Below are 57,671 nucleotides of genomic sequence, written 5' to 3' on the forward strand. Positions count from 1 at the left end.
CGCAAGCGATGGGACGCGTAGGCGAAGTGGTGACGCGCACCTGGCAAACCGCCGATAAAATGAAAGCGCAACGCGGCGAATTAGGCACGGAAGGCAACGATAACTTCCGTATTAAACGTTACATTGCAAAATATACGATCAATCCTGCGATTGCACACGGTATTGCCGATCATGTCGGTTCGCTCGAAACGGGCAAATTAGCGGATATCGTGCTTTGGAAACCAATGTTTTTCGGTGTGAAACCGGAACTGGTGATAAAAAAAGGCTTTATCAGCTATGCCAAAATGGGCGATCCGAACGCATCGATTCCAACTCCGCAACCCGTGTTCTATCGTCCGATGTTCGGCGCGCATGCCAAAGCGAACAAAGAATGCGCGGTATTTTTCGTGTCGCAGGCGGGCGTGGATGCGAACATTAAAGACGCTTTCGGCCTCGAGAAAGAAACCGTCGCCGTGAAAGGCTGCCGCAACATCGGTAAAAAAGATCTGGTTCACAATAACGCAACCCCTGAAATCACCGTTGATCCGGAGCGTTACGAAGTGCGTGTGGACGGCGAACTCATCACTTGCGAACCGGCAAAAAAATTACCGTTAGCGCAGCGTTATTTCATGTTCTAAGCTGTCGTATACGAACGACCTTATAAACCGAGTGCAGCGCAACAACGCCGCGGAGCGATTCGGACAAACCAACCCGGCGACGAGCCGGGTTTCAGAACAATAATAAATAACGTCAAAATTATGCAAATATTAAATCCTATCCTTCCTATTATGGAAAAAACTCTCGGAAATTTGACCGCACTTTGTGCGGCAGGGAAAATTACAACGCAAACGATTGATTACGTGCCGTTGCAATGGTACGAAAGTGAACGCAACATTTTGCGTAAAACCTCGAAAGCGGGGCGTGAAGTGGCGTTTCGTTTGCTTAAAGAAGGCCAGCGTTTGGAGCATAACGATGTGGTGTTTATCGGCGAAAATCTGGTTATTGCGATTGAAATCCTACCGAGCGAAGTGATTGTGCTGTCGCCGAAGACCTTGCCGGAAATGGCGCGCGCCTGTTATGAAATCGGTAATAAACATTCGCCGTTATTCCTTGACGGCGATGAAGTCACGCTTCCGTACGATAAACCGATGTTTGAATGGCTGCAAGCGGCGGGATTTCATCCGCAAAAAGCAAAACGCCGGTTAAGCCGCGCATTGCGCGCAAATTCGGCGCAGGGCCATTCTCACGGGCATTCGCACGATCATCACCAAGGTTATCATCAGCACGGAGACGGAAATTGGCACAAGCATTAACCCAATTGGGCGCGTTGCTCCACTTGGTCGATCCTACTTTGCCGATAGGCGGGTTTAATCATTCCAACGGCTTGGAAACCTTCGTACAGCAAGGCAAAGTTAACAGTAAAAACAGCCTTGAAGAATATGTGCGAACCCAATTACTGCAAAACTGGACGTACAACGACGGCGCTTATTTGTCGTTGGCGTTTGATGCAATGGAAAGATACGATTTGGCGCGCCTAATTGAACTTGACCAAGAGCTCGCCGCAACCAAAATTGCCCGGGAAGTTCGCGAAGGGAGCTACAAACTGGGTGTGCGCCTGCTGAAAATTTTTATCCGTTATGAAAATCATCCGTTATTGGCGGAATTTCAGCAAGCCGTTACGGAAAAGCGCGCCAACGGCTTTTTTCCCGTGGTGTTTGCCATGGTGGCCAATGCGATGCAGCTCGGCAAAGCAGAAACGCTTTATGCCTTCTACTACAACGCGGCAGTGGGTTCCGTTACCAATGGCGTAAAGCTGATTCCGCTCAGCCAAATGGACGGTCAGGATATTTTATTTGAGTTACGTTCGCCGATTGCAAGTGCGGTGGAAAATAGCCTCGATCCTGATTTAGACTGGCTTGGCGCCGCAACGCTCGCGAATGATGTGCGTTCCATGCAGCATGAGCAGTTATATACCCGTTTATATATGTCTTGATATTCGCTCTAACACATATTTTTATCGGGCGAATGTCCTTCGTCTTTATATTTATTCCCAAAGGAAAAACAATGCGTAAATACATCAAAATCGGCGTGGCCGGTCCCGTTGGGGCGGGCAAAACCGCGTTAATCGAAAAACTCACCCGCGAAATGGCAGATAAATACAGCGTGGCGGTCATTACCAACGATATCTACACCCAGGAAGATGCGGAATTTTTAACAAAAAACAGCTTATTGCCGCCGGAACGGATTATGGGCGTGGAAACCGGCGGCTGCCCGCATACCGCCATTCGTGAAGACGCGTCGATGAATCTGGAAGCGGTGGACGAAATGGTGGCTCGTTTCCCGGATGTGGAAATCCTGTTTATCGAATCGGGCGGCGACAACCTCTCGGCCACGTTCAGCCCGGACTTAGCCGACGTGACGATTTTCGTCATCGACGTGGCGCAGGGCGAAAAAATTCCTCGCAAAGGCGGGCCCGGCATCACGCGTTCGGATTTACTCGTCATTAATAAAACCGACCTCGCACCGTTCGTGGGCGCGGATTTAAGCGTAATGGAGCGCGATGCACGCCGTATGCGTAACGGTCAGCCGTTTATTTTTACCAACCTGATGAAAAAGGAAAATCTCGACGGCGTCATTGGTTGGATTGAAAAATATGCGTTGCTGAAAAACGCGGAAGAGCCGGCGTCATTGGTAAGATAATTCGTAAGGGCGAACGCCGGTCGCCCGTTATTTCTGATCTTTAAGGCGAATGTATTCGCCTGTGCAAAAATGAATAGTCAATTATTTCTTTCAACAAAATTAACAGCCGACGGAACCACACGACTTGACGAATATTTCGTTTCGCCGCCGTTCAAGCTGATGACCTTGCCCGTTTATGAAGATGCGTGGCGGCACGGATTGAATGCGATGCAAATGTCTTCTTCGCCCGGCTTGCTTGGCGACGACCGTTTGGAAATCCGAATTTCTTTGAAAAAATCGACCGCACTTTCGCTCAAAACTCAGGCATTTACTCGTGTTCAGGCAATGAATGGCGACAGTCATGCGGAACAAATTACCGTCGTTAAACTGGCGCCGGACAGCCGTTTCTTCTATTTGCCGCATCCGCTCGTATTGCACAAGGATTCGGCGCTGAAGCAGAAAACGACCATTGAAATGGGTGAAAATGCCGGACTGATTTACGGCGAAATCGTGGCAATCGGACGTGTGATGAACGATGAGCGTTTTCAGTTCCGCCGGTTTTCCTCGCATTTGAAAATCTACAAATTGCAGGAAAACGGCGTAAAACGACCGCTCTTATCGGATTGCATTCAGTGGAAACCGTCCGTGATGAACCTGACAGCGCTGAGTCAAATGGAAAACTACAGCCATCAAGGTTCGTTATGTTTTATTCATGTGGGCAAAAGTGCGGTGGAAATCAAAGAAATTTTGACCGCACTTCAACAACAATTTACTCCGCAGACGGACGTTTTAGCGGGATTGTCGCAGTTAAATGAAAGCGGAATCATAATCCGGATATTGGCGCATAAAGCCGAAGATATTCAGAATTATTTCGAACGGATCGGCGCTTATTTAAAAGAACGGTTCTGACAACCGTGCGGGGCGCGTTGATTCAATCCGTCCGCACGGCAGACATCCGTTATGCATCAACGCAATGGTGCGTATTCACTCCCGGATTCTCAATTTGAATGGTGACGTGTTCGATCTGATATTCGTTCTTCAGCATATTGCTGATGTTTTTAACCAGTTCGTAATCATTTACGCCCTGATATTGCTCCAGAATCACGTGAAACGACAGACTGTATAATCCGTCGGCGATAGACCACAAATGAAATTCGTGAATACCTTTTACGTTCGGAATCGCCAAAACGGATTGGTGAATTGCCGTCGTCTTCAGTTCCGACGGTACCGCTTCCATCAAAACGCCGCCGGCGCGACGGCAGATTTTATAACCGCCCCAGAAAATCACCACGCTGATCACCAAGCTGGCAAGGGCATCAATGGTTATTATGCCTGTCCAATGAATCAGCAACGCCGCGATGAGAATGCCGACGGAATTCAGCAAATCGCCGAAAAAATGCCAGAATGCGCTTTGAATATTCAGATTTTTCTCATGTTTCAGGCTGTTCATCAGCATCAGCGTTAACAGGATATTGATCAGCAAACCGACGCCCGCCACCGCCAGCATCGAGCGAAAATCCACCGCCACGGGATGAAACAAGCGCTGAATGCCTTCCGCCGCCACGCCCAACGCAATCAGAATTAAGGCGATTCCGTTTAAAAAAGCGGCGATAATTTCAAACCGCACATAACCGTAAGTGAACTTATCCGTCGGCTGTTTCGCCGAATAATAAATGGCAATCATGCTCAACGCCAATGCCAGCACGTCGGAAAACATATGAAAGGAATCCGAAATCAGCGCCAGCGAACCGCTTATTATCCCGCCCAGCAGTTCGACCAAGGCAAACACGAAAGTCAACACAAGAGAAAGCCATAAGGTTTTGCGGCTGTAATGCTGAATTTTGTAATGGTTCGTATGGTGATAGTGGAAGTCGATATTATTCATGAAAGTGCGATATCCTTAACAACGGCGGCATTTTAAACCGATTGAAAAGTGCGGGCAAAAAACGTGACATTTTTTGACCGCACTTTTGCCGTTATTTCGCCAAGTATTGATAAATCGCCGCCATATCCGCTTCGCTTAACCCCGATTGATTCGCTTGATTATAGCTGACGGCGGCTTGCTGAATCAGCGGAAAGGCTTTGTCCATTTTGGCGATTTCCGCTTTCGCCAGATTAAAATCTTTGGTCATGTGTTTCATCATAAACGCCGGCGTGAAATCGTTCTGTCGGTACATCGGCACTTTGGCCTGGAAAATCTGGCTGTTCATAAACGAACCGGAAATCATGTCAATCACCTGCTCTTTCGAAATGCCGAATTGTTCCGCAAACAGCAAAGCCTCGCCGTAGGCTTGAATGAAAATGCCGAGCAGAGAATTAATCATCAGTTTCACACCACCCGCTTTGCCCACTTCGCCGTAATAAAACGTTTGCGTGCTGAAGGCGGCGAACAGCGGTTTAAGCTGTTCCACAATTTCCGGTTTGCCGGCCGCCAATACCAGCAATTTGCCCGCTTCCGCCACTTTACTGGAACCGGAAACCGGCGCTTCGATAAATTCCGCGCCGTGTTTTGCCAATAAGAACTCCAGTTGTTGGTTTTGCGTCGGCGAAACCGTACTCATATTCACCACCAACTTGCCTTCCAGGGCGGTCAGCACTTCTTCGGTTAACAGCGATTCAATCACCGGGGAATCCGCTACCATGAGAAAAATCACGTCATAGGCTTTCACCAGCTCCGATACGGAAGCATAAACCGCGGCGCCTTTTGCCGCCAGGTTTTGGCATTTTGCCGCCGTTCGGTTATAAACGCCGACTTTCACCCCGTGTTCCAACAAATGAGACACCATCGGCTCGCCCATTTGTCCTAAACCAATCCAACCGACTTCCCGAGTATTAATCTGCTGCATTTTTTTCTCCTTTTTGTTGGGGCGTGACATGGTTCGTCACCTGCCGACATTAAACCGTTTATTTCTCCGCACCGCGCAATCTCATTGATTCGACGGCAAAAAACTGCGTCAATTTTGACCGCACTTGGACTAAGATCTTTATCATAAAGCCGATAAAAAAGTAAAGCGCGTCCGGTAAATAATTTTCACTGAACGGTGAATAAAAAAGAGCGGTACGCATAATTTGCACCGCTCTTTAGGATTCATCAAGCCATTAAATATCAACCGTATGCCAGTTTTTATCGCCTTTTAACGGCGGCAACATCGGACTGCCTTTTACGCAAAGCTCCCACAATAAACCTTTAATGCCGTATTGATCCGGTTTATTCGGATCCAATTCCGTAACGATTTCGGCTTCTCTGCCCGTTTTAATCAGGGTGGCAATGGTCGGATTAATCATCACGGTTTTACCCAGCGCGATAAATTCCGCCCAGCCGGTGTTGTATGCCGCTAAAATCTGCTCCGCGGTAAACAGCGCGCCCACGCCGATAAGCGGCAACTTACCGCCGATTCGATCGTGCACCAACTGCATGCGGAATGCATTGGTATCCGCGCCTCGACGGGCTTTTTTATAGAAATCGTGCAGAGAAATGTGCAGATATTGTAGGGGTTTGACCTTTAAGGCATCGATAAGCGCAAAGGTGTCTTCCATGGTTAAACCCGATTCTTCCGGTTCTTCCGGCGAAAAACGGTAACCCACGATAAAGTCGTCTTTGCCGTGTTTGGCTTTTACCGCCAATACGCTGTCTACGATCGCCAACGGAAAACGCATGCGATTTTCACGGGAGCCGCCCCATTCGTCGGTGCGACGATTGGAATGACCGGAATAGAACTGTTGAATCAGGTAATTATTGGCGCCATGAATTTCCACTCCGTCAAACCCCGCTTGAATGGCTAAATCTGCGGCATTAGCGAAGGCGTCGATTAAAGCATGGATTTCTTCCTTGCTGGCGGCGCGCGTGCCGGTGGCTTCATCCGCACTGGCGGAAATTTTATCTTTGCCGTTTAACAATTCCGTCAGCGCCAGTTTGCCGCCGTGATGCAGTTGCAAAATAGCTTTTGCCCCTTGCGCTTTAATGATGTCCGCGGTCGCTTTTAAGGAAGGCAGTTGCGCCGCACGAATGGCTTCGGGTTGACCGGGAAAGGCTTTACCGCCGTCCTGCACCAATGTTGCCGCCAGAATAAACATTCCCATGTCCTGCGCGCGGTTGGAAATAAATTCGCGTTCGGCTTCACCTAAGGTGCCGTCCGGGTTGGAACCGAAATGCGTCATAGGCGCCACCACTAAACGGTTTTTGATTTCCACTTGGTTGTTTAAGATATAAGATTGAAATAACGGATTAAATTTTGGATTCATATTTTTTCCTTGTGAGGTTCTGAGGTTTACTTTGAAGCCTCATTAAAATCCGTTTTATTATATCGCTTTTTTAGCAAGTAAAAATAACTAAAACGGTTTGCCGTGTTATCTAAATGGATGTTTCCGGCGTTGGGCAAAAAACTTTCAACGGCAAAAAAACGTGCCAAAAATCGCCCGCACTTTTAGTTTCCGTTTCCGCCGAAGTCTGTTTAGCATAACAAAAAAGCCTTGAAACATGTGTTTCAAGGCTTTTGAATTTGGTGGAGATAATCGGGATCGAACCGACGACCTCTTGAATGCCATTCAAGCGCTCTCCCAACTGAGCTATATCCCCGTTTTGATGTGGCGTTATGATAATGACTAACCCTATTCGCTGTCAACCATTAATCCAAAATGATTGCAACGATAGCCTAAAATTTAAGCAGCTTGCGCTTTAATGAAGGCAAGGGCTTTGTCGATGCGCGCCAATACGCGTTCGCGACCGATTCCCGCAAGGGTGACGTCCATGGACGGCGATTGACCGGCTCCGGTGACGGCAACGCGTAACGGCATGCCGACTTTACCCATGCCTACGCCCAATTCGGCGGCGGTTTGCTCGATTGCCCCGTGCGTATTGTGCGCGTCCCAAACGGAAAGTGCGGTCAATTTTTCTTTTACTTTTTCCAACGGTTCAATTGCTGCGGCTTTAAGGTGTTTTTTCGCCGCCGCTTCGTCAAAGTTTTCAAATTCTTCAAAGAAATAACAGCTGGACAATGCCATTTCCCGCAGCGTTTTGCTGCGTTCCGCGAACATAGACACGATGTCGGTTAACGCCGGACCGTTTGTGATATCAACGCCCAAATCCCGATATTGCCAGGCTAAATGTTTTGCCACGTAATCCGGCGGCAATTCGCGCATATAATGCTGATTGAGCCATTGCAGCTTTTCCGTATTGAACGCGCTGGCAGATTTGCTCACGTGTTCCAGTTCAAACAAACGAATCATTTCTTCGCGACTGAAAATTTCTTGATCGCCGTGACCCCAGCCTAAACGCACCAGATAATTCACCAAGGCTTCCGGCAGATAACCGTCGTCGCGGTATTGCATGACACTGACGGCGCCATGGCGTTTGGATAATTTTTGTCCGTCGTCGCCGTTGATCATGGAAACGTGGGCGTAAGTGGGAATCGGTGCGCCCAAGGCTTCTAAAATATTGATTTGACGCGGTGTGTTGTTGATGTGATCTTCGCCGCGCACAACATGGGTAATGCCCATATCCCAGTCATCCACCACCACGCAGAAATTGTAAGTCGGCGAACCGTCGGTACGGCGAATGATTAAATCGTCCAGTTCGTGGTTGCTGATTTCAATACGACCGCGCACCGCGTCTTCAAATACCACGGAACCTTCCTGCGGGTTTTTAAACCGAACTACGTGCGGCTCGTCGGGCGAATGACTGTGATCGTGCAGACAATGACGATCGTAACGCGGTTTTTGTTTATTGGCTTCTTGCGTATGACGTAATTGTTCCAGACGTTCTTTTGTGCAGTAACAACGATAGGCTAAGCCTTGTTCAATCATTTGATCGATAACCTGATTGTAGCGATCAAAACGTTTGGTTTGAAAATAAGGACCGTGTTCCCAGGAAAGATTTAACCATTCCATGCCTTCGATAATGGCGGCAGTGGCCTCCGGCGTAGAGCGTTCTAAGTCCGTGTCTTCAATACGTAACACGAATTCGCCGTGATTATGCTTTGCATATAACCAGGAATACAGCGCCGTACGGGCGCCGCCTACATGCAGATAGCCGGTCGGGCTGGGGGCGAAGCGAGTGCGGACTTTTACATTGGGATCTAAATCAAATAACGGTGCTAATTTCATCTTATTGCCTTCATTCATGATATAAACTTCGCTATTGTACTCGTTTTTTATCTAAAAAATGACTAGAAATTTTAAACTTATGCCTATTTTTAAGCCAATTAATGCAAATTTCACAAAAAGAGGTTGACTGTAATCCTGGATTCCCTATAATACGCCCCACAAACAGCGGGCGATTAGCTCAGTTGGGAGAGCACCTCCCTTACAAGGAGGGGGTCACTGGTTCGAGACCGGTATCGCCCACCACTTTCCATAAGGTGTTCGCTGTTTATCCCTTTGATTTTAAGGCTCTTTAAGCGGGCGATTAGCTCAGTTGGGAGAGCACCTCCCTTACAAGGAGGGGGTCACTGGTTCGAGACCGGTATCGCCCACCACTTAAAGCCTGCAAATCTAAACCGACAAATTTGAAGCGAGTGCAAAAGCGCAGATCGTACATTAAATACGACAAAGCTATTTAACACGCGGTAGCGAAAAATTTTAGGGCGATTAGCTCAGTTGGGAGAGCACCTCCCTTACAAGGAGGGGGTCACTGGTTCGAGACCGGTATCGCCCACCAATTCTTTTTTGAACTTCATTTTTAATTTCGTTATACTGCGACTCTTAATTATTATTCTCGCAGGAACTGTATTTTGTCTCTCGTAAGCATCATTTTCGTTATCTGGATTTTATTTGCTTATTTTCAACTGATTCTACATTTTCATCGCCTGAAAATGATGAATGCTTTCATCCCCCGCGATGTGCGTCGCGGCACACAATATCAACCCGCGCTCAGCCGAATGCTGAAACGCGGCGCCCAATTCGACGCCAAAGTCATCGCCATTATTCTGGCGCCGTTTTTTTTGTTCGGCTCCGCCTCTTTTGCATTTTTAAGCGTAAATTCGACCGCACTTATTTGGTCTATGTACATTTTTGTTCTGGCTTTTGCGCTTATCGGCATTGTGGTCGGTAATTTTTATTACTTTAAAACCTACAATAATTATTACGACATGTTTATGTTCGGTTTAGCGGAAGACGACACCAAGGCGGTACTGAAAAATATTTACGACGATTATCCCGTCATTTCCGGATTTTTTGCGATTTTTGCTTTGGCCTTCATTCCCGGCTGGTTGACCCATTATGCTTTGATAAATTGGCATATCGACTTTAACCCTTGGTGGTCCTTGCTGTTATTTATCGGCACGTTATGCGCGCTTGCCTTCTTTGCTCGAGGCACCATTCATTCCACGCCGCTGGGCAAAAATCATGCGCAAGTAGCTTCTCTTGCGGTCATCAACAAACTGGTTCCCAACGGCGTTATCGCTATGGAATGGGCATTCGGCGATCGCAAACGCAATATTCGTTTTGAACCGGTGGATTTAGACCAAGGCAAAGCCTTGATGCGACAGGTTTTCGGCACCGAATCTTTAATCGAACGCACGCCGAAAAACGATAAGCTTGCCGCCTTGAAACCGCACGTATTTCTTGCCGTAATGGAAAGTTTCGGCACCAATTATTTGGTGTTGGATAATGCGCAAACGAATGATTTATTAGGTAATTTTCGCCCGCACTTTGAGCGCGACATAGTGTTCAAACGTTTTATTTCCGATTACGACGGCACCGCGCCGACTCTGGCTTCGCTGTATTTTTACAGCCCGATTCAGAATATCAGTCAATCTTCGGCGCAGCAAACCAAGCTACCGTACAATCCGTTTTTAACTTATAAACAACAAGGTTACCGCACGATTTTTATCACCTCTGGCGGCATGATGTGGCGTAATCTCGGCAATTATCTGCCGCTGCAAGGCGTGGACGAACTGTACGATCAAAACGACATCATCGAAGCGTTTCCTGAAGCGAAATCTTCGCTGTCTTACTGGGGAATCGCCGACGAATACGCGCTGGCGTTAGCGGAGAAATTGCTGGCGGAAGCGCAGGAGCCACTGTTCATCAATTTCTTAAGCATCACCAATCATCCGCCTTACGACGTGCCGACGCACTATCGGGCGGAACGCATTAATCCTGCCGCGCTGGACGGCAAATTCGGTTCCGAACAGGAAAACCGTAAATCCCTAACGACCTATCAATACGCCAATAATGCCTTGGGAAATTTCGTTTCCAATCTGGATCAGATGGAAAACGGGCGAAAGACCGTTATTGCCGTCACCGGCGATCATCACGTACGCTGTGTGCGTTTTGACGCGCCGAAAGAAAATTTTATGGCGAAAGGCGTGCCCTTTTACCTGCACGTGCCGGAGGCGGTGAAAAACGCGGTGGCGATTCGTTTTGACGCGAATCGCCTCGGTTCGCACAAAGACATTATGCCTACTTTGTACGCATTAAGCTTATCCGACGCGGAATACTGGAATTTGGGCGGTCGCAATTTATTGGCGCCGCAGGACGAGGAGAAATACGCCTTCGCGTTTAACGAAAATCTGTGGGCGGACGCAGAAGGCGTGGTAGAAGGCGCGGCGGACAGCGGATTTCAATTTCCATGGCAAAATCCGACCGCACCTTATCCCGACAATTTATGGGTCAATCCGCCCGTTCCGTTGCCGCAAGCCAAGCAGGAACGCATTCAGGCTTACCGCAAATTACTGCACTGGCAGATCAATTATTTGGTCGCCGGCAAAAAATAACGTAAAAATCGACCGCACTTTAACATTATGACAACGAAATATTTTACGCTCGATATTCCCACTCAACCGAACGATCACAAAATTCTCGGCAACGTGCAGGCGGGCGCCGATTGTCTGGCTATCGCCGAAATCGCCGCACAGCACAAAGGGCTCACCGTTATCGTCACGCCGGACACCAAAAGTGCGGTACGTTTTGAGAAAGTTTTGCGCGAAATTACCACTACCGATATTTGCTTTTTTCCCGATTGGGAAACCTTGCCTTACGATGCGTTTTCGCCTCATCAAGAGATTATTTCCGCGCGCCTGAGTGCGTTATTTTATTTGCAACAGGCAAGCCAAGGCATTCTGTTGCTGCCGGTTTCCACATTAATGCAGCGCGTTTGCCCGCCGTCATTTTTGCGGCAGAATGTGTTACTGATAAAAAACGGCGATCGTTTAAATATTGAACGTTTGCGTCTGCAACTGGAAAACGCCGGCTATCGGGCGGTGGAACAGGTTCTGGAACCCGGCGAATTTGCGGTGCGCGGTTCGTTGCTGGACCTGTTCCCCATGGGCAGTCCGCTGCCGTTCCGATTGGATTTTTTCGACGATGAAATTGATTCCATTCGCACCTTTGATGTGGAAACGCAACGCACGTTGGAAGCCATTCCTCAAATCAATCTGTTGCCCGCTCATGAATTTCCGACGGACGGCAAAGGTATCGAATTTTTCCGTGCTCGTTTTCGCGAAACCTTTGGCGAAATCCGGCGGGATCCCGAACATATTTATCAGCAGGTTTCGAAAGGTGCGTTGGTGTCGGGAATCGAATACTGGCAACCGCTGTTTTTTGGGCAAATGGGAACCTTGTTCGATTATTTGCCGCCGGACAGTTTGCTGGTGGACACGGAACAAAATGCCGAGCAGGCGGCGCGCTTTTATGCGGATGCCGCTCAGCGTTTTGAAAGCCGCAAGGTCGATCCCATGCGCCCGCTTCTGCCGCCGGAATGCCTGTGGCTACGGGTGGACGAGCTCAATCGCCGGCTGAAGCAATATCCTCGCATGACCTTTAAAACGGAAAAAGTGCGGTCGTCCGTACGTCAGAAAAATCTGCCGGTTTCGCCGTTACCGCCGCTGCAAATTCAAGCGCAGAGCAAAGAACCGTTGCAGGAATTACGCCGGTTTATCGAATCTTTCGACGGCAAAATCGTGTTTTCCGTGGAAACGGAAGGGCGACGGGAAACGCTTTTGGACTTGCTTTCGCCTATCAAGCTTAAGCCAAAGCAAATCAAAGGATTGCAGGAAGCGGAGAATCAACGCATCAGCCTGTGGATCAGTTCTCTCGATCACGGCTTTATTCTGGAAGCGCAAAGTGCGGGCAAAAAAAACGACGTTTTTTTGCATAGCGACGATGCCGACGGCGCCGAAGAACGGCGTAATTCGGCGAAGGGAACGACGAATAACATTGCGGTTATTTGTGAAACGGAATTACTGGGCGAACGGGTGCAGCAGCGGCGCGATAAACGTAAAACCGTGAATCCGGACGCCTTAATCCGCAATCTTGCCGAACTGAAAATCGGCCAACCGGTGGTGCATCTCGAACACGGCGTCGGGCGTTACGGCGGCTTGGTGACATTGGAAAACGGCGGCGTAAAAGCGGAATATTTATTGTTAACCTATGCGAACGACGCCAAACTTTACGTGCCTGTCGCCGGTTTGCATTTGATCAGCCGTTACGTAGGCGGCGGCGAGGAAACCGCACCGTTACACAAGTTGGGCGGCGACGCCTGGGCGAAAGCGCGTCGCAAAGCGGCGGAGAAAATTCGTGATGTTGCGGCGGAATTACTGGATGTTTATGCCCAACGGGAAGCGCAGAAAGGTTTCGCTTTCAAATATGATCGTGAGGAATTCCAGGCGTTTGCCGCCACCTTTCCGTTTGAAGAAACCTTTGATCAGGAACTGGCCATTAACGCCGTGATTTCCGATATGTGTCAGCCGAAAGCCATGGATCGCTTAATCTGCGGCGATGTGGGATTCGGCAAAACCGAAGTCGCCATGCGCGCCGCATTCCTTGCGGTCATGAATCATAAACAGGTGGCGGTGTTGGTTCCGACCACCTTGTTAGCTCAGCAACATTATGAAAATTTCCGCGATCGTTTTGCCAATCTTCCCGTTAACGTGGAAGTGTTATCGCGTTTTAAAACCGCTAAAGAACAGCAAAAAGTATTAGCCGGACTCGCCGACGGCAAAGTGGATATTCTTATCGGAACCCATAAACTGATTCAGTCCGATGTGAAATTTCACGATTTGGGCTTGCTGGTGATTGACGAAGAGCATCGTTTCGGCGTGCGCCAGAAAGAACGGATTAAGCAACTGCGCGCTAACATTGATATTCTCACCTTAACCGCCACGCCGATTCCGCGTACGCTGAATATGGCAATGAACGGCATTCGCGATTTGTCCATTATTTCCACCCCGCCGGCCCGTCGGTTAACAATCAAAACCTTCGTGCGGCAGCAGGACGATCTCACCGTTCGCGAAGCGATTTTGCGCGAAATTCTGCGCGGCGGGCAGGTTTATTATCTGCACAATGATGTGGCGAGCATTGAAAAATGTGCGGAAAAATTGACCGCACTTGTACCGGAGGCGCGCGTCACCGTAGGGCACGGACAAATGCGCGAACGCGAATTGGAGCGGGTGATGACGGATTTTTATCACCAACGTTTTAATGTGCTGGTTTGTTCCACCATTATCGAAACCGGTATTGACGTTCCCACCGCCAACACCATTATTATCGAGCGGGCGGACAATTTCGGCCTGGCGCAATTACATCAATTGCGCGGCAGAGTGGGGCGTTCTCATCATCAGGCTTACGCTTATTTACTGACACCGCCGCCGAAACTGATGACCAAAGACGCGGTAAAACGTTTGGAAGCGTTGGAAAGTCTGGATAATCTCGGCGCAGGCTTCGTTTTGGCCACTCACGATCTGGAAATTCGCGGTGCCGGCGAATTATTGGGTTCCGAACAGAGCGGACAAATCGAAAGTATTGGTTTCTCGTTATATATGGAATTGCTGGAATCCGCCGTAACGGCAATGAAGGAAGGCCGTGAACCCAGCCTGGATGAACTCACGCAACAGCAGGTGGAAATCGATTTACGGGTGCCGGCGCTGTTACCGGAAGATTATCTGGGCGATGTCAATATGCGTCTGTCTTTTTATAAACGCATTGCCGGTGCGGAAAATAAAACCGCCCTGGATGAATTAAAAGTGGAATTAATCGACCGTTTCGGTTTGTTACCGGAAGCCACCCGGAATCTGATGCAGATCGCCGAATTACGTACGCTGGCAAAACAACTGAAAGTCATCAGAATCGATGGCACGGCAACCGGCGGTTTTATCGAATTCAACCCGACGGCGGACATCGAACCGGTGAAATTCCTCAATCTCATCCGGCAGCAACCGGCGGTGTTCAAATTTGACGGACCGACTAAATTCCGCTTTTCCTGTAATCTGGAACAGCCGAAAGTGCGGTTGGAATTTGTGTTGAATTTATTAAATTCGTTACTCGGTTAGGAATCGCTTTGCTGTTTCAGCCTGTTAAGGTTAATTGATTTCCATTCGGAGAAAAAACAGTTTTTTGTACTTTTACGACCTAGATCACATTTTGCAAAAATTGTCCGAGATAACACAAGAAATCACTTGCAAAGCGAAGTCAATCAGCATATTTTGTTAACAAAGGATGTAAAAAAACGGGTGCAGCAATGCACCTTCACAGCAAAAGAGGTAACTGCTATGACACTAAATATCGCAAGCAAACAAATGGATATCACCCCTGCAATTCGCGCTCATATTGAGGAACGTCTCGCAAAATTAGGAAAATGGCAAACGCAGTTAATCAATCCCCACTTTGTATTAAGTAAACTTCCGCAAGGTTTCGGGGTGGAAGCGACTGTCGGTACGCCGTTCGGCAATTTGTTCGCCAGCGCGGAATCCGACGATATGTATGTCGCTATTAATAATGTAGAAGAAAAACTGGAAAAACAGCTGAACAAACTACAGCACAAAGGTGAAGCCCGCCGTGCGGATGAACGTTTAAAGGACTCTTTTGAATAACATTAATTCATTGAAAATAACATTTTAAATCAATAAAACGATAAACAAAGTGCGGTGAAAAACATTAAAATTTTTCACCGCACTTTTATTTCCGTATCAATAAAACCGCTTATTTTTTCTTAGCCGGTCGTTCCCAACCCGCCGTGTGGCGTTGCGGTACGCGCGTTGTGACCAATTCGCCGGCGGCGACGTCTTTTGTAATCGTCGAACCCGCGCCGATGGTCGCACCGTCACCCACTTTCACCGGCGCCACTAATTGCGCATCGGAACCCACGAATACGTTATCGCCGATAACGGTTCTGAATTTGTTTGCGCCGTCATAGTTACAGGTAATGACGCCCGCACCGATATTACAAGCCGCACCGATTTCAGCATCGCCCACATAAGTCAAATGATTCACCTTGGAACCTTTGCCTACTTTGGCTTTCTTGATTTCGACGAAATTTCCGACATGAGTTTCCGCCGCCAATTCCGCGCCCGGACGCAAACGGGAGAACGGACCGATTGCCGCTTTGTCTCCTACCGTGCTGTCTTCCAGAACGGAATAAGGTTTAATTTCCGTGTTATCACCGACCGTTACATTTTTCAGTACGCAACCCGCGCCGATTTTAACGCCGTTACCTAATTTCACTTTTCCTTCAATAATCACGTTTACGTCAATTTCCACGTCTTTACCGTGTTCAAGTTCACCGCGTAAATCAAAACGTTCCGGATCCGCTAAACTCACGCCCGCTAACAACAAAGCCTTTGCCTGTTTACGTTGAAAATAACGTTCCAACGCGGCTAATTGCAGCCGATTATTGGCGCCTTCCACTTCCATCATGTCATCCGCTTTAACCGCCGTCACTTTAAAACCGTCCCGATTAGCCAAGCCAATGACATCCGTCATATAGTATTCGCCCTGCGCATTGTTATTATCCAAACGCGTCAACCATTTTTTGAAACTGGCTCCGTCCGAAACCATCACGCCGGTGTTGACTTCGGTAATTTTGAGCTGCTCCGGCGAGGCGTCTTTTTGTTCGACGATAGCGACAACCGACCCGTTTTCGCGAATAATACGGCCGTATCCCGTCGGATTTTCTAATTCTACAGTCAACAATGCGATACCGTTTTCCGGCTTCGCCGCCACCAAACGTTCCAACGTTTCTTTAGTAATCAGCGGCGCATCGCCATAAAGCATCACAATGTTTTCGTCATCTTTAAAAAATGGCGCCGCCTGCTGCATGGCATGCCCCGTTCCCAATTGTTCCGCCTGGAAGACCCAGTTTACCGGCTCGTCGGCAAGACGTTCTTTCAATAAATCCGCGCCATGTCCGTAAATTAAGTGAATTTGGTCCGCACTTAACTGCTTGGCCGTATCAATAACATGTTTCACCATCGGCTTGCCGGCAACTTTGTGCAACACTTTGGGTAAGTCCGAATACATACGGGTTCCCTTGCCGGCGGCAAGAATCACAACGCTTAATTTTGACATGTAATATCCTTAATTAAAAAGAAATCTCCGCATGAACAGGAGAGAAATGAGTTAGAGTTACTTAATTGACAATGTCCGATCAATTAAAGTTCATTTTATGCTTAATTTTGCGTGCAAAGACCGAACGGAACAGGCATCGCAAGCGCCGGGGCTTTTCACGCCTTCCGCCGCCGTGGCGATTTAACGCCGGCGAATCGGCAGAATCATTAGCGTGAATATTTCACCCTAAAAAAACAGTCGAATTGTAGCAGGATATGCGCAGAAAAACATGAATTTGTGTTCATTTCCGGTGATCACAAAAGTGCGGTCAAAAAAAGCAACGTTTTTTGAACCTTGGCTTTGCCAACGGTGGTGAAGCCATAAGTAATCGCACCGGCGATTACGCATAAAAAACGCGTTGTTTTTTTCAATTAAATAATCATCGTGACCAGCAAACGCGCGTTGAGCCATGTTTCGTCGAATGACATCGGCACGTTTGCCGGCGTTTTGCGCATAAACAGCTTGTTGAAAATCAGCGCTATCGATGAAAAGAGGAACAGAAAAAGGCCTGCGCTAAAAATCCCGATAAATAAAAAACCGGCAATCAGGAATATCATTGTTTGTCGAATAATCGTTAAAACAGGTTTAAACATAATTTTCTCCAATAAAAAAACACCATTGAGTTATTTCAATGGCGTTATTATGGAAAAGAAGAATTAGGCGGGAATTAGCCGCCGACTATATTTTTCGATTTTTTGAAAATAATTTTAACCATTAAGCCGCTTGCAAAATGCGGGCTATCAAGTAATTCGATCGAGCCCTGATAATTCCGTACGATTTGACTGGCAATCGCCAAACCTAAACCCGAACCTTGCTGATCGGAGCCGAGAATGCGGTAGAACGGATCCAACACGCGCTCGCGTTCCGCCAAAGGAATGCCTTTACCGTTATCTTCTACAAAAATTTCCAAAACTTCGTCTTTTTCTACCGCACTTAGGTCGATTTGCGCCCCCTTCGGCGCGTAACGAATGGCGTTATCCACCAGCGTTTTTATCAATAAATAAAAATCTGTTTCGTTACCGTAAATTTCGGCTTCGCCTTCGGACACCACACCGATGTCCTGTTCTTTTTGTTCCGCCAGCGGATAAAGATCTTCAATCACTCTGCTGAAAATACTGTGTAAATTCAGCGTAGTCTGATACTTATGATCTTTATTCTGACTGCGGGCTAAAGACAAGAGTTGTTCCAACAAATCACGGCTACGGCGAATTCCTTGGTTCAGTTGCCGTACCTGCGATTTCGCTTCGGCCGACATGTCCTGATTATTCAGGCGTTCCGCTTGTAAGGAAAGCGCGGTCATCGGGCTGCGTAATTCGTGCGCTGCATCGGCAATAAAACGCTTTTGTTGCTCCACAAAAGCTTCGGTACGACCTAACAATTGATTAATGGCTTGCACAAATCCCGTAATTTCCGTTGGCACTTGAGAGATCGGTAACGCGGTTAAATCCTGCGCATTTCTTGCGGCAAGGCTGTTGGATAAGCGTTCTACAGGCTTCATCGTGCGTTTTACCACCCAAAAGGTTAACAATACGATTAACGGCAACAGCACCAACAACGGCATTAAACTTGCCCAGGCGGAATGTTCGGCAAGCTCTTCACGATATTCGTTTTCTTGTAAAATCGCGAGAATACCGCCGTCTCGCGCTTGCAAATAACCGCGATAGGTTTCTTCGTCATACCATAAATTAGTGAAAATATTGCGTGGGTTTTGGTTGGGAGAAAGCTGAAATACGCCTTTGTGTCGCACAAAATTATAATATTCGTCAGTTAATTCCGCAGGAAGCTGAAACCTCGGATGTGCCTGATTATCCGCCAGCCAATAGACGGCAATACGGTTATCATCGCCTTCTCTAAAGCCGTCCATCAATTCGGCCGGAGAAGTAATATAACTCGCGATGCGTTTTAAGGTGCGATCCTGTTGCTTATAGGTTTCGCGATAGGTGTCATAAAAAGCAATGCCGGCGGCAATAAGGCTAATCATTGCCGTAGAAAGCAGTAAACTGACGACTAATTTCGTTTTAATCGATTTAAACATTCGCCTTCCCTTTCGGCATCATCCAACCCACACCGCGCACGTTTTTGATTTGTTCTTTGCCAATTTTCTTGCGCAAGCCGTGAATTAAAAAGTCAATGGCGTTACTCTCCACTTCTTCGCCCCAGGCATAGACTTTATTTTCCAAATCACTGCGGGAAAGAATGGTGCCTGCGCGCGAAATCAAGGCTTGTAGGACGGAGAATTCCTTATTACTCAGGACAACAGGCTTATCCTGTTCCGCAATTTCCACCATATAAGTGGTGGGATCGAGCGTAATCACGCCGTTGGTCAGTTTCGGCGAACTTTGTCCGCCGTGACGACGCAGCACCGCCCGCATTCTCGCCTGTAATTCCGCCATATCGAACGGCTTAATAATGTAATCGTCCGCACCGCCGTCCAGCCCCGAAAGACGGCTGTCCAAATCGTCGCGAGCGGTGACAATCAACACGGGCGTTGCATTTTTCTTTTTGCGGATATGGGTTAGCACCTTCAAACCGTCTTGCCCCGGTAATCCCAAATCAAGCAACACCAAGTCATAACTTTGAGTCATCAATGCTTCTTCCGCCGTTTTGCCGTTATTTACCCAGTCCACCGCATAATGACCGTCGCGTAAACTCGCCGACACCGCATCGGCAATCATTCTGTCGTCTTCCACCAGTAAAATTCGCATGCTTTTTTCCGTTTATTTTTCTCAGATTATTAAAAAACAAGTAAAAAAACGACCGCACTTTATCGTGCGGTTGTTTCCCGTTTAACTTAATAATCCACGCCCGAGCTAATCACTTCGCCGCTGGCGGCATTTACCACAGTTTTGTATTCTTTACCGTCCTTAATACTTTCAACCTCATAGCGCGACGCGCCTTTTTTCGCTTCCAAATCGGCTGCTTTCACTTTACCGCCGGTTTTTTGCGCGGCGATGTCGATGGCTTGTTCAAGCGATACTTTCGCCTCTGCGGACGCCTTATCCTTTTTATGGGATTGGGTTTCTACATTGTCCGCCAACACTTCGCCCGTTTTGGCATCCACAACGACTTCGTGTTTTTCCGCATTGCCTTGATTATCCCGCAACACGTCCACTTTGTAATAGCTTGAGCCGTTTTTGAATTTAAAATCCACTTCCGTCGCTTTACCCGCTACTTTGCCTGTTGCCGTCTGAACCGCCTGTCCCGCGCTGATTGCAGCTTGTTCAAATGCCGCTTGTTTTTCAGGATGGCTGCTTGCGTATGCGCCCGCTCCGCCTAATAAAACGGCTGAAGCCAGTAATACCGATAATACTTTTTTACTTTTTGACATAAAGTCTCCTTATCATTCGCAAAATTTAAATCAAACATTTATTTGAAATATCGTCAGACCGTTGCCTTTCGATGTGCGTATCTTAAAAAAGAAAAATTAGAAGAAAATTAGATGGAAAATTTATTTCTAAAAAACTATCAAAAAAATGACCGCACTTTTGACGGTGCGGTTTAGAAATTATTTATAAAAGTACTCGGCAATCTACAGGCTTTCACCTTCGATAAACCATTGTATAGCGCGAAAATTAACGAAGAATTCTCTTCGTTAATTTTTATGCTTTGTTTAATTTAATTGCGCATGTAAATTTTGAACGGAATAGACCTCGCAACCGTCAATACTTTTCACACCCTCCGCCAAAGCTTCCGCCGCCGCCATGGTGGTTTGCAGGAACACGCGTTGCTGCAAGGCGCTGCGGCGAATGGAGTGGCTGTCGGAAATACTTTCCGGCAGGCTACCTGAGGTATTAATCACCATGGTGATTTCACCGTTTTTAATGGCATCCACAATATTCGGACGACCTTCGCGCACTTTATTGACAATCTGAGTCATAATGCCGTTTTCACGCAGGAATTTTGCCGTGCCCATAGTCGCACACAAACCGTAACCCTGTTCCTGCAATGCGCGGACCACCGGCAATAACCGGGCTTTATCCGCATTATCCACCGACAAGAACACTTTGCCGGTTTTCGGAATACGCTCGTTTGCACCCAGCTGAGCTTTTAAGAACGCTTCGGAGAAAGTCGTTCCTACGCCCATGACTTCACCGGTTGAACGCATTTCAGGGCCTAAAATGGTATCCACGCCTGGGAATTTGATGAACGGGAACACCGCTTCTTTCACGCTGTAATATTGCGGAATAATTTCACTGTCAATACCTTGTTCTTTCAGGCTGATTCCCGCCATTACCCGCGCGGCGATTTTCGCCAGCGGACGACCGGTGGCTTTGCTCACAAACGGGACGGTGCGGCTGGCGCGCGGATTGACTTCCAATACGAAAATCACGCCGTTTTGCACGGCAAATTGTACGTTCATTAAGCCTACGACGTTTAACGCTCTCGCCATTGCCGCAGTTTGACGGCGGATTTCATCCTGCACATCTTGCGGTAAGGAATACGGCGGTAACGAACAAGCGGAATCACCGGAATGAATACCCGCCTGCTCGATATGCTGCATAATTCCGCCCATGACAACATCCGAGCCGTCGCAAATACAATCTACGTCCACTTCGATAGCATTGTTCAGGAAGTGATCAAGCAGAATCGGGCTATCGTTGGAAACGGACACCGCTTCGCGCATATATTTATTGAGCTCTTCCACATTATACACGATTTGCATAGCGCGACCGCCCAATACGTAAGACGGGCGCACCACTAACGGATAACCCACTTCATCCGCCAATTTCACCGCCTCGGCGGCATTACGTGCGGTGCGGTTATTCGGTTGTTTCAATCCCAAATCTTTTAAGATTTTTTGGAAACGTTCGCGGTCTTCCGCGGCATCAATGCTGTCTGCGGAAGTACCGATAATATTCACGCCGTTGTCATGCAACGCATTCGCCAATTTCAGCGGAGTCTGGCCGCCGTAATGAACAATTACGCCCCAAGGCTGCTCGGTATGCACAATTTCCAGTACGTCTTCCAAGGTTAACGGTTCGAAATACAAGCGGTCGGACGTATCGAAATCGGTAGAAACGGTTTCCGGGTTACAGTTCACCATAATGGTTTCAAAACCGGATTCGCGCAACGCCAATGCCGCATGTACGCAGCAATAGTCAAATTCGATACCTTGACCGATCCGGTTCGGGCCGCCGCCTAAAATCATGACTTTTTTGCGATTCGTCGGATTGGCTTCGCATTCTTCTTCATAGGTGGAATACAAATAAGCGGTGTCGGATTTAAACTCGCCGGCACAGGTATCGACGCGTTTATATACCGGATGTAAATTCAGTTCGCGGCGTTTGGTGCGTACTTGATCTTCACTGACTTTAGTCAGTTGCGCGATACGTTTATCAGAAAAACCTTTACGTTTTAAACGGCGTAATTCCGCATAATCCAATTCGGCAAAACTGCGTTTTTCAAGCGCCAATTCTTCCCGCACCAAATCCTGAATTTGAATTAAAAACCAAGGATCGATTTTGGAATAATGATGCACTTCTTCCAAACTGAAACCTGCGCCAAACGCGTCCGCCACATATAAAATACGGTTCGGGCCCGGATTTCCCAATTCGGTACGGATTTTTTCAGGTTCTTCCGATAACAAATTAAAGCCGCAAATACCGGTTTCCAAACCTCGCAACGCTTTTTGCAAACTTTCTTGGAAAGTGCGGCCCATCGCCATGACTTCGCCCACGGATTTCATTTGGGTGGTTAAACGATCGTCCGCCTGCGGGAATTTTTCAAAGGCGAAACGCGGCACTTTGGTAACCACATAGTCGATAGACGGCTCAAACGAAGACGGAATTAGGCCGCCGGTGATGTCGTTACGCAATTCGTTCAAGGTGTAACCTACCGCTAATTTCGCCGCCACTTTGGCAATCGGGAAGCCCGTCGCTTTGGAAGCTAATGCGGAAGAACGGCTGACGCGCGGGTTCATTTCGATCACGATCATCTCGCCGTTTGCCGGATTCACCGCAAATTGTACGTTGGAACCGCCGGTATCTACGCCGATTTCACGCAATACCGCCAATGAGGCGTTACGCATAATCTGATATTCTTTATCGGTTAAGGTTTGCGCCGGTGCGACGGTAATGGAATCGCCGGTGTGTACGCCCATCGGGTCAAAGTTTTCGATAGAACACACGATAATGCAGTTATCCGCTTTGTCGCGCACCACTTCCATTTCGTATTCTTTCCAGCCTAAAACGGACTGCTCGATTAATAATTCGTGAGTCGGCGAAGCATCAAAGCCGCGTTCGCAAATGGCCTGGAATTCGTCGCGGTTATAAGCGATACCGCCGCCGGAACCGCCCATGGTGAAGGAAGGCCGAATTAAAGTCGGGAATCCCACTTCTTCCTGCGCTTTCCAGGCTTCGTCGAAGCTGTGACAAACGAAGGATTTCGGCGTATTCAAGCCGATTTTAGCCATTGCATCTTTGAAGCGACCGCGATCTTCCGCTTTATCGATAGCGTCTTCCGTCGCCCCGATCAATTCCACGCCGTATTTTTTCAGCACGCCGTTTTTCGATAAATCCAACGCGCAGTTCAATGCGGTCTGCCCGCCCATGGTCGGCAAAATTGCATCCGGACGTTCTTTTTCGATAATCTTTTCCACGGTTTGCCACTGAATCGGCTCAATGTAAGTGACATCCGCCATATTCGGATCGGTCATAATGGTGGCCGGATTGGAGTTCACCAGCACCACTTTATAGCCTTCCTCCCGCAAAGCTTTGCACGCCTGCGCGCCCGAATAGTCAAACTCGCACGCCTGACCGATGACAATCGGACCGGCGCCGATAATTAGAATTGTGTTTATGTCTGTACGTTTTGGCATAGTATTTTCTCTTTAAAAAAACTTTTAAAAAATCGACCGCACTTTTGGTTAATTTCGAATTTAGATTTTCCTAATATCCATAAATCCCGGCAAAATCTTCCTGAGCCTGCTCTCTGCCGGCGCATCTCCTGACGCGTGCCGAATTTTTATTACAGCACGCGTCAGGATACGCGCGCTATCAATGGAATATTATTTTCTCTTTAAAAAAACTTTCAAAAAATCGACCGCACTTTGGGTTAATTATCGAATTTAGATTTCCCTAATATCCGTAAAGCCCGGCAAAATCTTCCTGAGCCTGCTCTCTGCCGGCGCGCGTCTCCTGACGCGTGCCGAATTTTTATTACAGCACGCGTCAGGAGACGCGCGCTATCAATGGGTTTATGTCTGTACGTTTTGGCATAGTATTTTCTCTTTAAAAAAACTTTTAAAAAATCGACCGCACTTTTGGTTAATTTCGAATTTAGATTTTCCTAATATCCATAAATCCCGGCAAAATGATCTTCGTTCGGATCGCTTATCCAATGATATTCTGTTTGCTCGGCGATTAATTGCGCCTGCTCGACGCCGTAATAATCGCTGATAAAGCCTAAAGCCATATCCATTCCCGCCGAAACGCCCGACGAAGTATAAAATTTCCCGTCTTTCACCCAGCGCGCCACCGGCTGCCATTGCACGTTCGGGTTAACGGATCGCACCCATTCGAAAGCGCGTTTATTGGACGTCGCCCGTAAACCGTTCAACTCGTCGGTAGCGGCCAATAACGCCGAACCGGTACACACCGTTAAACAAAGTGCGGTCTGTTTTACCCGAGTTTTCAGCATCGAGATAAACTCGGCGTCATTTACCAGCGTTCGGGTGCCTTGTCCGCCGGGAATCAGTAAAACACTGTTTTCGCCCAAATCCGGTAACGGTTTTGTTTCCGTATAAAACCCTTGCCGGCTGCGAATTAAACCGCCTTGCTGCGAAACATAATGCAATGTTACATCAGGCAGACGGTGCAGAAACTCCACCGGCCCCATTAAATCCAGGGTTTCATAATCATTGAACAGAAGACAATAAATCCGTCCGGTTAAATGATGCTTATCCGTTACAGATACCCTTTGCAAATAAGCTTTGCGTTGTTCGCTGTATTTCCACCAAGGTTTTGCTTCATTTCCTTGCATAAAATCGGTTAAAGATAAGAAAACATCAATCATACAGGGATCATGTTGCGTGCCGGTTAATTCGCAAAGCTCGTAATACATGGCATAAGCATCACGTCCGATCAAATCCTGCGGTTTATTAATTCCGAGTTTCAGCAAATCATCGGCAACCGCTTCGCCTACATTCGGCAAATCTGTCAGATACTGCAATTGGTCTCGTTTTACTTTAGCCGGATTCATATCTTACCGTTTTTGCTTTCAAAAACCTTTAAAAAATTAACCGCACTTTGCCGGTGCGCGTCTGCTGATGCGTGCCGAATTGTTTATTACAGCACGCGTCGGGAGACGCGCGCTATCAATAAGAAAAACACTTAAAAAATCGACCGCACTTTATCCTTTCGCTTTTCGCATTTCATCAATAAATTTATCGAATAAATACGCTACGTCATGCGGGCCCGGGCTGGCTTCCGGGTGTCCTTGGAAGCTGAACGCCGGTTGGTCGGTCAATTCGATGCCTTGCACCGAGTTATCGAATAACGAACGATGCGTGACGCGTACGTTTGCCGGCAGGCTGTGTTCGTCCACTTCGAACCCGTGATTTTGGCTGGTGATCATCACTTTTTGCGTATCCAAATCCTGTACCGGGTGATTGGCGCCGTGGTGACCGAACGCCATTTTTTTGGTTTTGCCGCCGCTTGCCAAGCCTAATAATTGGTGGCCTAAGCAGATGCCGAATAACGGTTTTTTACTGGCAAGAATTTTTTGAATGGCTTCAATGGCGTAATCGCAAGGCTCCGGATCGCCGGGTCCGTTAGATAAGAAAACACCGTCCGGATTGAGTGCGAGCACCTCTTTCGCCGATGTCGTCGCCGGCACTACGGTCAAGTGACAGCCGCGTTGGGCAAGCATGCGGAAAATATTGCGCTTCACCCCGAAATCATAGGCCACGACGTTGAATTCCGCCTTTGGCGCTTTCATATAACCCTCGCCCAATTTCCACTCGCCTTCATCCCAACTGTACGGTTTGTCGCAAGTCACTTCTTTCGCCAGATCCTTGCCTGCCATGGAACCGAAACTTTTGGCTAATTGAAGAGCTTTCGCCTCATCGATTTCGCCCGCCATAATGCAGCCCGCCTGCGCGCCGTTATCGCGTAAATGGCGGGTTAAACGACGGGTATCGATATCCGCAATAGCCACCACATTATTTTCTTTTAAATAGTCCGAAAGGCTTTGATTGGCGCGGAAGTTACTGTGAATCATCGGTAAATCGCGAATAATTAAACCGGCTGCGTAAACGCCTTTACTTTCGAGATCTTCCGGATTGGTGCCGGTGTTGCCGATGTGAGGATAAGTGAGTGTGACAATTTGTTTAAAATAAGAGGTGTCGGTGAGGATTTCCTGATAGCCGGTCATTGAAGTATTAAAAACCACTTCGCCGATCGTGTGCCCCGTAGCGCCGATAGAGGTGCCGTGAAAAACGCTGCCATCTGCTAACACAAGAATTGCAGGTTCAGACATAAAATATCTCCTATAAATTGTTGTTCGGTCGAACACTTGCGAATGTTCATTAACCAAAAATCCCGAAAAAAACCACCGCACTTTTCATGCATTTTGCATGTAATATTGCACGGACATCATAAATTTGCAGGATTCGCTGATAAATTTTAGCGCTCGCGGGCTAAATTTTGCCTATTCTAAAGGACATCGGCGCCTGATTCAAGCAAATTCGCAAACGGTTAACTGATTAATTATGCTTTATTTTTGCATAAAAATTCAATTTATAAAATACTATGATGAAAAAAGTGCGGCGAATTATTTGCCAATTCCGGAATAACTCATTTACAATGCAAAAATTGTTTCAGCACAGGATAACCGTATGAAAAAAATCTCTCTTTTTTTGACCGCACTTTTCAGTGCCGTTGCCCTTGCCGGTTGCAGCAACACGTTAGATCCGGTGACGGGCGAGCGAAGCGACCCGCTACAAGGATTTAACCGCACCATGTGGGATTTCAACTACAAAGTGCTTGATCCGTATTTATTGAAACCTGCCGCCAAAGGCTGGAACGCGCTGCCGGATCCGCTCACTACCGGATTATCCAACGCTGCCAATAACCTTGACGAACCCGTGAGTTTCTTAAACCGTTTATGGGAAGGCGAAGGGCAAAAAGCCATGGTGCATTTAAATCGTTTTATCATCAACTCCACTTTCGGATTGGGTGGCCTAATCGACTGGGCAAGTTACAGCGATCCGCTTAAAATCGAACATCAGCGCAACTTCGGCGACACTCTGGGCAGTTACGGTGTGAACCCTGGCACTTATATTGTATTACCGGTATATAACGCGACTACGCCGCGCGAATTAACCGGTGCGTTAGTGGACAACGCTTATACTTATCCGTTCTGGCATTGGGTTGGCGGCGCTTGGTCGTTGGTAAAATATGGCGTTCAGGAAGTGGATACCCGCGCGAAAGCGATGAATACAAATGCAGAAGCCTTGTTAGAACAATCTGCGGATCCGTACATTACATTCCGTGAGGCTTATTACCAAAACTTAGAATACCGCGCCACAGACGGCAATGTGAAAGCAAAAGAAACCGGGCTTTCCGAAGAAGACTTGAACAGCATCGATTAGGAGTAATCATTATGGAAATGACCACTACGCAACGTTTGATTTTAGCCAATCAATACAAGCTTATGGGATTGCTTGACCCCGCTAATGCGAAGACCTACGCCCGTTCGGAAGCCATTGTACGCGGCGGTTTCAGTTTGGAATTGCAAGCGCTGGATAACGAATTCAGCAATCTTTCCGCGGAAGAATGTCAAACCGTGCTTGACACCCTTGAAATGTATAAAGCGTTGCAGGTGTCTTACAACAATTTAAGCAATAAAACCGAGGTGACGGAACATCGTTTAAAATTTGCCGGTTACTGTGCGGTGCGTGAGAAAAAATACTTGAATTATTTACGCTTTATCACCGGCACGGAAGGCAAATATCAGGAATTCATGCATTGCGAACACGGTTGCGATTCACAAACACCGATGTGGGATAAATACATCAAGATGCTAGATGTCTGGCACGGTTGCCCGCACGGTTATCACTTAAGTATTCAGGAAATTCAGAAGATCCTGAATGCTTAAATTTCAAATATTAAGTGGATAAACGATTAAGGAACCGAATTCTACGGAATTCGGTTTTTTATTATGCCAATGCGTCATGTCGCCGTATGTAATGAATAAGAAAGCAAAAACCCGTCAGTCTTTCGACTAACGGGCTTTTTTAATATGGCTCCTCCTGCGGGACTCGAACCTGCGACATATGGATTAACAGTCCACCGTTCTACCGACTGAACTAAGGAGGAAAAGATGGTGCCTCGAGGCGGAATCGAACCACCGACACGGGGATTTTCAATCCCCTGCTCTACCGACTGAGCTATCGAGGCGTTTAACGCTCACTGCGTCAACACGGGGCGTATTAAACCGTATTTCAGACCTGAGGTCAACACTTATTTCTTAAAATAATATAAAAAAAATGCCGTTTGATTGTTTAACAGGCAAAAAGAATAAAAACCGGTCAGGATTTGGTTAAAATTTATCGCTGTGTCGAAAACAAAGGGTTCTGTCCGCCTTTATGTAAAAAACGATCGTTTTTTATGCGTAATCGCCGGTGCGACTAGTTATGCCTTCGCCACCGTTGGCAAAGCCAACGTTCAAAAAACGTTGCTTTTTTTGACCGCACTTTTGTAATAAAAAATCCTTACGGCGATATACCGTAAGGATTTTTGCGATACTCTCAGACTTATCTCGCGCGACGGTAACTGCGCTGCGCTTTATCCACTTTCACCAGATAGTTTCTGGCCTGTGCCGACGGATGGCTGGTGGTTAAAATGCGATAAATCTGTTCAGGCTGCATTTTATTGATGAGATAAATAGCTTCATCCGGATCATCGCTGAATACCCGTAACACGGCGCCCGCGCCGCTGTTATAAGCCGAAATCATGGCGTAACGCATAGAAGTCGGATTCTGAATGCCGGCCAGATATTCGTTTCTCAGCAACCACAAATAAGATGTGCCCGCATCTACGTTTTGAGCCGGATCAAATAAATAACTCTTACTCGGTTGACCGCTGCGACCTTTCATCTTGAACACGTCACGTCCGGCGGAATGCGGTACCACCTGCATCAAACCGATCGCATTGGCGTAACTGATTGCGTACGGGTTGAAACTGGATTCCGTTTGCATAATCCCCAGAATCAGGCTTTCGTCAATGTCGTATTGGCGCGCCGCTTTGCGAACGAACGGCAGGTATTTTCTCGCACGGATATTTACGTGATTCGCAATCATTTGAATGGAAACGAATTGTACGGTGCGTCCGTTGCTTAAACGACGTTGTTGTAATTTATTCTGAATCAGATAAGTGGCGAAGTTATTCGCGACATTCACATCCGTAATAGCCTGTCCGTAGTTATTCACCACCTGTCCTACCAGGAACGGGCGGGAACTGATCGGCGTATCGCCCGAGGCGAATAAATCAATGCCTCTGGCATCGGAACCCATCAATAACGTATGAACGATAGCGCTGTGCAGGCGATTAACATCCGCCAAAGTTTCAATCGTGATTACCCCTTCGTCGAAGCTGATGTGACTACGAGTATAATAACTGTCGTTATATTTTACGTAATCTTTACGACTTGCCACCAACAGTTCGTTCACACCCCAAATCTGGTCGATATTCTGTGAGAACTGCCCGGTCAGCAAATCCAGTCCGTGGGTATCTTTGGCAAACACATCGTCGTAATTCGCACGATCCGACGAACAGGCGTATAAAAACGGAACAATCGCTAAAATCAGTAATTTTTTTAACGTAATCTTCATATTTTCAAATTATTTTTCCGGTGGAACATAGCCTTCGATATGCACGTCTTTGCCTTCAAACAAAAAATTCACCATTTCCCGTTCAAGCATCTGACGATGTTCGGCATTCATCATATTCAGTTTTTTCTCGTTTACCAACATGGTTTGTTTTTTCAACCAATCGCTCCAGGCTTGTTTACTGATATGCTCAAAAATACGCTTGCCCAATTCGCCCGGATATAACTGAAAATCCAGACCTTCTGCTTCTTTCTTTAAATATTCGCAGAATACGGTTCTAGCCATGACTATGTCCTTTTTTAAATTGAAGTAATAAATTTTTGACGGGGGTTGCTAACCCGATTAGATCAGGATTTCGCAAATCATACCAATATTTGACCGCACTTGATACCGAAGATTGATATTCCCGCGGATTTTCTTCGATTTTTTTCCAATCACTGCGATCTTCGTCACGTTTTTTCGGTGTAAGTTCAGCATAAATAGGATAAATATCCAAATGAAAATGACTGAAAGTATGGCGAAATCCCGCCCACTCCTGATATGTCGTCACGCCCTGTCGGCGCAGATAAGCCAACAACGCGGATTTGCTGTCGAACTGAGGAAAACAATAAAGCCCGCCCCACAGTCCCGCCTTCGGACGCTGTTCCAAAGCGATCTTGCCGTCCCGTTCCAATAAGAGAAAATATCCCTTTCGTTGCGGTAAATTTTTCTTCGGTTTTTTCGCCGGATAATCTTTCCACGCCTCCGTTAAATGCGCGCCGCATTTTTCGCGCAACGGGCAAAGATCGCATTTCGGCTTGGAACGCGTGCACACTAAAGCGCCGATATCCATCATCGCCTGATTAAAATCCGCGCTTCGATCACAAGGCGTTACCTCGGCACTTAACGCCCATAGCCGGTTTTCCACTTTTTTATCGCTCGCCCGGCCTTCAACCAAAAAATAACGGGACAACACCCGCTTCACATTGCCGTCTAAAATCGGATAAGGCTGACCGAGTACGGAAGACAAAATCGCACCGGCGGTGCTACGCCCGATGCCCGCCAGCGCCAGCACCCGTTCAAATTCCGTCGGAAATTCGCCCTGAAATTCGTCCCGAATCTGTTGCGCCGCTTTATGCAAATTCCGGGCGCGGGCGTAATAGCCCAATCCCGTCCACAAATGCAGAACTTCATCCAGCGAAGCGTCCGCAAGTGCGGTCACATTCGGAAAAGTTTTGATAAACCGTTCAAAATAAGGGATCACCGTCGCCACCTGCGTTTGCTGTAACATCACTTCCGACAGCCACACGCCGTACAGCGTTTTCTTTTGCTGCCACGGCAAATGTTTGCGTCCGAATTGATCAAACCAGGCGAGCACGGCGGAAGCAAAAGGCGAAGATGAAGACGAGCGGGCTTGCATAAAAATCCTAGAATAATAAAAAGATTGAAAATTCTAACACAGCTATTCAAACGAATAAAACGTGAAAAAATTTGACCGCACTTTTAAAACCACGGCAAAAACCGTATAATCCTCCGCCAATTTAATGATCACGAAAACACTTATGACAGAACCCAAAATCACTCTTGCCGATAAAAAACGAAAAACCGTTGAAACCGCCGAATTTACCGAAGACGGACGTTATAAACGCAAAGTGCGCAGTTTCGTCCTGCGCACCGGGCGTTTAAGCGAATTTCAACGTCAAATGATGAATGATAACTGGGCGGATTACGGCCTGGATTATCAACCCGAACCCTTTGATTTTCCTGCTATTTACGGCAATCGGCAACCGGTGATTGTGGAAATAGGTTTCGGTATGGGCAAATCCTTAGTGGAAATGGCGGAACAAAATCCCGATAAAAATTATCTCGGCATTGAGGTGCATACGCCGGGCGTGGGCGCCTGTCTGGCGTACGCGATAGAAAAAGGGGTGAAAAACCTGCGCGTCATTTGCCACGATGCCACGGAAATCCTGCGCGATTGCATCACCGATCATTCTCTTGGCGGACTGCAATTGTTTTTTCCCGATCCCTGGCATAAAACAAAACATCATAAACGTCGCATCGTACAGCCGTATTTTGTAGAAACCGTGGCGAAAAAACTGGCGCCCGGCGGTTTCATTCATTTCGCCACCGACTGGGAAAATTATGCCGAACATATGCTGGACGTGTTACAATCCCTACAAAGTGCGGTCGGAATTCGTAACGTTTCTGCAACCGGCAATTTCATCCCTCGTCCCGATTTTCGTCCGTTAACCAAATTCGAACGGCGCGGACAGCAACTCGGACACGGCGTTTGGGATTTATATTTCGTCAAAAATTAACCGCCACACAATAGGAGAATATTATGGCTATCAAACGTAATGCGCGACAACGTAAAAAAATGCACTTGGCTGAATTCCAGGAACTGGGTTTCTTAGTGAACTGGCAATTTGCGGAAGGCACCGCGATTGAAACCGTTGACGAAGTGGTGGATCGCTTTATCCGCGAAGTTATCCAACCGAACGGTCTGGCTTATGAAGGTAGCGGCTACTTACACTGGGAAGGCTTGGTTTGCCTGGAAAAATTAGGGAAATGCAACGAATCTCACCGCAAATTAATCAAAGACTGGTTGGAAGCGAACGGCGTTCAACAGATCGAAATCAGCGAATTATTCGATATTTGGTGGGATTATCCGGTGAAAAACGCCTAATTCCGCAGAGATCCACGACAAAAAACAGCACGCAAGGTGCTGTTTTTTTTACGGTTTTTATGATTTCGATTCTGGCCGTTCCAACATCGAATGTAGTACAAAAACCAGAAAGAAATAGAACATTTGCGTGGCGTGCAACGAGAAAAACGCTTCGCTCATGCCGTAAAACAACACCGCTACCACATGCACAACGCCTAACGCACCGATCGTTTGCTGAGCAAAATCCGTTGATTTCGCCCCCCGCCAGAATCCACGTAAAGGCACAAAAAATATTGCCAGCAGCGATAACAAACCGAAAATCCCGTTTTTTGCTAAATTTTCCAGATAAAGATTATGCGCATGGCCGTAAATACTGGCGGATTTCGCCATTTTGCCTTCCGCCGCATATTTTTCGAAATGGGTTTTGAATCCGGCTTCACCCGCGCCGGCCAGCGGATGTTCCTGCGCCATCATTAATGCGCCTTTCCACATTTCAAAACGCGCACCGATAGAGGTGTTCGGGTTATTTTTCTCGAAATAATTCACAATATCGCTATGCGCCTGATAAATGCGCTGACTCACCTGAGTTTGCGGAATCATAAATAATGCAACGGCTCCGGCTACCACCAAGGTGCACAAACCGGCAATAAATTTTCCGGAAAGCTGCCGACGGAAAATATAAAACAGCGCAATCAGTACCGGCGGCAAACTAATCCAACCGCCGCGCGCCGTAGACAGCACGCTGGCGCCCAAACCGGCGAGGATGCCCAGCACGCAAAGTGCGGTCAAAATTTTTTGTTTTTTCTTCAGCGCATAAAAGAACAAAGGAAAAGACAACCAACCCAGCGACAACGCCATGTCGCCGGCCTGAATATGAATCATACTGCCGAAAGGCAAGCGCAAACCGAGATACAAGCGATCATAGGCGGCAACGGCAAACCCGATTACGGCGCTGCCCGGAATGGCAAAAAATAAAGCGTTAAGGCGAATTTTAAATCTCCGCAGCAGGAAATACGCCGGTAAAAACGCCAATAACTGGCTCACCACATCCACATGACGCCAACGATCATCATGGAAGCCAAAGGTTATTAAACGAACGATAATATAAAACAATAAGGCGTAGCAAAACCATTTATCCTCTTTCGTTAAGGAAAAGGTTTGCTTGTTTTTCAAAACAATCAGACTATACGCCAATCCTAACAACGCTAAAGCAATAAACGCAGCATTATGCACGGGTTTAAGGATAAAAACGGTCAAAATATACACTGCCGTGAGCACATTCACCCAAACCGGCAATTTTTCAAATCGAAACAGTTGCATAACGGATCCCGTAAGACAAATAAAAAACCGCACAATAAAGTGCGGTCTTATTTTAACTGATTTTTAACGATTATAATACGTCAACACAATTTAAATCGTGGAAAGATTTTTCTAAGCGTTTAGACATGGATTCTTCCATTTTACGTAACCAAACGCGTGGGTCGTAATATTTTTTGTTTGGTGCGTCAGGACCTTCAGGATTACCTAATTGACCTTGCAAATACGCTTCGTTCGCTTTGTAGAATTGAAGAATACCGTCCCATGCCGCCCATTGAGTATCCGTATCAATGTTCATTTTGATTGCGCCGTAACTGATAGCTTCGCGGATTTCTTCAGTGGAAGAACCGGAACCGCCGTGGAATACGAAGTTAATCGGTTTCGCCGGAAGATTACGTTCTTTCGCCACGAATTCCTGCGAAGCGCCTAAGATGGACGGTTTCAACTTCACGTTACCCGGTTTGTAAACGCCGTGCACGTTACCGAATGCCGCCGCCACGGTGAAACGCGAGCTGACCGGATTTAATTGATCGTAAACATATAATACGTCCGAAGGTTGGGTATAAAGTTTGGACTCATCAACGCCGGAGTTATCCACACCGTCTTCTTCACCGCCGGTAATACCGATTTCGATTTCAAGAGTCATGCCCATTTTGTCCATACGTTCTAAGTATTTACGACAAGTCGCCATGTTTTCTTCCATCGGTTCTTCCGAAAGATCCAGCATATGAGAAGAGAATAACGGTTTACCGGTTTCGGCAAAATGTTTTTCACCGGCATCTAACAAACCGTCAACCCACGGAAGTAATTTTTTTGCGCAATGGTCAGTGTGAAGAATCACCGGCACACCGTATTCTGCGGCTAAAGTATGCACGTGTTTTGCACCGGCAATCGCACCTAACACATCCGGACGAACGCCGCTTGCCGGTTTCACGCCTTTACCTGCGTAGAATGAAGCGCCACCGTTAGAGAACTGAATAATAACCGGCGCTTTTACGCGAGCTGCCGTTTCCAATACCGCATTTACCGAATCCGAACCTACGCAGTTTACGGCAGGGATAGCGAAACCGTGTTCTTTTGCGTATGCAAATACTTTTGAAACGTCATCACCGGTCAATACGCCGGGTTTTACGATGTCTAGTAATTTAGCCATTTTGCTTGTCCTTTAATGTAAAATAAAATTTGTTTGTTCCCCTCTTTTGTAAAGAGGGGAAGTTAAGAATAATTAACCGTTCGCACGTTTTTCTAAAATTTCAACCGCCGGTAATACTTTACCTTCTACAAATTCCAAGAATGCTCCGCCGCCGGTTGAAATGTAAGAAATTTTATCCTTAATACCGAATAAGTCGATCGCAGCCAATGTGTCGCCGCCGCCCGCGATTGAAAACGCTCCGTTTGCGGTGGCTTCCGCAATAGCGTTTGAAATCACCTCGGTACCTTTACGGAAGTTAGGAAATTCAAATACGCCCACCGGACCGTTCCAAAGAATGGTTTTAGCGGATTTAATGATTTTCGCTAATTCTTCTGCGGATTTATCGCCGATATCGAAGATTGATTCGTCCGCCTGCACTTCGGTGACCGGTTTTTGAGTGGCCGGTGCGGTTTCGGAGAATTCGGTACCCACACGAACATCTACCGGAACCGGAATATTGGTTGCCGCCGCCAAACGTTTCGCTTCAGGGATTAAATCTTCTTCATATAAAGATTTACCTACATTGTGACCTTGCGCCGCAATAAAGGTATTTGCAATCCCGCCGCCCACGATTAATTGGTCGGCAATTTTTGCAAGCGAATCCAACACGGTTAATTTAGTGGAAACTTTTGAACCGCCCACAATCGCCAACATCGGACGTTGCGGTTCTTTTAACGCTTTACCCAATGCGTCCAACTCAGCCGCCAATAACGGGCCGGCACAGGCAACGGGCGCATATTCGGCCACACCGTAAGTTGAAGCTTGCGCACGGTGTGCCGTACCGAACGCGTCCATCACGAACACATCACAAAGTGCGGCATATTTTTTGCCCAATTCCGGATCATTTTTCTTTTCGCCTTTATTGACGCGCACATTTTCAAGCACCACAATTTCGCCCGTTTGCACGTCTACGCCGTCCAGATAGTTTTGCACCAAACGAACAGGCACGCCAAGCCCCGCATTATTCAAGTAATCAACCACCGGTTGTAATGAATCTTCAGGTTTAAATTCGCCTTCCGTCGGACGCCCCAAGTGAGAGGTTACCATCACTTTCGCGCCTTTTTCCAAAGCCAGTTTAAGCGTTGGGATAGTCGCGCGGATACGCGCATCGGATGTCACTTTACCGTCTTTTACCGGCACGTTTAAATCGGCGCGAATAAAAACACGTTTTCCTGCTAAATCAAGGTCGGTCATTTTGATTACTGACATAATTTATCCTCTTTTGGTTAAATAATAAAAATTTCACATTTAGGCATTATACCCAGTTATGGCTAGGTTGTAACTGTTTCAGATCAAATAATTGAGATTTATTTGCAAGTAAGCTTAACCGTTTCACCTTTAACGAGACGGGCAATTTATCGGCGTCCAGCTCAGATCGTAACAAATAAAAAGTTCATGGCGACTGGCTTGCATAAACGTGTTTTTCAGCGACGGATTATGCCGTTTCATCCAACGGAATAACGCTTTGCGTTCCATATCCTGTGTCGGCAGGATTAATTCCCGGAATAATTGCTGTTGCTTCTGAAAATAGGCATCCGCCGATTGAAATGCGCAGGCGCCGTGTTTTTCCCATTCGCCCTGTAATAAAGTGGCGCTCGGACTGTCCGCCAAATACTTTTCAATCACGGCAACATCCAGCGGCGGTAAATCACCGCGGCAAAAACGCGGATGATCCGCCGTACCGCGCACCGAACGGCTTTGCGGCCATAAGCCGTGAATCACCCAGCCGTATTGGCGTTGCGTACCGCATTGTTGTTGCACCGAAGGCGGCAAATCGGCGCCGAATTTTTTTATTTGCGAATCACAAAAAGCCGGCGACCAGGACAACGCCAGCATGTAATAATCCACAGAGGCCTTGGCATTTTGCCCGATGGCGTCGTCACGCATAATGTAATCGTAATCGGCCAAAGCGCCCGATGCTTTATTCGTATTCGCCGCGTCGTGGTCGGCCTTGCCATTGAAAAAAACATCGTGATTTTTGCCCGCACTTTGGTCGATTTCGCCCCGAATCGAATTCTCTTCATTTCGTTTTTGCTGTTGCTGCGGCTTTTCCGTTATCTTGTCGTTGGAAATCCATCGCTGCGAGAAATAAAAATACGCCGCCAACAGCGCCAGCGCGCCGAGACGAATCCATTTCAAATGTTTCCGATTCATTTTTTACCTTTAAATTTAGCCCTGATTTCTTTATAATCGCCGCACTTTTTTGTTAACCGAAGACTATCATGGCATTACTCATTACAGACAAATGCACGAACTGCGATATGTGCCTGCCGGAATGCCCGAACGACGCCATTTCTGTCGGTGACGAAATCTATGTGATCGATCCCGCCCTTTGCACGGAATGCGTGGGTCATTATGACACGCCGACCTGTCAAAAAGTTTGCCCCATCACAAAATGTATTATAGCGGATCCGCGGCATGTGGAAAGCAACGACGAACTTTGGGAAAAATTTGTGTCGATTCATCATGCGGACAAACTCTAATTAGCCGTCGTCACGCCGAAAGTGCGGTCAAAAATCACGATGTTTTTTTAATAACGATGCCGCTGTGAGTATGTGTTTACTCTTGATTTCGCCACCGCCGGCAAATTTTTTACGGACACACGTCTTGCATGCCGGAGAATTTTGCTATACTGCTCCCGGAACGCTCAATCCGGCGTCTTAATTCAAAGGAGAACTTCATGTATTTACAACAAATCAAAGCGGAATTACTGGAAGCGCAGGACGTGCTGCAAAAATTCATTGCGGACGAAAACAATATCAAATTGATTCAGCAAGCCGCATTGCTGATTTCCGACAGTTTCAAACAAGGCGGCAAAGTGCTGTCCTGCGGCAACGGCGGCTCTCATTGCGACGCCATGCACTTCGCGGAAGAATTGACCGGCCGTTATCGTGAAAATCGTCCCGGTTATCCCGCCATCGCCATTTCCGATGTGAGCCATTTAAGCTGCGTCAGCAACGATTTCGGCTACGATTACGTCTTCTCCCGTTATGTGGAAGCCGTGGGTAAAGCGGGCGACGTCTTATTCGGATTATCCACTTCAGGCAATTCCAAAAACGTGTTAAACGCCATTAAAGCGGCGAAAGAAAAAGGAATGAAAGTGATCGCCATGACGGGTAAAGACGGCGGAAAAATGGCGGGGCTGGCCGATGTGGAAATCCGCGTGCCGCATTTCCGTTATGCGGATCGCATTCAGGAAATTCACATTAAAGTCATTCACATTCTGATGATGCTGATTGAATTCGAAATGGCGAAAGCGGCTTAATCGACAGAAAAACGGTTTAAAGTGCGGTCAAAAACGGCCGCATTTTTTATTTCCGAAACACCGACAAAAAACGAATAAAAAAATAACCGCACTTTGGCGTTCAAAGTGCGGTTAAAATTTAATGAGTTTTTTCGCTCAATCAGTGGCTTTCACCTTTGCTGATTCGTGGTGCGTTTTCATCGAATTCCGGCAACGGTTCGTGATTGGAACCCAAATAGGTGTAAATCACCGGCAATACGAATAAGGTAAACAAGGTACCGATAGCAAGGCCCGCCACCACGACAACGCCCATACTGAAACGCATCACTGCACCGGCTCCCGACGCGTAAAGCAACGGTACAAGACCCGCAATCATCGCCGCCGTCGTCATTAAGATTGGACGTAAACGTAATTGCGCAGCGGTCATAATCGCTTCCATTTTGGTTTTACCGTGATTCAGCTGCTCTTCTTTCGCCACTTCGCACATCAAAATACCGTGTTTGGTGATCAATCCCACTAGGGTGATCAAACCGACTTCGGAGTAAATATTAAGCGTTACGCCCGTTACGCCGAAGAAGCCGAGCAAGTTCAGAACTAATAACGCGCCCGAAATGGCCAGCGGCACGGAAACCAGGATCACCAACGGATCGCGAATGGATTCGAACTGAATCGCCAATACCAGGAAGATGATCAATACCGCCAGAATGAAAGTGGTGGTTAAGGCATTACCTTCCTGAACCAACTGACGCGCCTCTCCTTTCCAGTCGTAGGAATAACCTTGTGGTAAATCCTTCGCCGCATCCTGCAACCATGCGATAGCGTCACCCGTTGTGGTAGTCGGAGACGGCACTAGCTGGATTTCGGCCGAGTTCAACTGGCTGAAACGCGGTAATGAATACGGTTGCGGTTCAAGAGACACGGTAAGCAAACTGCTGAGCGGCACACTTTCGCCGTTGCTTGCGCTGATATAATAATTTTTCAGGCTTTCCGGCGATAAACGGTTTTCACGTTTTACCTGAGAAATCACTTTGTAAGCGCGACCGTCGATATCCACACGGGTAATCGTCGCCTCGGACAAATAGTAACCTAAAGTGTTGGCGATTTGTTGCATGGTAATGCCGTAAGTCCCCGCTTTCTCTTTGTCGACTTTAATACGCATTTGCGCGACATCGTATTTCAAGGTTAAATTTGAATACACGAATTTGCCGGATTTACGGATTTTATCTAAAAACGACTCCGCAACCTGCGCCAATTCTTTGGTATTATTCGGCGAACTTAACACAAATACCACCGGCGGTCCTTGTTCCCCGGTTTCAATTTCCGGGAAGGAGAAAGCCGAAATGGATACTTCGGGAATTGTTGCCGCTTTCGCCGTTAATTCCGCCATTACTTCCGCTTGAGTACGGCTGCGCTCCGACCAATCCTTCAAGGTGGTAATCACCAGCGCCTGATTGGTATTCGGCGCACCGGCAATCACCTGTGAATATTGTTTCTCCGGAGTATTGTTCAGAATTTCTTCATAAGGTTTGGTAGCCTGCTGCACATAGTCCACATTCACATTAGACGGTGCCGTGACCATTCCCAAAAAGCCGCCCTTATCTTCCGCCGGCGTTAACTCGCTGGATAAAGATGTAAACAATATCGGCAACGTGGTAAAAATAATCACCGCGAACAGTAAAATTGCCTTACGGGTTTGCATCACCAAGCCTAATACATAGGTATAAGCGTTGGTCATTTTTGTTAAAGTGCGGTTAACTTTTTCTTCAAATTTCGAACTTTCGTGTTTCAACATTTTGCTCGACATCATCGGAGAAAGCGTTAAAGCAATAATCCCGGAAATGAATACCGCGCCCGCCAGCGTCAAGGCAAACTCTTTAAACAGGGTTCCGGTAATCCCGCCCATTAACGCCATCGGCGAATAGACCGCGACTAACGCGATGGTCATGGAAATAACGGGCACCGCAATTTCACGGGTACCGATAATCGCCGCCCGGAACGGGGTTTCGCCTTCTTTAATATGACGATCCACGTTTTCGAGCACCACGATAGCGTCATCCACCACCAACCCGATGGCAAGAATCATGGCGAGCAATGTCATCAGGTTCAGCGAGAAATCCAATGCCTGCAGTAAAAATACCACCCCGACTAAGGAGATCGGAATCGTAATAATCGGAATGACAATAGCGCGCAATGACCCGATAAACATCATGATCACCACCAATACGATTACCACCGCTTCAATAATGGTGTGGATTACGTCATTGATTGAACTGTTAATCGCTATTGTGCGGTCATACAGAATATCCGCTTCGATACTGTTCGGCAGATTCTTTTTAATGATATCGAATAACGGACGAACCTTATCGGCAATATCCAGCGGATTCGCATTTGAAGTCGGTTCAATCCCCAATACGACCGCATCGGAACCGTTGGCGGCCGCTCGGGTATCGTCGCTTTCTTTATTTAATTCCACATCGGCGACATCACGTAAACGTACCAGCTTTTCACCGTCGGAATAAACAATCAAGTTACCCAAATCTTCTACCGTATTTGTAGTGGTTTCCACCTTGTTACGGTAAACATTAAAATACCCTTTATCGTTACCCGCCGCAGTTTGTACATTATTATTGGCCAACGCCGTCGCAATCTGCGAAGCCGACAAATTTTGCGCCGCCAGTTTCTGCGGATCCAACCAAATACGCATTGCATATTCGGCAGCCCCGTACACATTAACTTTCGCCACACCTTCAACCGTGAACAATTGTGGCTTCACCACGCGTTCAATATAGTCGGTTACCTGGCTCGGATGTAATTTATCGGAACGGAAACTGATATACATAATCCCCGAACCGCCGGTTGAAGAAGTTAGCGTCGGGTCTTCAATACCGCTCGGTAATTCCGAACGCACGGACTGAACTTTAGATAACACGTCCGCCAAGGCTGAAGCCGGGTCGGTATTCAGTTTCATTTTTACCGTAATGGTGGAAGAACTCGGCGCACTAGTGGAAGACAGGTAGTCGATATTATCCGCCTGCGCAATCGCTTCCTCCAACTTAGACGTTACGAATGCCTGAATTAATCCTGCATCCGCCCCCGCATAGGTCGTACTCACGGTAATTACCGTCGTCGTCATTTTCGGGTATTCACGCACCGCCAATTTCGAAATCGCCTGCAAACCGAGAATAACAATCAGCAAACTAATCGAAATCGCCATCACGGGGCGTTTAATAAAAATATCTGTAAATTTCATTCAAACAATCCTGAAATTAAAGGTTGGTTTTGTTTGCAGGTTGAACGGTGCCCACGCCTTCTTTATCGGCTACCGTCACCAGACTACCGTTACTTAAACGTTGCTGACCACCGGTTACGATAATATCGCCGGCTTTCACTTCATTACCTTTTAACTGCGCATAAATACCCTGACGGTCTTTGGTGAATACGGTAATTTGTTGGGCGCGATACATTTTGTTGAGATCTTCGTTATCTTTCAGTTTTTCTTTATCTTCATCGGACAAAGACTGTAATACATAAGCCATCTCGCCGTACATATTGTAAGTAATCGCCACTTGCGGAACCACGATTTGTTCTCTTTCCGTCGGTAGCGCCAAACGCAAACGGGTAAACATACCGGATAACAGTTTCTTGCCGTCTTCCGCTTCAAATGTCGCCTGCACATCGATCAAACCGGTGGATTTATTGATTGCCGGTTCAATTGCCGTTACTTTCGCCGCAAAAGTTTCACCCTGACGGGCGTCGGAAGTGGCCGTCACTTTCTGACCGATTTGCAGATTTTCCAAATCATTTTGGGATACGGAGAAATCCACTTTCATGGAACTTACATCTTCAACCCGAACGATTTCCGTTCCCACCGAAATATATTGTCCCTCATTCACTTGTACGATACCCGTTACACCGTCAAACGGCGCCAGGATTTTGCGGCGCTCTATGGTCGCTTTTAAAGAATTGATATTCGCCACTAATTGATCGTAACTTGCTTTCGCATTATCGAGTTCAGTCTGAGATACACTTTGAGACTTAATCAAATTGGCATAACGTTGATAAGTTAAACGTGCGGCGGGCAATTGCGCTTCGGAGGCTTTCAAGGTCGCAATTTCTACATCGCTGTCTAATTCCACCAACACATCGCCTTTTTTCACCGTCTGACCGGAAGTAACAAAAATTTTCTTAATGGTACCCGCCGATTGCGCGCTCAACATCGCACCCTGATTCGGACGCACCAAACCGGTGGTATTAATTACCGGCGTCCATTCGCGCGGTGCAACCGTCATTGCCGTCACTGGATTGGCTTTTTCGGGCATATTAGCAATGGCTCTGCCGATCATGATTTCTTTAAATTTATTCAAACCGATGACTAGTGCAAACACTAACACCGCAACGGCTAAACCTACTTTCAAAAAGAAAGCGTGCGAACGCTTCGGCTTATTCGTTTGAAGTTCAGACATAAAAACTCCGTAAAGTTAAGTTAAAAATTATTTTTGTATGGCTCGCCATGTCCGTTCAATGACGCTTTCCAACATATCGTTTGTGAGTTCCTGATTGAAGTAAATGCGGTCACTCGCCAAATTTATTGCGCTTTCAAGTCCTAACGAAAAAAGCACCTTGACGGGCAAATCGCATATCACGCCGGCGGCATTGGCCTCTTTGCAGAATAAAGCCCAATGACTTTGCTCCTCCGCCTCGGCACATACCTCTACAAAATAAGGCAGCGACAAATACTGGCTCATATTTTTTACCGTAATCGGATTGTCCAATAAAAGGTACCAAATATTCCACCACATGATTCGATATTGTTCGAAATAGGCTTTGGTCGGATCATAGCCTTTCTCCAACTCTTTTGAAAAAAGAGAAAGAACACGACGGGCAAGTTGTTCCAGCAACACATCTTTGCTCTTAAAATAAAGATAAATCGTTCCCGCTGAAATATTGGCGGCTTTCGCAATTTTATGCATAGACAAGTTATGTAAACCCTGCTCCGCCATCAATCGTTCGGTCGCTGCAAAAATCTGCTCCGCCATATCATTATCAGATTGGCGCATAAAACAAATCCTAAGTGAAATTAAACATAGAACAAAAAGCGGCAAAAATGCCGCTGAATGAACGTTCGTTCATTTTAATGATTTTTTATTGATAAGCAAGCGTTAAAATGAAAAAAGTGCGGGCAAAAATTCATTCGTTTTTTTGACCGCACTTTTCCAAATAAATTACATTCCGATGATCACGCAACTTGCCACCGAAACGGCCTGTTGCTGCGCCGATGCCGCCGCCTGGCGATCGCCGACCGGTCCGACTAACACGCGGTTCCATTTGCCGCTTTCGATAATGCGCGCATTTAATCCCGTCATAGCCAGCTTCGCCTGCAATGCCTCGGCTTTAGCGCGATCATTAAACGCACCGCACTGTAAACCGAACTTGCCGCCGGAAGCTTTTGCCGAATCGGATTTGGCGGCCTCCGCTTTTTTCGCCGCCTGCTGTTTGGCTAATTCGGCTTTTTTACGCTCTTCTTCTTTCGCCTGCTCGGCGGCTTTTTTCTCGGCTTCCGCTTTTAACGCAACTTCATCGCTGATCGCCGTTGCCGGTGCCGTAGCGGTTGCCGCCACAGAAGTGGCATCGCTCACAGGCACATTTTCTTGAGCGCCGCTTTCCGCCTTACTCGCCCGCTCTAACGCCGCTTTTTTTTCGGCTTCTTCCAAACGTTTTAGATCTTCTTTTTGCTTTTCGCTTAACTGCGCCACTTTTTCCAACGCCGCCTGACTGTTATCGGTCGGCACGGTGCGACGTTCCAGCTCTTTAATATAAGACCAGCTTTCTTCCGGGCGACTTGGTAATTGGCTTTTCGGCTTCGTTTGCTCTACCGCGAGCTCTTTCGATTGAGGTTCCGGCACTTTTGAGGTTAAAAAATAAAGCCCCAATGCAAATCCCAAAACCACGACGCAGGCAATGGTTAATAACACCGACTTTCCTAATCCGGCCGATTTTTTCTTTTTGGTGCTGCGCGCAGCATAATCACGTTGTGCCACAATTAAACCTTAATATTTTCCAAAATTAATAAATAAAGAGTTTGTTTATCTCTCATATAAATGCGCTTAATTTTACTCAAATTTCGTCAATGTGACTAGTCTGTCGTCACATTCTTTCCTGTAATTGCGGGAAAAATCTGTCGCTTAACTCAAATCCTGCGGATCCACATCCAAATTTAACCGCACTTGCGACGATTTGTGTTCCCAATCGCGATGAAAATCCGCCAACGCCCGCTGTAACTCAATACGTGAGGGATGTTGCAATAAAAGCTGCCAGCGAAACTGATCCGCTTTTTTCGCAAAAGGCGCGGGCATCGCCCCCAGAATCTGTAAGTGCGGTTGATTTTTAACCTGTTTCCATTGCTGAAAGTAGTCCGCAATCCGTGTGAGTAATTGCTCAGCCGCCTCCGATTGCCGGCTTTGCGCCTTAAATAAGGCCTGAGAACTAAACGGCGGCAAGCCCATCGCGTGGCGCATTTGCAACGCATCGCGGGCAAACGCGGCATAACCTTCATGCAGCAAACGCTGCAATAAAGGGTGCTCCGGATAATGCGTCTGTAGCAACACTTCGCCTTGCTTTTCCGCGCGTCCGGCACGTCCCGCCACTTGTACGTAAAGCTGCGCCAGGCGTTCTTCCGCGCGAAAATCCATGCTGAATAAACTGCTATCCACATTAATCAGCGCCACCAGCGTCACATCCGGGAAATGGTGCCCTTTCGCCAGCATTTGGGTACCAATCAGAATGCGGCTTTTACCTTGTTTAATATCATTCAGATGATTTTCCAGCTTTCCTTTACGCGCCGTACTGTCGCGATCAATACGGGTAACGCCGTATTGCGGAAAACGTGCTTTCAGCGCTTTTTCCAACTGTTCGGTACCAAGCCCCGTGGTTACTAAATGCGTGGAACCGCAATCCGCACATTGCATAGGAATCGGCCGTTGCGATGCGCAATGATGACAACGCATCACGCGCTGCTGTTGATGATAGGTAAGCGGTTTATCACAATGAGAACAAGTGGCAATCCAGCCGCATTCATGACATAGCAGCACCGGAGCGAAACCGCGTCGGTTCAGAAACAGCAAAACCTGATTACCCTTTTGCAAATGTTCGTCCATTTTACGCAACAACTCGCCCGATAAACCGTTCACGACCGATTGTTTTTTCAAATCAATCAATCGGCTGTGTGCCGCCGTCGCCCGCCCCGCACGCTGAGACAAAATGATATGCGTGTATTTTCCCTGATTCGCATTATGCAAACTTTCCAGACTCGGCGTGGCCGATCCCAATATCACCGGAATGTTCAGCTGTTTGGCATAAACCACGGCTAAATCGCGCGCATGATAACGCCAGCCGTCCTGCTGTTTGAAAGACGCGTCATGCTCTTCATCCAGAATAATGGCGCCGAGATCATGGAATTGGGTAAATAACGCCGAACGCGTGCCGATGATCACCGCGCTTTGCCCGCTTCTCGCCCGTTGCCACACCTGCAATCGTTGAGAATCGTTCAAATTTGAATGCAACACGTCAATTTCCGCATTAAAACGCGCCTGAAAACGATTCACCGTTTGCGGCGTTAAGCCGATTTCCGGTACCAACACCAAAACCTGCCGGCCTTTTTTCAGCGTTTCTTCAATAAACTGCAAATAAATTTCCGTTTTACCGGAACCCGTCACGCCGTCCAGCAAAAACGCCCGAAAGCCCTGTTGAAATAGCAGCCGGCTTAGCGCCAACGCCTGTTGCTTGTTTAAAGTTAAACGGTTTTCCGCTTTGGTTAGCGGTAATTCACCTAACGTTTTTTGCCAGGAAACGGACTCAACCGTTTGTTCGAATTCCGTAATCAGCGCTTTCTCTTTCAGCGCCGACCAAATACCCGCCGCGAAAGCATTATTGCCCTTTTCCAACGGCGCTAAACTTAACGCCTTTGCCGCTTCCGCCTGTTTTTTCGCCCGATTCAGCGAGCCGTCCGTTAATGCCTGCTCACCAAGTGCGGTTAATTTCCAAAAAGTTTTTGATTTTTTCACCGCACTTTCGCCGTTACGCAACTTCACCGGCAAGGCCGAAAAAAGAGCGTCGCCCAGCGGCGCCTGATAATATCCCGCCGCCCAGTTCAGCAAAGTCCAGGTCGGTGCATTAAAAATCGTTTTTTCATCCAGCACCGCCGTGATTTGTTTGAGTTGATTGACGGGCAGCTCGCTCCGAACCGGAAAATCCACCGCAATCGCCACCCGTTTTTGCCGTCCGAAAGGCACCAAAACCCGGCTTCCCACTTCAACCGAAAGCTCGTCAGGCAACAAATAATCAAAAAAACGCATTAACGGTACCGCAAGCGCGACACGAATAAATTTCATACGGAATCCTTACATCAATCTGCCGCCATTATAGCCAAAATTGCCACTTGAATAATGTATTTTTTTCGGTATAATTTGCCGTCTAATTTCCGTGCTGCCCGTGCAGCGTAATATTCACTTCGTATGGTGTAAGGTGACTTAAAAGCCGACCTTATAGCGATACGGCTTCTGACAGAGGTTTTCCAATGAAACAAGGTATTCATCCAGAATATAAAGAAATTACTGCAACTTGTTCTTGCGGTAACGTCATTAAAACACGTTCAACTTTAGGTAAAAACATTAACCTGGACGTATGCAGCAACTGCCACCCGTTCTATACGGGTAAACAACGCGTCGTCGATACCGGCGGTCGCGTAGAACGTTTCAACAAACGTTTCAGCATCCCGGGTTCAAAAAAATAATGTGAATGCCGAACAAAGCCCTGCTTTTGCGGGGCTTCGTTTTATCCTGTAAAAGAAAAATGACGGAAGAAAAGCATGAAAGTGGCCATTAACACCTTAAATTTTCGTCGGGGCGGCGGGGTCGAACGCTATATTCTGGACTTAATCAACGGATTTCATCGGCAAAATCTGCGTCCGCGGGTTTATACCTGCAAAGCGGAGCCCGACCTGCCGGAAAATCAATGGATTGATCTGATTAAAGCCAATATTTCCCTTATCCCGCGAAAGCTGCGTCATCGCTTTCTGTCAACGTTTGTACGTAAAAACCGGCTGGACGATGAAGTGATTTTTTCGTTGTTTTTTCTGTATTGCGATATTTTCGTGTGCGGCGGTAATCATCAAGGCTATCTCAACGCCTTAAATAAGAAGCCGAATTGTTACGAAAGACTGATTAAAATTCCCCATGAATACAAGGTATTGGAGGAATGCCGGCTCGTCATCGCCCATTCGCAGCTGATGAAAGACGAACTCGTCAAATTTTACGGCGTACCGCCGCAAAAAATTCAAGTGATTTATCCGCCGGCGGATACGCAAAAATTTGTGCTCCCAAGCGCAGAACAACGTCAGGCGTTACGCCGTAAATTCGGTTTTGCCGATGACGAAATAATTTATCTGTTTCCTTCAACCGGGCACAAACGTAAAGGTTTCGAACGGCTGAAACATTTCTTCAATGCCTCGGATTTGCCGATTACCTTAGTGGTGGCGGGCACGCCGGTAGAAAACGGCCGAAATGTGCGCTCGTTAGGTTTCAGAAAAGACATGCCCGAATTATATCAGGCGGCGGATTTCACCATCATGGCATCCGTTTACGAACCTTTCGGGTTGGTGGGGCTGGAATCCGTGCTGTCGGGCACGCCGATCATTTTTGCGGAAAATATGGCTTGCCTTGAAGTGTTTCAAAACCGATTCGGTTTTACCTTTAATCGTGATGACCCGAATTCGCTGGAAAGTGCGGTCAGAAAATCCGTTGATTTAGTCAAATCCGGGCAGGCTCGAATCGAAGATCCGAAACATTGTTTAAACTACGATCCGGAACTTTCAACCCACATCAGCCGCCTGCTGGAAATCGCAAAAACTGTGAAAAATTCGCCCGCACTTTACTAAAAACGATACCGCTATCGCCATAAAAAACGCCTGTGGAAACAGGCGTTTTTGCTTATTTGCGAGGTTTGTAATATTTCATCGCCTCAGGCAATAAGCGTTGTAAGTTTTCCTGACGGGATTCGTCACTCGGGTGAGTGGAGAAAATTGTCGCCACGTTCGAACCGCCGGCCGCCTGCATTTTTTTCCACAATCCTGGCGCCGCCTGCGGGTTGTAGCCCGATTTCGCCATTAAGATTAAACCGATTTCATCCGCTTCGCTTTCGTTACTGCGGGAAAACGGTTTGTTTGTCATCAAATCAACGGTGCCGCTGGCCAAACCGCCGGTATCCGCACCTAACGCCGCAGAAGCGCCGATTTCGGCAACCGCGCCCAGAATGCTGGTCGCCACGCCCATGTTGTGAGAAGCTTTACCGTGTTCTCTTAAAGAGTGCGCCATTTCATGTCCCATCACGACGGCGATTTCGTCATCCGTCAGTTTGAGGCGATCCACCAAACCGGTATAAAACATCATTTTGCCGCCCGGCATTGCCCAAGCGTTGAGTTCATTACTCTTCACCACCGTAATTTCCCAGTTGAAACGTTCGCCGGTATGATTTTCCGCCGTGGCATAAGGCACCATGCGATTGAAGACGTTTTTGATCCGAACCGAAGTGGCGGAAGTGTTATCCACTAAATGTTTCGCTTTCGCCTGGCGCACCACTTGCGCATATTGCGACGCCGATTGCCGATTGATTTCCGCCGAAGATGCGCAGCCGGCAACCAATACGGCGACAAAAGAAAGTGCGGTCAGTTTTCGTAAAGATTTCATCATGTTAAAAACCCCAAATCAAAAAAATACCGTCCTTCAGACAAGGACGGCAGCCAAAAAACGCTTATTTTTTCGCCCGTTCAAACGAATCCAGGATTTCTTTACGGGCGGATTCAACGCCTTCCCAACCTTCAACTTTTACCCATTTGCCGGCTTCCAACGCTTTATAGCTTTCGAAGAAGTGTTGGATTTGCGCTTTTAACAAGGCGGGTAAATCGTTCACATCTTTAATATGATCGTATTCTTTGGTTAATTTACTGTGCGGAACCGCCACCACTTTTGCGTCGCCGCCCGCTTCATCGGTCATTTTTAACACGCCCACCGGACGGCAGCGAATAACGGAGCCCGGTTGCAACGGATACGGTGTCGGCACCAACACGTCTACCGGATCGCCGTCTGACGACAAAGTATGATTGACATAACCGTAATTCGCCGGATAAAACATCGCCGTTGCCATAAAACGGTCGACAAATAAAGTGCCGGTTTCTTTATCGACTTCGTATTTGATCGGATCCGAGTTTGCCGGAATCTCGATAACCACGTAAATATCATCTGGTAATTCTTTACCTGCCGGAACGATTTCTAAACCCATTTTGGCCTTCCTTATATTAAATTGAGTGAATAAAACGGCTTGATTATAGCGGGAATTTTGCCGTTTTGCTAGGCAACCTTTGAGGATATGGCTATAATCTGAAAAGTTTACCGATTTTGACCGCACTTTAAAGAGAATTGTTATGAATAAAATCCCTGTTTCCGTTACGATGCTGGTAAAAAATGCCGAAAAATATCTGCAAACGGTGTTAACTGCGCTGGAGGATTTTGACGAAATTATCCTGTTGGATAACGGTTCGACGGATAGCACTTTGGCGATTGCGGAAGCGTTTGAAAATGTGAAGATTCACTTTCACGAATTTAACGGTTTCGGACCGATGAAAAATCTGGCCGCGAGTTTTGCCCGTCACGATTGGATCATCAATATCGACAGCGATGAAGTGTTCCCCGCGGAACTGGTGGATGAAATACGCCGCCTAGATTTTAACGATACCAATAAAGTGTATGCCATCCTGCGCATTAATCATTATCGCGGCAAACCGATTAAAACCTGCGGCTGGTATCCTGATTACGTGAAGCGGTTATATAATCGTACGCGAGTGAATTTTAACCATAAAAAAGTGCATGAAAGTTTGGATATTCCGAAAGAAGTGAAGACGGTGAAGTTAAAAAATAGCTTTAATCATTATTCCTTCGACAATGCGGCCGGTTTAATCAACAAAATGCAACAATATACCGATTTATTTGCCGAACAACAGAAATTCCGCAAACGGGCGTCCGTGCTGTCGGCGATTTCTCACGGATTTTCCGCCTTCTGCAAAAATTATTTCTTAAAACGCGGATTTCTGTCGGGCGCAGACGGCTTCGTCATTTCATTTGCCAATGCCTGCGGCGCTTACTATAAATATGTCAAACTGGCCGAGGCGAACCAAACACTGACGACATCGTTAATCATTACCACCTACAACCGTCCGGACGCCTTACAATTGGTGTTGAATTCCGTATTGGTTCAACGCGTACTGCCGGACGAGGTCATTGTGGCGGACGACGGTTCCTCGGCGGAAACCCAAACGGTTATCGCCCGTTTTGCCAAAACCAGTCCGGTTCCCGTAAAACATGCCTGGCAGCCCGACGAAGGCTTTCGTCTGGCGGAATCCCGCAACCGCGCGCTGGCGACGGCAGGCTGCGATTACATTGTGATTATCGACGGCGATATGGTCATGCATCCCGAATTTATTGCCGATCATAAAGCCGCGGCGAAAAAAGGTTTGTATGTGCAAGGCGGACGCATTGTGCTGCCGGAAGAAAAAACGCAGGAATTATTGACCGCACTTGATCAATATCGCCCGTTAAAATGGTATGAAAAAGGGCTGGAAAAACGCTTCGAAAAACGATTTTCCGCCGTTCATTGTCCGTTATTGGCAAAAGCGTTATTGCAAAAAGAAAAGAAACATTATTACAAAAACATCCGCGGTTGCAATATGGGCTTTTTCCGCGAAGATGCCTTGGCGATTAACGGGTTTAATAACGATTTCGTCGGCTGGGGACGGGAAGACAGCGAATTCGTAGCGCGTTTTTTCAATAACGGCGGAAAAATCGCCTCTCTCAAATTTGCCGCTATCGCCTATCATTTATGGCACCACGAAGCCCCGCGCGCCGCGCTGCCGGAAAATGATCGTTTATTGGAAAACGCCATGAAAAACGGCCTGATTCGCGCAGAAAACGGGATAGCTCAGCTCCGTTAAAAAACGTGCCGAAATTTGACCGCACTTTTCGTATTTGAACGCAGGTAAATCTTGCTTTTTAGGCTCAGGAATGTATAATTCTTGGGCTTTTTGTCTACATACACAGAGAAAAAAGTAAGCATTCCTGCTCCTTCGATGCAGGTTTTCTTTTATTATTAAATACTTAGAGGAAGGTTATGGTAACCATTCGTTTATCTCGTGGCGGAGCTAAAAAACGCCCATTTTATCAAATCGTTGTCGCTGACAGCCGCGCACCGCGTGACGGCCGTTTTATCGAGCGCGTCGGTTTCTTCAACCCGTTGGCAACCGGTAAAGCCGAACGTTTACGTTTAGACTTAGACCGCGTTAACGCTTGGGTTGAAAAAGGTGCATCTTTATCTGATCGCGTTTCCGCATTGGTTAAAGAAGTACAAAAAGCGGCTTAATTCATTGATTTGAATTGATTAGGTGGTATAAATGGAACAACAACGTATTGAAGTAGTTGGCAAACTCGGCTCAACTTACGGTATTCGTGGTTGGTTACGCATTTATTCATCAACAGAATACGCAGAAAGCATTTTTGATTATCAGCCTTGGTTTTTAAAAATCAAAGGGCAATGGCAACCTACCGAGCTGGAAAGCTGGAAACATCATAATCACGAATTGATCGTCAAATTAAAAGGCGTGAATGATCGCGACGCCGCGCAAACGTTGACCAATGTCGAGATCGGCGTGGATTTATCCGCGTTCCCGCAACTTGAAGAAGGAGACTATTACTGGCACGATTTAATCGGTTGCCGGGTGGTGAACCTGCAAGGTTATACGATGGGAACGGTTTCCGAAATGATGGAAACGGGTTCGAATGATGTGTTGGTTGTTCGTGCGAATGTCAAAGATGCCTTCGGCAAACAGGAACGCTTAATTCCGTTCTTGTATGAACAAGTAGTTAAAAGAGTCGATCTCGCCACAAAGACGATTGAAGTGGATTGGGACGCTGGTTTCTAATCTCAGGTATGCTGTAGAGCTTTAAGTTGTAACACGAAGGATAAATTATGTTTGTAGGGATCGTCACCCTGTTTCCTGAAATGTTTAAAGCGATTACAGAATTTGGGGTGACAGGTAGAGCCGTAAAACAAAACCTGCTGCAAGTGCGGTGCTATAATCCGCGGGATTTTACCCACGATAAGCACAAAACCGTTGACGACCGTCCTTATGGCGGCGGTCCGGGCATGCTGATGATGGTGCAACCGCTACGCGATGCAATCCGTGCGGCAAAAGCGCAGGCAGGTGAAGGCGCAAAGGTCATTTACCTTTCGCCGCAGGGACGTAAACTCGAACAATCCGGCGTAACGGAATTAGCCAAACACGAGAAATTAATCTTGGTTTGCGGTCGTTACGAAGGCATTGACGAGCGATTGATTCAAACCGAAATTGATGAAGAATGGTCAATCGGAGATTACGTACTGACCGGTGGGGAACTTCCTGCAATGACATTAATTGATGCCGTTGCAAGATTTATTCCCGGTGTATTAGGCAAACAAGCCTCGGCGGATGAGGATTCGTTCGCTGCAGGATTACTGGATTGCCCGCATTACACTCGACCGGAACAATTAGACGGCTTAACCGTGCCGCCCGTGCTGATGTCGGGCAATCACGAACAAATTCGTCAATGGCGGTTAAAACAATCGCTAAAACGAACGTGGTTACGACGCCCTGAGCTACTGGAAAAACTAGCTCTGACTGACGAACAAAAAAACATGCTGCGTCAGATAAAATCTGAAACGGCTTAATCAGTTAACACTAGTTAAAATAAGGTTAAAAAAAATGAGCAACATCATTAAACAACTTGAAGAAGAACAATTAAAACAAAACGTACCTAGCTTCCGTCCGGGCGACACATTGGAAGTGAAAGTATGGGTAGTTGAAGGCGCTAAAAAACGTTTGCAGGCATTCGAAGGCGTGGTTATTGCAATTCGTAACCGCGGCTTGCACAGCGCATTCACTTTACGTAAAGTATCAAACGGTACCGGCGTTGAGCGTGTTTTCCAAACTCACTCACCGGCAATCGACAGCATCACCGTGAAACGTAAAGGTGCGGTGCGTAAAGCGAAACTTTACTACTTGCGTGAACGTTCAGGTAAATCCGCGCGTATCAAAGAACGTCTTGGTGCGTAATCCGCGGGATGATTATCAAACGGAAAAGGCTTGGAGAAATCCAAGCCTTTTTGTTTACGCTAAAAACATTTTTCAACAAATCTTACGGACAATAAAAAATGCGCTCAAAATCGACCGCACTTTTCGCTTTGCAAATCTCTTATTCCGCGTTTAATTCGTCTAAATCCAGCGGTTCCTGAGAAAGAATGATTCCCGTTAAATCCGCATAAATGTAATCTTCCGGAAAGAACGTGACACCACCGAAATTGACCGGAATATCGCTCTCGCCATGAGAGGATTCGTCCGCGCCAACCGGAATCGGCGCTAAAGCGTGAATGCCGATTTCAATATTTTCCAGCTCGGCAAGCTGGCGGATTGCGCCGTAAACAATAATGCCTTCCCAATGATTATCGGCGGCAAGCTGAGCGAGTTCCGCGTCAATCAGAGCGCGCCGAACCGCGCCGCCGCCGTCGATAACCAGTACGCGCCCCTCTCCGTTTTCTTCCAGAATTTCTTCAATCAAGCCGTTATTTTCAAAACATTTTACCGTGGTGACTTTGCCGTGAAACGCCTGAACGCCGCCAAAGCTTGAAAAAATAGGATCCACCACATCCACTTGATCGAGGTAAATATCGCAAAGTTCTGAAGTATCAATTCGCATACAATTTCCTTTCTTTCGAAATGACAATAGGGCTAGTATATGCCCGTTACGGTAAAATTAGCAAGCCTAAACTGAAAAGCGCCGTACTGTTCAGCGCCAACATCGACATTTTTGCCAGCATAGGACGTAACGCAGCCGGCTCTTTATGCGTCACGACAAATCGCCCATGTTTTGCCAATAATAAGGCGATAATCACGATAACCCACAGCAAAACGGGTTTGTGTTTTAGCGCAAAAAATGCGTAACAAAGCACGGCGCCAAGCAATAACAGGCAATGATAAATCCGTCCTTTTTCCGGGCCGATTCGCACGATTAAGGTATTTTTCCCCGCTTTTTTATCTTGTTCGATGTCCCGCAAATTATTGATGTTCAACACCGCGGTGGATAATAAACCGCAAGCGGCGGCGGGTAGAAAAATATCGCCGCGCAATTCGTGAGTCTGCAAATAATAGGTTCCGCAAACCGACAATAAACCAAAGAATAAAAAAACCGAAACATCGCCCAATCCTAAATATCCGTAAGGCTTTTTGCCGACGGTATAGGTAATCGCCGCTAAAACGGCAAGCAATCCCAGCGCGCCGAACACAACGAGATCCCGGAGACTTTCGTATGCCACTGCAATCAGCGAAATACCGGAAAGTAAACTCGCCGCAATCGCGATAATCAGTCCCTTGCGCAACTGTTCCGCCGTCATCCGCCCTTGCTGAATGCCGCGTAAAGGACCGATACGTTCCGCCGTATCCGAACCTTTCCGGTAATCGCCGTAATCATTGGCAAAATTAGACACAATCTGAAGCAGCGTTGCCGTTAACAAACACAATAATGTCACCGGCCAGCTGAAACTGCCGCGCCATTGCGCAAGCGCGGCTCCGGTTAAAATGATCGCCAGCGCAAGAGGAAGCGTTTTCGGCCGAGCGGTGTCAAGCCACACTTTAAATGATGTTTTAGCCATAAAAAATCTGCAAAAATTTGACCGCACTTTAGCGGTTTCGGGTATGATACGGAACACGAAGTTTACCATAGATTAGCAATGATGTCTGACTTAACCTTAACGCCGGTTGCGATAATTCGCACGCCTTACAAAGAAAAATTTTCCGTTCCGCGCCAGCCCGATTTGGTGCGGGACGGAACCGGCGTCATCGAATTACTGCCACCCTATAATATTCCCGAAACCGTGCGCGGATTAGAACAATTTTCGCATTTATGGCTGATTTTCCAATTTGATCGCATTGAAACCGGCAAATGGCATCCGACAGTGAGACCGCCCAGATTAGGCGGAAATCGGCGAATGGGCGTTTTTGCCACGCGTTCGACTCATCGTCCCAATCCGATAGGCTTATCCAAAGTTGAACTGAAAAAGGTGGAATGCAAAAACGGCGACGTGAAATTATATGTCGGCGCGGTGGACTTAGTGGACGGCACGCCGATTTTTGATATTAAACCCTATATCGCTTACGCCGATCAGGCGCCCGACGCCGTTTCGGGTTTTGCTCAACACAAACCCGAAACGCGTTTAACGGTTATCTTTACGCAGGAAGTGCAAACTATTCTGGCGCAAATCGAACCCAAATATCCGTTCATCAAACGTTTTATCACCGAAGTTTTGCAACAGGATCCGCGCCCGGCCTATCATCAGGAAAAACGCCCGGACAGAATCTACGGAATTACCTTGTATGACTACAATATCCGTTTCCAATTTGACGGGAATATTGTAAAAGTCGTCGACATTTTTCGTTAACCGCCGAGTTAAAGTGCGGGCAAAAAATGACACGTTTTTTCCCGCTTAAATCACCCGGCGCGTCACCAACGCCGCCAGCACCAACGGAATAAACACCGCAATAACGTCCGTCACCAGCATTGCCATTACGCCCCAATTCAGCAATACGGAATAAGAAGCGTACAGGCAGAGTTGTCCGATCACGCCGGCAAAAATCGTACAAATCATCGCGTTACAATTCATAATGCCGTTTTGTACGCCGATAAACATCACCCACAGCGCAAGCGGAATAAACAGCAACGAGCCCGTAATCAATCCCGGATGATGCAAAAACGGCTGATTATCCACCAGACTAAAAATCAAATGAATCAAGCCGTCGGCAAAAATAAATCCGTACAAACTCAATCCCACCAGCGGATTACGTTTGCACAATATCGCCGCCATCGGCGCCGCTACCCAGGCCAATAAGACGTTCACCAAGGGAAAATGAACAATGGGAATCGGGCAATGTTCATAAGGCGCAAACCCGTGGACGCGGCAGACTTCGCGTATCATGGCGTAACTGTCCGTCGTCACATTATAAGACGCCGCATATTCCTCGAATTGATGAAACATACAAAGCGGCACCACCAACCACGCTAACCAGACGGGATCCGCCCAGCGATGACCGTTTTCATCGCGACGGAAAATATCCGTGGTAATCATCAACACCGATAATACCGCCGCCACGGCAAGCCCCATCCAGGGCCAGGCAAAATTAAATTTTACGAATAAATTGTCCATCGCAACCTCCCTATTAACCTGCCGAGCTACGCCCGCCTTATGACTTTGAGTATACTCTTTTTTTCCGGTCCGGTGGCAAGGAGAAATAAGATTTTGTTGAAATAAGCTTATCGGCGTCTATTCTCTGCCCGCAACCGTTTCGAATCCGTTTAATCAGCATAAAGCCGGCTTACGGAATACATCAATCGACGGACGCACATCGCCTTGAACGAGCGCGTATTCCGCCAAATCGGCGCTAAGATTTTTCGCCCGTCAAAATCTCTCTAATCAATGCGCCGGATTGCGTCAACGCTTCAATCTGTCGTTCGATATCCTTTTGTTTATCCAGCAGTTTGGTACGTAATGCGGCGCAGAAACGTTGCGGTTCGTCATGCAAACAATCGCGCAGCAACGCAATATCTTTCAACGGCAATCCCGCATGATTTAATAACATGACCTTTTTTACGTAATCCGCATCTTTCGGCGAATACCGACGGTAGCCGTTCTGCGTTCTCGCCGGGACGAGCAAATTCAATTCTTCATAAAAACGCAACATACGCACGCTGGTATTACAGGCTTTTGCCAATTCTCCAATTTTCATGATTTTTCCTTCTTGACCCTCACACAATGTCATACTTTATATTATAGCTCGCTGGTATCTCAACCGATCAATAAGGAGAATAATGATGAACAGAAGAAGATTTTGTTTGGGGCTCACCGGTTTGTTGTCCGCCACAGTCATGCCGTTTACCGCTTGCGCGGCGGATAAACAGCCGATAAAAGCCTATATTATTCACGGCTACGGCGCGACCGTTCATGATCATTGGTTTCCCTGGCTGCATCACAAACTGGAATCCGCCGGAATTAAGTCCGTTTTAGTGGATTTGCCCGACAGCCTGCATCCCGATTTTGAAAATTGGCAATCCGCTTTAGCCAAACAAATCGGCATGCTCGATGAAAACAGCGTTTTTATTGCACACAGCCTCGGCACAATCAGTTTGTTACATTATCTTAGTCGGCTTCGACCACAAAAAGTGGGCGGAATTATTTTAGCGGCGGGGTTCGGACAACGTATTCCGGGCTTATCCGAAATTAACGGATTTAATCTCGATGCTTATATTGATCACATCAAAATTGATTTTGCCGCCGTTCGGGC

Annotated in this window: 53 protein-coding genes and 6 tRNA genes (2 of these 59 cut by a window edge); 26 read left to right on the forward strand and 33 right to left on the reverse strand. The window is 47.2% G+C overall.

Going from position 1 to position 57,671, the window contains the following annotated elements; translation table 11 throughout:
• From ureC to P7M01_RS09080, 5 genes are all read left to right on the forward strand, one after another.
• On the forward strand, positions 1-617 hold the end of the coding sequence (gene ureC, locus P7M01_RS09060) for an urease subunit alpha (RefSeq protein ID WP_317483106.1). It extends 1,102 nt beyond the left edge of the window; only the last 617 of its 1,719 coding nucleotides appear in the window; the start codon falls outside the window, past its left edge; it ends in the stop codon at positions 615-617.
• A 120-nt stretch (positions 618-737) separates the two neighbouring features.
• Positions 738-1,292, forward strand: coding sequence for an urease accessory protein UreE (ureE, locus tag P7M01_RS09065; protein ID WP_317483107.1), 555 nt, complete (start codon positions 738-740; stop codon positions 1,290-1,292).
• Positions 1,277-1,972 carry an urease accessory protein UreF gene (locus P7M01_RS09070; RefSeq protein ID WP_317483108.1) on the forward strand — a complete coding sequence of 232 codons (696 nt, stop codon included), beginning with the start codon at positions 1,277-1,279 and terminating at the stop codon, positions 1,970-1,972. Before ureE ends, P7M01_RS09070 begins: the two co-directional genes overlap by 16 nt.
• 71 nt (positions 1,973-2,043) lie before the next feature.
• Positions 2,044-2,679 carry an urease accessory protein UreG gene (gene ureG, locus P7M01_RS09075; RefSeq protein ID WP_202936209.1) on the forward strand — a complete coding sequence of 212 codons (636 nt, stop codon included), beginning with the start codon at positions 2,044-2,046 and terminating at the stop codon, positions 2,677-2,679.
• 69 nt (positions 2,680-2,748) lie between these two features.
• Positions 2,749-3,567 carry an urease accessory protein UreD gene (locus P7M01_RS09080; RefSeq protein WP_317483109.1) on the forward strand — a complete coding sequence of 273 codons (819 nt, stop codon included), beginning with the start codon at positions 2,749-2,751 and terminating at the stop codon, positions 3,565-3,567.
• A gap of 49 nt (positions 3,568-3,616) precedes the next feature.
• Here the strand turns inward: P7M01_RS09080 and P7M01_RS09085 are convergent, their stop codons facing one another.
• The 5 genes from P7M01_RS09085 to gltX form a co-directional block, all read right to left on the reverse strand.
• Entirely contained in the window at positions 3,617-4,543 is a 927-nt protein-coding gene (locus tag P7M01_RS09085) for a cation diffusion facilitator family transporter (RefSeq protein WP_317483110.1), read from the reverse strand.
• Between the two features lie 91 nt (positions 4,544-4,634).
• On the reverse strand, positions 4,635-5,534 hold the full coding sequence (locus P7M01_RS09090) for an NAD(P)-dependent oxidoreductase (RefSeq protein ID WP_317479858.1): 900 nt from the start codon (positions 5,532-5,534) through the stop codon (positions 4,635-4,637).
• A gap of 223 nt (positions 5,535-5,757) precedes the next feature.
• A complete protein-coding gene (locus P7M01_RS09095) occupies positions 5,758-6,900 on the reverse strand; it encodes an NADH-dependent flavin oxidoreductase (RefSeq protein ID WP_317483111.1) in 1,143 nt (380 codons plus the stop codon).
• Positions 6,901-7,158: 258 nt separating this feature from the next.
• Positions 7,159-7,234 (reverse strand) — tRNA-Ala (locus P7M01_RS09100).
• Positions 7,235-7,317: 83 nt separating this feature from the next.
• Complete coding sequence (gene gltX, locus P7M01_RS09105) at positions 7,318-8,760, reverse strand: glutamate--tRNA ligase (protein ID WP_317483112.1); 1,443 nt, start codon at positions 8,758-8,760, stop codon at positions 7,318-7,320.
• A gap of 167 nt (positions 8,761-8,927) precedes the next feature.
• Between gltX and P7M01_RS09110 the strand changes: the two genes are divergently transcribed.
• The 6 genes from P7M01_RS09110 to raiA all read left to right on the forward strand — a co-directional run bounded on the left by P7M01_RS09110 (position 8,928) and on the right by raiA (position 15,464).
• Positions 8,928-9,003 (forward strand) — tRNA-Val (locus P7M01_RS09110).
• Positions 9,004-9,055: 52 nt separating this feature from the next.
• Positions 9,056-9,131 (forward strand) — tRNA-Val (locus P7M01_RS09115).
• Positions 9,132-9,237: 106 nt separating this feature from the next.
• Positions 9,238-9,313: transfer RNA gene (locus P7M01_RS09120), tRNA-Val, on the forward strand.
• A 73-nt stretch (positions 9,314-9,386) separates the two neighbouring features.
• Complete coding sequence (locus tag P7M01_RS09125; RefSeq protein ID WP_317483113.1) at positions 9,387-11,372, forward strand: LTA synthase family protein; 1,986 nt, start codon at positions 9,387-9,389, stop codon at positions 11,370-11,372.
• A gap of 27 nt (positions 11,373-11,399) precedes the next feature.
• A complete protein-coding gene (mfd, locus tag P7M01_RS09130) occupies positions 11,400-14,924 on the forward strand; it encodes a transcription-repair coupling factor (protein WP_317483114.1) in 3,525 nt (1,174 codons plus the stop codon).
• A 219-nt stretch (positions 14,925-15,143) separates the two neighbouring features.
• Positions 15,144-15,464, forward strand: a complete 321-nt coding sequence (gene raiA, locus P7M01_RS09135; RefSeq protein ID WP_202936216.1) for a ribosome-associated translation inhibitor RaiA — start codon at positions 15,144-15,146, stop codon at positions 15,462-15,464.
• Between the two features lie 109 nt (positions 15,465-15,573).
• Here raiA and glmU read toward each other — a convergent pair whose 3' ends face one another.
• The 8 genes from glmU to carA form a co-directional block, all read right to left on the reverse strand.
• Positions 15,574-16,938 (reverse strand): bifunctional UDP-N-acetylglucosamine diphosphorylase/glucosamine-1-phosphate N-acetyltransferase GlmU, encoded by a 1,365-nt coding sequence (glmU, locus tag P7M01_RS09140; protein WP_317483115.1) that lies wholly within the window; start codon positions 16,936-16,938, stop codon positions 15,574-15,576.
• Positions 16,939-17,348: 410 nt separating this feature from the next.
• A complete protein-coding gene (locus P7M01_RS09145) occupies positions 17,349-17,570 on the reverse strand; it encodes a hypothetical protein (RefSeq protein ID WP_317483116.1) in 222 nt (73 codons plus the stop codon).
• A 74-nt stretch (positions 17,571-17,644) separates the two neighbouring features.
• A complete protein-coding gene (locus P7M01_RS09150; protein ID WP_317483117.1) occupies positions 17,645-19,012 on the reverse strand; it encodes a sensor histidine kinase in 1,368 nt (455 codons plus the stop codon).
• Positions 19,005-19,682 carry a response regulator gene (locus P7M01_RS09155; protein WP_202936221.1) on the reverse strand — a complete coding sequence of 226 codons (678 nt, stop codon included), beginning with the start codon at positions 19,680-19,682 and terminating at the stop codon, positions 19,005-19,007. The genes P7M01_RS09150 and P7M01_RS09155 overlap by 8 nt, the downstream gene beginning before the upstream one ends.
• A gap of 86 nt (positions 19,683-19,768) precedes the next feature.
• Positions 19,769-20,305 carry a PepSY domain-containing protein gene (locus P7M01_RS09160; protein WP_317483118.1) on the reverse strand — a complete coding sequence of 179 codons (537 nt, stop codon included), beginning with the start codon at positions 20,303-20,305 and terminating at the stop codon, positions 19,769-19,771.
• Positions 20,306-20,587: 282 nt separating this feature from the next.
• The gene (carB, locus tag P7M01_RS09165; protein WP_317483119.1) at positions 20,588-23,794 is read right to left on the reverse strand and encodes a carbamoyl-phosphate synthase large subunit; all 3,207 of its coding nucleotides are present in this window, start codon (positions 23,792-23,794) and stop codon (positions 20,588-20,590) included.
• 470 nt (positions 23,795-24,264) lie between these two features.
• Positions 24,265-25,176 (reverse strand): helix-hairpin-helix domain-containing protein, encoded by a 912-nt coding sequence (locus P7M01_RS09170; protein WP_317483120.1) that lies wholly within the window; start codon positions 25,174-25,176, stop codon positions 24,265-24,267.
• Positions 25,177-25,326: 150 nt separating this feature from the next.
• Positions 25,327-26,454 (reverse strand): glutamine-hydrolyzing carbamoyl-phosphate synthase small subunit, encoded by a 1,128-nt coding sequence (carA, locus tag P7M01_RS09175; RefSeq protein ID WP_317483121.1) that lies wholly within the window; start codon positions 26,452-26,454, stop codon positions 25,327-25,329.
• A gap of 358 nt (positions 26,455-26,812) precedes the next feature.
• Between carA and P7M01_RS09180 the strand changes: the two genes are divergently transcribed.
• Positions 26,813-27,568: an MlaA family lipoprotein gene (locus P7M01_RS09180; RefSeq protein ID WP_317475704.1), complete on the forward strand. Its 756-nt coding sequence runs from the start codon at positions 26,813-26,815 to the stop codon at positions 27,566-27,568.
• Positions 27,569-27,579: 11 nt separating this feature from the next.
• Entirely contained in the window at positions 27,580-28,074 is a 495-nt protein-coding gene (locus P7M01_RS09185; protein WP_202936228.1) for a YfbU family protein, read from the forward strand.
• A 145-nt stretch (positions 28,075-28,219) separates the two neighbouring features.
• On the opposite strand, the gene P7M01_RS09190 is transcribed toward P7M01_RS09185, so the two are convergent.
• The 5 genes from P7M01_RS09190 to mutY all read right to left on the reverse strand — a co-directional run bounded on the left by P7M01_RS09190 (position 28,220) and on the right by mutY (position 31,205).
• Positions 28,220-28,295 (reverse strand) — tRNA-Asn (locus P7M01_RS09190).
• 5 nt (positions 28,296-28,300) lie between these two features.
• A tRNA-Phe gene (locus P7M01_RS09195) sits at positions 28,301-28,376 on the reverse strand.
• 356 nt (positions 28,377-28,732) lie between these two features.
• Complete coding sequence (gene mltC / locus P7M01_RS09200) at positions 28,733-29,809, reverse strand: membrane-bound lytic murein transglycosylase MltC (RefSeq protein ID WP_317478639.1); 1,077 nt, start codon at positions 29,807-29,809, stop codon at positions 28,733-28,735.
• Positions 29,810-29,818: 9 nt separating this feature from the next.
• Positions 29,819-30,091, reverse strand: coding sequence for an oxidative damage protection protein (locus tag P7M01_RS09205; RefSeq protein WP_202936230.1), 273 nt, complete (start codon positions 30,089-30,091; stop codon positions 29,819-29,821).
• Positions 30,084-31,205 (reverse strand): A/G-specific adenine glycosylase, encoded by a 1,122-nt coding sequence (gene mutY, locus P7M01_RS09210; protein ID WP_317483122.1) that lies wholly within the window; start codon positions 31,203-31,205, stop codon positions 30,084-30,086. The genes P7M01_RS09205 and mutY overlap by 8 nt, the downstream gene beginning before the upstream one ends.
• A 142-nt stretch (positions 31,206-31,347) precedes the next feature.
• On the opposite strand from mutY, the gene trmB reads away from it, so the two are divergent.
• Both trmB and P7M01_RS09220 read left to right on the forward strand, forming a co-directional pair.
• On the forward strand, positions 31,348-32,106 hold the full coding sequence (gene trmB / locus P7M01_RS09215) for a tRNA (guanosine(46)-N7)-methyltransferase TrmB (protein WP_317483123.1): 759 nt from the start codon (positions 31,348-31,350) through the stop codon (positions 32,104-32,106).
• A 23-nt stretch (positions 32,107-32,129) separates the two neighbouring features.
• On the forward strand, positions 32,130-32,474 hold the full coding sequence (locus tag P7M01_RS09220; protein WP_317475708.1) for a YggL family protein: 345 nt from the start codon (positions 32,130-32,132) through the stop codon (positions 32,472-32,474).
• 57 nt (positions 32,475-32,531) lie between these two features.
• Here P7M01_RS09220 and P7M01_RS09225 read toward each other — a convergent pair whose 3' ends face one another.
• The 4 genes from P7M01_RS09225 to P7M01_RS09240 form a co-directional block, all read right to left on the reverse strand.
• Positions 32,532-33,773, reverse strand: a complete 1,242-nt coding sequence (locus P7M01_RS09225; RefSeq protein ID WP_317483124.1) for an O-antigen ligase family protein — start codon at positions 33,771-33,773, stop codon at positions 32,532-32,534.
• 70 nt (positions 33,774-33,843) lie between these two features.
• Positions 33,844-34,923, reverse strand: coding sequence for a class II fructose-bisphosphate aldolase (fbaA, locus tag P7M01_RS09230; protein WP_202936235.1), 1,080 nt, complete (start codon positions 34,921-34,923; stop codon positions 33,844-33,846).
• Between the two features lie 72 nt (positions 34,924-34,995).
• The gene (gene pgk, locus P7M01_RS09235; protein WP_202936236.1) at positions 34,996-36,171 is read right to left on the reverse strand and encodes a phosphoglycerate kinase; all 1,176 of its coding nucleotides are present in this window, start codon (positions 36,169-36,171) and stop codon (positions 34,996-34,998) included.
• Positions 36,172-36,300: 129 nt separating this feature from the next.
• Positions 36,301-37,116 carry a ribonuclease T2 family protein gene (locus P7M01_RS09240; RefSeq protein ID WP_317483125.1) on the reverse strand — a complete coding sequence of 272 codons (816 nt, stop codon included), beginning with the start codon at positions 37,114-37,116 and terminating at the stop codon, positions 36,301-36,303.
• Between the two features lie 68 nt (positions 37,117-37,184).
• On the opposite strand from P7M01_RS09240, the gene P7M01_RS09245 reads away from it, so the two are divergent.
• Both P7M01_RS09245 and lpcA read left to right on the forward strand, forming a co-directional pair.
• Positions 37,185-37,445 carry a YfhL family 4Fe-4S dicluster ferredoxin gene (locus P7M01_RS09245; RefSeq protein WP_317475711.1) on the forward strand — a complete coding sequence of 87 codons (261 nt, stop codon included), beginning with the start codon at positions 37,185-37,187 and terminating at the stop codon, positions 37,443-37,445.
• 197 nt (positions 37,446-37,642) lie between these two features.
• Entirely contained in the window at positions 37,643-38,227 is a 585-nt protein-coding gene (gene lpcA / locus P7M01_RS09250) for a D-sedoheptulose 7-phosphate isomerase (protein WP_202936239.1), read from the forward strand.
• A gap of 139 nt (positions 38,228-38,366) precedes the next feature.
• Here the strand turns inward: lpcA and acrB are convergent, their stop codons facing one another.
• From acrB to priA, 5 genes are all read right to left on the reverse strand, one after another.
• Positions 38,367-41,456, reverse strand: coding sequence for a multidrug efflux RND transporter permease subunit AcrB (gene acrB / locus P7M01_RS09255; RefSeq protein ID WP_317483126.1), 3,090 nt, complete (start codon positions 41,454-41,456; stop codon positions 38,367-38,369).
• A 16-nt stretch (positions 41,457-41,472) separates the two neighbouring features.
• Positions 41,473-42,669, reverse strand: a complete 1,197-nt coding sequence (gene acrA, locus P7M01_RS09260) for a multidrug efflux RND transporter periplasmic adaptor subunit AcrA (protein ID WP_317479842.1) — start codon at positions 42,667-42,669, stop codon at positions 41,473-41,475.
• 27 nt (positions 42,670-42,696) lie between these two features.
• Positions 42,697-43,263, reverse strand: a complete 567-nt coding sequence (locus P7M01_RS09265) for a TetR/AcrR family transcriptional regulator (RefSeq protein ID WP_317483127.1) — start codon at positions 43,261-43,263, stop codon at positions 42,697-42,699.
• A gap of 165 nt (positions 43,264-43,428) precedes the next feature.
• On the reverse strand, positions 43,429-44,244 hold the full coding sequence (gene ftsN, locus P7M01_RS09270) for a cell division protein FtsN (protein WP_317483128.1): 816 nt from the start codon (positions 44,242-44,244) through the stop codon (positions 43,429-43,431).
• Between the two features lie 144 nt (positions 44,245-44,388).
• Complete coding sequence (gene priA, locus P7M01_RS09275; RefSeq protein WP_317483129.1) at positions 44,389-46,593, reverse strand: primosomal protein N'; 2,205 nt, start codon at positions 46,591-46,593, stop codon at positions 44,389-44,391.
• Between the two features lie 185 nt (positions 46,594-46,778).
• Between priA and rpmE the strand changes: the two genes are divergently transcribed.
• Both rpmE and P7M01_RS09285 read left to right on the forward strand, forming a co-directional pair.
• Complete coding sequence (gene rpmE, locus P7M01_RS09280) at positions 46,779-46,994, forward strand: 50S ribosomal protein L31 (RefSeq protein ID WP_202936245.1); 216 nt, start codon at positions 46,779-46,781, stop codon at positions 46,992-46,994.
• Between the two features lie 75 nt (positions 46,995-47,069).
• A complete protein-coding gene (locus tag P7M01_RS09285) occupies positions 47,070-48,137 on the forward strand; it encodes a glycosyltransferase family 4 protein (protein WP_317483130.1) in 1,068 nt (355 codons plus the stop codon).
• A gap of 52 nt (positions 48,138-48,189) precedes the next feature.
• On the opposite strand, the gene P7M01_RS09290 is transcribed toward P7M01_RS09285, so the two are convergent.
• Together P7M01_RS09290 and ppa are read right to left on the reverse strand one after the other, a co-directional pair.
• Positions 48,190-48,948, reverse strand: coding sequence for a M48 family metallopeptidase (locus P7M01_RS09290; protein ID WP_202936247.1), 759 nt, complete (start codon positions 48,946-48,948; stop codon positions 48,190-48,192).
• Between the two features lie 61 nt (positions 48,949-49,009).
• The gene (gene ppa / locus P7M01_RS09295; protein WP_202936248.1) at positions 49,010-49,537 is read right to left on the reverse strand and encodes an inorganic diphosphatase; all 528 of its coding nucleotides are present in this window, start codon (positions 49,535-49,537) and stop codon (positions 49,010-49,012) included.
• 142 nt (positions 49,538-49,679) lie between these two features.
• Here ppa and P7M01_RS09300 point away from each other — a divergent pair, with 142 nt between their 5' ends.
• From P7M01_RS09300 to rplS, 5 genes are all read left to right on the forward strand, one after another.
• A complete protein-coding gene (locus P7M01_RS09300) occupies positions 49,680-51,242 on the forward strand; it encodes a glycosyltransferase family 2 protein (RefSeq protein ID WP_317483131.1) in 1,563 nt (520 codons plus the stop codon).
• A 176-nt stretch (positions 51,243-51,418) separates the two neighbouring features.
• Positions 51,419-51,667, forward strand: a complete 249-nt coding sequence (gene rpsP / locus P7M01_RS09305) for a 30S ribosomal protein S16 (RefSeq protein ID WP_202936250.1) — start codon at positions 51,419-51,421, stop codon at positions 51,665-51,667.
• Positions 51,668-51,698: 31 nt separating this feature from the next.
• Positions 51,699-52,226, forward strand: coding sequence for a ribosome maturation factor RimM (gene rimM, locus P7M01_RS09310; RefSeq protein WP_202936251.1), 528 nt, complete (start codon positions 51,699-51,701; stop codon positions 52,224-52,226).
• 47 nt (positions 52,227-52,273) lie between these two features.
• Positions 52,274-53,011, forward strand: a complete 738-nt coding sequence (trmD, locus tag P7M01_RS09315; protein WP_202936252.1) for a tRNA (guanosine(37)-N1)-methyltransferase TrmD — start codon at positions 52,274-52,276, stop codon at positions 53,009-53,011.
• 34 nt (positions 53,012-53,045) lie between these two features.
• A complete protein-coding gene (gene rplS / locus P7M01_RS09320; protein WP_202936253.1) occupies positions 53,046-53,396 on the forward strand; it encodes a 50S ribosomal protein L19 in 351 nt (116 codons plus the stop codon).
• A gap of 139 nt (positions 53,397-53,535) precedes the next feature.
• Here rplS and rraA read toward each other — a convergent pair whose 3' ends face one another.
• Together rraA and P7M01_RS09330 are read right to left on the reverse strand one after the other, a co-directional pair.
• On the reverse strand, positions 53,536-54,036 hold the full coding sequence (rraA, locus tag P7M01_RS09325; RefSeq protein ID WP_202936254.1) for a ribonuclease E activity regulator RraA: 501 nt from the start codon (positions 54,034-54,036) through the stop codon (positions 53,536-53,538).
• Between the two features lie 46 nt (positions 54,037-54,082).
• Positions 54,083-54,988: a 1,4-dihydroxy-2-naphthoate polyprenyltransferase gene (locus P7M01_RS09330; RefSeq protein WP_317483132.1), complete on the reverse strand. Its 906-nt coding sequence runs from the start codon at positions 54,986-54,988 to the stop codon at positions 54,083-54,085.
• An 81-nt stretch (positions 54,989-55,069) separates the two neighbouring features.
• Here P7M01_RS09330 and tsaA point away from each other — a divergent pair, with 81 nt between their 5' ends.
• Positions 55,070-55,774 carry a tRNA (N6-threonylcarbamoyladenosine(37)-N6)-methyltransferase TrmO gene (tsaA, locus tag P7M01_RS09335; RefSeq protein ID WP_317475743.1) on the forward strand — a complete coding sequence of 235 codons (705 nt, stop codon included), beginning with the start codon at positions 55,070-55,072 and terminating at the stop codon, positions 55,772-55,774.
• Between the two features lie 45 nt (positions 55,775-55,819).
• On the opposite strand, the gene P7M01_RS09340 is transcribed toward tsaA, so the two are convergent.
• Both P7M01_RS09340 and P7M01_RS09345 read right to left on the reverse strand, forming a co-directional pair.
• On the reverse strand, positions 55,820-56,536 hold the full coding sequence (locus P7M01_RS09340; RefSeq protein ID WP_317475721.1) for an HXXEE domain-containing protein: 717 nt from the start codon (positions 56,534-56,536) through the stop codon (positions 55,820-55,822).
• A 235-nt stretch (positions 56,537-56,771) separates the two neighbouring features.
• Positions 56,772-57,116, reverse strand: coding sequence for a MerR family DNA-binding transcriptional regulator (locus P7M01_RS09345; RefSeq protein ID WP_317483133.1), 345 nt, complete (start codon positions 57,114-57,116; stop codon positions 56,772-56,774).
• Between the two features lie 82 nt (positions 57,117-57,198).
• Between P7M01_RS09345 and P7M01_RS09350 the strand changes: the two genes are divergently transcribed.
• Positions 57,199-57,671, forward strand: the 5' portion of a protein-coding gene (locus P7M01_RS09350; RefSeq protein WP_317483134.1) for an RBBP9/YdeN family alpha/beta hydrolase. The gene runs 217 nt beyond the window's last position; only the first 473 of its 690 coding nucleotides appear in the window; the start codon lies at positions 57,199-57,201; its stop codon lies beyond the right edge, outside the window.

Origin of the sequence: Exercitatus varius (assembly GCF_029577735.1) — a bacterium.
Lineage (GTDB): Bacteria > Pseudomonadota > Gammaproteobacteria > Enterobacterales > Pasteurellaceae > Exercitatus > Exercitatus varius.

Excerpts from the sequence above, each read along its gene's own strand:
- ureE (WP_317483107.1), top strand. The coding sequence starts at position 738 with ATGCAAATATTAAATCCTATCCTTCCTATTATGGAAAAAACTCTCGGA.
- ureG (WP_202936209.1), top strand. The coding sequence starts at position 2,044 with ATGCGTAAATACATCAAAATCGGCGTGGCCGGTCCCGTTGGGGCGGGC.
- P7M01_RS09080 (WP_317483109.1), top strand. The coding sequence starts at position 2,749 with ATGAATAGTCAATTATTTCTTTCAACAAAATTAACAGCCGACGGAACC.
- P7M01_RS09085 (WP_317483110.1), bottom strand. The coding sequence starts at position 4,543 with ATGAATAATATCGACTTCCACTATCACCATACGAACCATTACAAAATT.
- P7M01_RS09090 (WP_317479858.1), bottom strand. The coding sequence starts at position 5,534 with ATGTCACGCCCCAACAAAAAGGAGAAAAAAATGCAGCAGATTAATACT.
- P7M01_RS09095 (WP_317483111.1), bottom strand. The coding sequence starts at position 6,900 with ATGAATCCAAAATTTAATCCGTTATTTCAATCTTATATCTTAAACAAC.
- gltX (WP_317483112.1), bottom strand. The coding sequence starts at position 8,760 with ATGAAATTAGCACCGTTATTTGATTTAGATCCCAATGTAAAAGTCCGC.
- mfd (WP_317483114.1), top strand. The coding sequence starts at position 11,400 with ATGACAACGAAATATTTTACGCTCGATATTCCCACTCAACCGAACGAT.
- raiA (WP_202936216.1), top strand. The coding sequence starts at position 15,144 with ATGACACTAAATATCGCAAGCAAACAAATGGATATCACCCCTGCAATT.
- glmU (WP_317483115.1), bottom strand. The coding sequence starts at position 16,938 with ATGTCAAAATTAAGCGTTGTGATTCTTGCCGCCGGCAAGGGAACCCGT.
- P7M01_RS09145 (WP_317483116.1), bottom strand. The coding sequence starts at position 17,570 with ATGTTTAAACCTGTTTTAACGATTATTCGACAAACAATGATATTCCTG.
- P7M01_RS09150 (WP_317483117.1), bottom strand. The coding sequence starts at position 19,012 with ATGTTTAAATCGATTAAAACGAAATTAGTCGTCAGTTTACTGCTTTCT.
- P7M01_RS09155 (WP_202936221.1), bottom strand. The coding sequence starts at position 19,682 with ATGCGAATTTTACTGGTGGAAGACGACAGAATGATTGCCGATGCGGTG.
- P7M01_RS09160 (WP_317483118.1), bottom strand. The coding sequence starts at position 20,305 with ATGTCAAAAAGTAAAAAAGTATTATCGGTATTACTGGCTTCAGCCGTT.
- carB (WP_317483119.1), bottom strand. The coding sequence starts at position 23,794 with ATGCCAAAACGTACAGACATAAACACAATTCTAATTATCGGCGCCGGT.
- P7M01_RS09170 (WP_317483120.1), bottom strand. The coding sequence starts at position 25,176 with ATGAATCCGGCTAAAGTAAAACGAGACCAATTGCAGTATCTGACAGAT.
- carA (WP_317483121.1), bottom strand. The coding sequence starts at position 26,454 with ATGTCTGAACCTGCAATTCTTGTGTTAGCAGATGGCAGCGTTTTTCAC.
- P7M01_RS09180 (WP_317475704.1), top strand. The coding sequence starts at position 26,813 with ATGAAAAAAATCTCTCTTTTTTTGACCGCACTTTTCAGTGCCGTTGCC.
- P7M01_RS09185 (WP_202936228.1), top strand. The coding sequence starts at position 27,580 with ATGGAAATGACCACTACGCAACGTTTGATTTTAGCCAATCAATACAAG.
- mltC (WP_317478639.1), bottom strand. The coding sequence starts at position 29,809 with ATGAAGATTACGTTAAAAAAATTACTGATTTTAGCGATTGTTCCGTTT.
- P7M01_RS09205 (WP_202936230.1), bottom strand. The coding sequence starts at position 30,091 with ATGGCTAGAACCGTATTCTGCGAATATTTAAAGAAAGAAGCAGAAGGT.
- mutY (WP_317483122.1), bottom strand. The coding sequence starts at position 31,205 with ATGCAAGCCCGCTCGTCTTCATCTTCGCCTTTTGCTTCCGCCGTGCTC.
- trmB (WP_317483123.1), top strand. The coding sequence starts at position 31,348 with ATGACAGAACCCAAAATCACTCTTGCCGATAAAAAACGAAAAACCGTT.
- P7M01_RS09220 (WP_317475708.1), top strand. The coding sequence starts at position 32,130 with ATGGCTATCAAACGTAATGCGCGACAACGTAAAAAAATGCACTTGGCT.
- P7M01_RS09225 (WP_317483124.1), bottom strand. The coding sequence starts at position 33,773 with ATGCAACTGTTTCGATTTGAAAAATTGCCGGTTTGGGTGAATGTGCTC.
- fbaA (WP_202936235.1), bottom strand. The coding sequence starts at position 34,923 with ATGGCTAAATTACTAGACATCGTAAAACCCGGCGTATTGACCGGTGAT.
- pgk (WP_202936236.1), bottom strand. The coding sequence starts at position 36,171 with ATGTCAGTAATCAAAATGACCGACCTTGATTTAGCAGGAAAACGTGTT.
- P7M01_RS09240 (WP_317483125.1), bottom strand. The coding sequence starts at position 37,116 with ATGAATCGGAAACATTTGAAATGGATTCGTCTCGGCGCGCTGGCGCTG.
- P7M01_RS09245 (WP_317475711.1), top strand. The coding sequence starts at position 37,185 with ATGGCATTACTCATTACAGACAAATGCACGAACTGCGATATGTGCCTG.
- lpcA (WP_202936239.1), top strand. The coding sequence starts at position 37,643 with ATGTATTTACAACAAATCAAAGCGGAATTACTGGAAGCGCAGGACGTG.
- acrB (WP_317483126.1), bottom strand. The coding sequence starts at position 41,456 with ATGAAATTTACAGATATTTTTATTAAACGCCCCGTGATGGCGATTTCG.
- acrA (WP_317479842.1), bottom strand. The coding sequence starts at position 42,669 with ATGTCTGAACTTCAAACGAATAAGCCGAAGCGTTCGCACGCTTTCTTT.
- P7M01_RS09265 (WP_317483127.1), bottom strand. The coding sequence starts at position 43,263 with ATGCGCCAATCTGATAATGATATGGCGGAGCAGATTTTTGCAGCGACC.
- priA (WP_317483129.1), bottom strand. The coding sequence starts at position 46,593 with ATGAAATTTATTCGTGTCGCGCTTGCGGTACCGTTAATGCGTTTTTTT.
- rpmE (WP_202936245.1), top strand. The coding sequence starts at position 46,779 with ATGAAACAAGGTATTCATCCAGAATATAAAGAAATTACTGCAACTTGT.
- P7M01_RS09285 (WP_317483130.1), top strand. The coding sequence starts at position 47,070 with ATGAAAGTGGCCATTAACACCTTAAATTTTCGTCGGGGCGGCGGGGTC.
- P7M01_RS09290 (WP_202936247.1), bottom strand. The coding sequence starts at position 48,948 with ATGATGAAATCTTTACGAAAACTGACCGCACTTTCTTTTGTCGCCGTA.
- ppa (WP_202936248.1), bottom strand. The coding sequence starts at position 49,537 with ATGGGTTTAGAAATCGTTCCGGCAGGTAAAGAATTACCAGATGATATT.
- P7M01_RS09300 (WP_317483131.1), top strand. The coding sequence starts at position 49,680 with ATGAATAAAATCCCTGTTTCCGTTACGATGCTGGTAAAAAATGCCGAA.
- rpsP (WP_202936250.1), top strand. The coding sequence starts at position 51,419 with ATGGTAACCATTCGTTTATCTCGTGGCGGAGCTAAAAAACGCCCATTT.
- rimM (WP_202936251.1), top strand. The coding sequence starts at position 51,699 with ATGGAACAACAACGTATTGAAGTAGTTGGCAAACTCGGCTCAACTTAC.
- trmD (WP_202936252.1), top strand. The coding sequence starts at position 52,274 with ATGTTTGTAGGGATCGTCACCCTGTTTCCTGAAATGTTTAAAGCGATT.
- rplS (WP_202936253.1), top strand. The coding sequence starts at position 53,046 with ATGAGCAACATCATTAAACAACTTGAAGAAGAACAATTAAAACAAAAC.
- rraA (WP_202936254.1), bottom strand. The coding sequence starts at position 54,036 with ATGCGAATTGATACTTCAGAACTTTGCGATATTTACCTCGATCAAGTG.
- P7M01_RS09330 (WP_317483132.1), bottom strand. The coding sequence starts at position 54,988 with ATGGCTAAAACATCATTTAAAGTGTGGCTTGACACCGCTCGGCCGAAA.
- tsaA (WP_317475743.1), top strand. The coding sequence starts at position 55,070 with ATGTCTGACTTAACCTTAACGCCGGTTGCGATAATTCGCACGCCTTAC.
- P7M01_RS09340 (WP_317475721.1), bottom strand. The coding sequence starts at position 56,536 with ATGGACAATTTATTCGTAAAATTTAATTTTGCCTGGCCCTGGATGGGG.
- P7M01_RS09345 (WP_317483133.1), bottom strand. The coding sequence starts at position 57,116 with ATGAAAATTGGAGAATTGGCAAAAGCCTGTAATACCAGCGTGCGTATG.